Origin of the sequence: Streptomyces sp. NPDC002870 (assembly GCF_042888505.1) — a bacterium.
In the GTDB taxonomy this organism is placed as follows: Bacteria; Actinomycetota; Actinomycetes; order Streptomycetales; family Streptomycetaceae; genus Streptomyces.
In genome coordinates this window covers 1-57,040 of sequence record NZ_JBIAPW010000005.1, presented here as the reverse complement: position 1 = coordinate 57,040, position 57,040 = coordinate 1, and the positions used below count along the sequence as shown (strand labels likewise).

Sequence of the window (57,040 nt, the reverse complement as noted above, 5' to 3'; positions counted from 1 at the left end):
ACTGCCGTCCCCCTTTCACTTGTATCCCTTTCACCGTGACCGGAGTTCCGGCATGCGGCGGAATCCCGCGATCCTTTCGCGGGAGTTCTTGGACATCGTTGAGGAGGTCTTTCATTTGAGCGTGATCCTGTTCCGCCGGCCGGCACGCCGCCGGGGTCCGGAATTGCCGTCGGGAGAACTGGGCCTTCAGGAGCCACCAACGCTGCCCGAAGTCGTTCCCGACAGTTCCGCGGTATGGACATACCTGCCGATGGCGCTGATGTCCGTGTCGATGATGCTGATGTTCATGCGCCCCGGTATGGGAGGCGCCGGCGGCGGGTTCATGTACATCGCGCTCGGGCTGATGCTGCTCGGCTCGGCGGCGATGATGGTGGGGCAGGTGATGCGCCGCAACTCCGAGCGCAAGCAGCGCCTGAAGGGCGAGCGCCGTGACTACCTGCGCTACCTGGGACAGACCAGGCGCAAGGTACGCGCGTCCATCACCGATCAGCAACGGGCTCTCGCCTGGCGGCACCCGCATCCCGACGCACTGTCGTCGTTCGTGCGCAGCACCCGGCTGTGGGAGCGCCGGGCGTCCGACGACGACTTCGGGGAGGTCCGGATCGGCGTCGGCGACCAGCGCATCGCGATGAAGCTGACCCCGGCGGCGACGAAGCCGGTGGAGGACCTGGAGCCGCTGTCCGCGCACGCCCTGCGCAGCTTCACCCGCGCCTACACGACCGTGCCCGACCAGCCCATCGCGATCTATCTGCGAGCCTGGTCCAAGGTGCTCTTCCGCGGTGAGGAGGAGCGGATCCGCGGCATGGTGCGCGGGCTCCTCGCCCACCTGGCGGTCTTCCATTCCCCCGACGACGTATGGATAGCCCTGTGCGTCTCTGACGAGCACCGGGCCCAGTGGGAGTGGGCCAAGTGGCTCCCGCACAGCCTCCACCGGTACGAGCACGACGGTGCCGGACCGACCCGGATGATCGCGTCGGCCTTCAACGAGCTGGAGAACCTGCTCGGCGGCGAGTTCCAGGAGCGTCCCGCGGCGGACCCGGACGCGGTGCCGGGACGGGAGGAACCCTTCACGGTCGTGGTGGTCGACGGCTGCAGCGTGCCCGCGGGCCACCGCTTCGACGGGCTCGGCTTCCGCAACGCGGTGGTGCTCGACATCACGGGCACCCTCACCTGGAAGCCAGGACGCACCACCCTGCGCCTGGAGGTCGAGGGGGACAGCGTCGCGCTGGTGCGCACCGACCGGGACCGCAAGGAGCAGTCGACGCGGCTCGGTGAACCCGACCAGTTCGGGCCGGTGAGCGCGCTGGCCGTCGCCCGGCTGCTCGCGCCGTACCGGCTGGGCATGGGCGGCGACGTCTCCGAACCGTTCGACAGCAATCTCGAGCTGACCAAGCTGCTGAACATCCCCGACCTGTACCGGCACGATCCGCCGACACTGTGGCAGCGGTACACCGGCAGCGCGCGGCTGCGCGTGCCCATCGCGGTGAGCGGCAGCGGCACACCTGTCGAGCTGGACATCAAGGAGTCGGCCCAGGGAGGTACCGGGCCGCACGGCATGCTCATCGGCGCGACCGGCTCCGGCAAGAGCGAGTTGCTGCGTACCCTCGTGCTCGCACTGGCCCTCACCAATTCCTCCGAGACGCTCAACTTCGTCCTCGTGGACTTCAAGGGCGGTGCCACGTTCCTGGGTCTGGACGAGCTGCCGCACACCTCCGCGGTCATCACCAACCTCGCAGACGAGGTGTCGCTGGTCTCCCGGATGCAGGACGCCCTGCACGGCGAGCTGATGAGGCGTCAGGAGCTGCTGCGCTCCGCCGGGAACTACACCTCGGCCCTGGAGTACGAGAAAGCCCGCCAGTCCGGTGTGCCGCTGCAGCCCATGCCGAGCCTGTTCGTCGTGGTCGACGAGTTCAGCGAACTGCTGGCCGCGCACCGCGACTTCATGGAGCTGTTCGTCATGATCGGCCGCCTCGGCCGAAGCCTCGGTGTGCATCTGCTGCTCGCCTCGCAGCGGCTCGACGAGGGCCGGATGCACAGCTTGGAGAGTCACCTGTCCTACCGCATCGGCCTGCGCACGTTCTCGGCCATGGAGAGCCGCGGCGTGCTGGGCGTGCCGGACGCGTACGAGTTGCCGGCCCAGCCCGGCAGCGGCTTCCTCAAGAGCGGTGTCGACGCGCTGACCCGGTTCCGGGCCGCCTACGTCTCCGGGCCCTACCTGCAGCGCCGCAGCTCCGTCGTCCAGGCCCAGGTGGCGAGCCAGGTGGTCCCATGGACATCGGAATGGGTGGTGCCGCGCGCCCCCACGGACCCGGACAGCTCAGAGGGTGGCCAGGCCGAGCCGGACACCGGCGAAGACGAGGAGGAGAACGGCGACACCCTGCTGTCGGTGGCCCTGGACCGGCTGCGCGACTCGGGACCGCCCGCCCACCAGGTCTGGCTGCCGCCGCTGGACCTGCCGTCCACGCTCGACCAGATCCTGCCCCCGCTCGCGCCCGATCCGCAGTTCGGCCTCACCACGGCCGGATGGCCATTGCGGGGCAGGCTCACGGTGCCGGTGGGCATCATCGACCGGCCTTTCGACCAGCGTCGTGATCTGCTGACGGTGGATCTGTCGACGTCCGGCGGACACGTGGCCGTGGCGGGCGGCCCGCAGAGCGGCAAGAGCACGGTCGTGAGGACGCTGATCACCGCACTGGCTCTGACGCACACACCCCGTGAAGTGCAGTTCTACTGCCTCGACTTCGGCGGCGGCACCCTCGCCGGCCTGAGCGGGCTGCCCCATATGAGCGGTGTTGCGGCGCGCGTGGACACCGAGCGAGTGGGGCGTACGATCGCCGAGGTCAACACGCTTCTCAGCAAGCGGGAGCGGTTCTTCCTCGAGCATGGCATCGACTCCATGCCGACGTACCGCAGGCGCCGCGCCGCCGGGGAATTCCCGGACGAACCGCACGGCGATGTCTTCCTGGTCATCGACGGCTGGTCCACCGTGCGCCAGGACTTCGACCAGCACATCCCGACGTTCAACTCGCTGGCCGCGCGCGGGCTCAACTACGGCGTGCACCTGATCGTCACCACCGCGCGATGGGTGGAGCTGTCGGCTTCCGTCCGCGACCAGGCCGGTACCCGGCTGGAGCTGCGGATGGGAGACCCGATGGACTCCCAGATCGACTCCCGCAAGTCGGCGACGGTCCCGCGCAGCCCCGGCCGGGGCCTGACCCCGGAGAAGTTGCACTACCTGGCGGCGCTGCCGCGCATCGACGGGGTCGAGGCCGCCGACGACCTCGCCGACGGCGTCACCGGTCTCGTCTCCGCGATCAGCGAGACCTGGCCGGGACCACCCGCGCCCCCGGTGCGAATGCTGCCAACCCGTCTGATACTCGACGAGTTGCCCGCACCCGCGCGGGAGGGCCGGCTGCGGATCGCCGTCGGCCTGGAGGAGAACGAACTCTCCCCGGTCTGGCACGACTTCTCCGAGAATCCACACATGATCGTGGTGGGCGACAGCGAATGCGGCAAGACCAACCTGCTGCGCGTGATAGCCAAGGGCATCACCGACCGGTTCTCACCGACCGAGGCCCGCATCATGACCGTGGACTACCGGCGGGAGCTGGTGGAGGCTGTCCCCGAGGAGTACCGGCTCGGGCACGCCGTCTCCCTGGATGTGCTGAAAGATCTCGTGGACGGTGCGGCCAGAGCGGTCAGGCAGAGGGTGCCCGGGCCGGACATCGCCCCGGCGCGGATGAAGCTGTGCGACTGGTGGACGGGGCCGAGGCTGTTCATCCTGGTCGACGACTACGACATGGTCGGCGGCGGCCCCATGACACAGCCGTTCCTCCCCCTCCTCGACCATCTGGCGCTCGGGCACGAGGTGGGCCTGCACCTGGTGGTGGCCCGCTCGTCCGCCGGTGCCGGGCGGGGCCTCAACGAAGCACTGATGCGCAGGCTCCAGGAGGTCAACACCCCCGCCCTGCTGATGTCCTGCCCGCCCAGCGAGGGCTATCTCTTCGGCAACGTCAAGGGACGGGAACTCATCCCCGGCCGTGCGGTGCGCATCGCCCGGCGCAAGACCGTCCAGGTGCAGACGCCGCTCCTGGAGGACGAGGTCCGGTGACGTTCCATCAGCCGTGCACGGCGCCGGCCGTGGCCGCGAGCCCCCGGAGCCGGGCGCTCGCGGCGGACGCTGAGCGCCTACTGGCCGGGGGGTGCCGCACTCTGCCGCCGGCCGGGCGGCAGCCAGCCCCTCGCCCGGCCGCGCGGGATCACCGCGCCCGCGGCCGCGAGGACCAACACCAGCGCCAGACCGCCACCGGCGACCGCCAGAGAACGGACGCGGGGGGTGGAGTCGGCGGGCGCCGGGAAGTGTGCCGGAGGAGGAGTCGCCCGGCCGGCCTTCCCGCCCGGCAGGGACATGGACATGGCGGCATAGGGGTCGAGCCGGGGGGTGTCCGACGGATAGGCGGTCCGCAGCAGTTGTCCGGACACTTCCTCGGCGGTCAGTTCCGGGTGTTGGGCCCGGACGAGCGCCGCGCCCCCCGCGGCGCCGGCCGCCGCGAACGAAGCACCAGAGCCGATGTAGTGGCCGGAGCCGCGGGGCCCGATACTGACCATCGCGCTGCCCGGTGCCGACAGATCCGGGTCGTGGGCAGGTGGGGCGTTCTGCTGCCGTACTCCGCCCGGCCCGAAGTCGACGACGGACAGCACTCCGGGCGCCGCGGCCGGCCAGTACGGACCCGTAGGCATCTCCCCGTCGGGCCCCATCTCCTCGCGGGGAATGACGTCCGGGGCGGCGGGGGCCACGACCAGCGCGTCACGCCGCGCGGCATAGGCGGCGGCCTCGGTCAGTTCCGCCTTTCCGGTGCGCAGCGCGTGGCCGACGTAGATGACGTCCGCGCCCCGGTCCGCCGCCTCGCGGATGCCGTCGGCGACCCGCTGCGGCGTGGGCACACCACGGTCGTCGGTGCCCTGCAGAGCGATGATCCGGGCCTCGGGGGCCATGCCCACCACGTCGCTGCCGTTGGTCCGGGCACCGGCGATGAGTCCCGCCGCGAAGGTGCCGTGCCCGACGCAGTCGCCGCCCGCCTCCCCCACGGTCAGCACCCGGCCGGACAGGGCGGGGACGCCGGGGGCGACACCGGTGTCGACCACCGCGACGCTCACCCCCGCTCCCCGGGACAGCTGCTGAGTCCTCGTCAGCCCGAGCGCCGACTGCGCCCAGGCGTTTCCGGCGGCTGTCCGGTCCGACGCCTTGGTGCACGGCGCGTCCTCGCCGAGCCGGACCGGCAGCGGTGGCAGCAGTGTGACCCCCTGATCGTCCGGGGATGGCGAGGGCGTCGGCCCAGCGGCGAAGGCGGGCGTTGCGGTGACCGGCAGCATGAGCGCCGCCGCGGCAGTGAGCGGAACGAATACCTGCATCGTGCGATATCGCATGGCGCGCATGATAAGCACACTGGACGCCCGGCCGCGCGGCCTCAACTTCTGTGCCACGCCCATGTGTCCGGCTACAGCACGTTCCGTCCCGCCGCCGGGCACGGAAGCGTTCGTCCCGTTCGGACCACGCGGACGGCGACGTGGTGGTCCGCCCGTCACCGGCATGGTGGGCCGCGCGGCCCACTCGACAGCACACAGGTTCCCCTCCCGCTCCAGTGCGCGAGTCCGCGTACGGGAAGGGACCGCAGCACCCATTCCAGGAGGTTCGAGGCGCGTGTCACGGCAGTTGCTCATGGTCGGTACGGAACGGCCGGACGGTTTCAAGACGATCGTCGAGGCACTCGCCCAGGCCCGCACCGGAGCGGTGATCCGGGTGCGTCCGGGGCGCTACGCCGAAAACCTGGTCATCAAGACCCGGGTGACCATCGTCGCCGACAGCGGGCGGGGGGGCGTCGAGATCTGCCCGCGTCGCGGCAGCGCGATCAGCCTCATGGCCGACGCGGTCATGCTCAGTGACCTCACCCTGCGCGGGTTCGACAAGGAGACGGCGGTCGTAGACGTACCGGCCGGCCAGGCCGCCCTGGACGGGTGCACCATCACCGGCGCCGGCTGGACCGCGCTCCTGGTGCGCGGAACAGGCTCGTTGGCCGCCCGCAGGTGCCGGATCAGCAATCCCGGGGGCGCCGGCATCGTCGACATCTCGGAGGCCGGAAGCGTCATCGAGGACTGCAGGTTCGAGAACTTCGGCACCTCCGCGGTGGTCATCGGCGAGAGCGGCGACCCCACGGTCCGCAGGTGCAGCATTCGCGACGCCCGGGGCAACGGAGTACTCGCGAACGGCCAGGCCAGGGGCACGGTGGAGCACTGCGACATCTCCGGTACCGACAAGCCCGGCATCGCCCTGGAGGGCCACAGTTCCACCCGGATCGTGGGCACCACCGTCCACGACACCTCGGTCGGTCTGCTGGTCAGCAGCGTCGCCCGTCCGGAGATCGAGGAGACCACCTTCGAGTCGATAACGCAGAGCGCCATCGTCATCTCCGGCGGCTCCGATCCGCTGCTGCGCCGCTGTGTCACGCGGCGGACCAAGAACAGCGGTCTCGTCGTCCTCGACCGCTCGCGGGGCACCGTGGAGGAGTGCGAGTTCATCGCCTCGACGGAATCGGCGATCCGGATCGCGGAGGGAAGCGCCCCGTTGCTGACGGACACGGTCGTACGGGACTGCGCGCACGAATCCGGGGCAGTGCTGCTGGCGGACAGCTCCGCCGCCGAGTTCGACCGCCTCGACGTGGTCGACGCCGCGGGTGTGGGTGTCTCCGTGCGGTCGGCCGCCAATCCCCTGCTGCGCCGGGTCAAGGTCAGAGGCGCGGGCGGGCACGGCATCGAGGTCACCGACGACGGACGCGGCCGCCTGGAGCACTGCGAGATCGACTCGGCGGGAGGCTCGGCGCTGCACATCACCGACGACGCCAATCCGGAGGTCACCGACACCGTGATGATCTCGCCCGCCGGGACGGGCGTCTCGGTCGGCGAACGCGGCCGGGGCACCCTGCGCGACTGCGGCATCGACGGCAGCGGCGACTCGGGAGTGACCGTCCACAACGGGGGCGAGATCATCCTGGAACGGGTCCGGGTCGACGGGGCGAAGGCCCATGGGGTGCTCGTGTCACGGGGCGGCAGAGCCGATCTCACCACCTGTGAGATCGTCGGCAGCAAGGGAGACGGCGTACGCGTCGACAGCGCGGAGACGGTGTCCGTCGTCCGGTGCGTGGTGCGCGACAACCGCGGAGCGGGCCTGAAGCAGAGTTGCGGCAGCGACCGGCTCTCGGTGGAGTCCCTGGCCAGCGCGGACAACGGTGCGGCCGACATCTGGGGCGACGAGGTCGAGGTCGGGGGCGGGCCGGCGGGGGCGTCCGGGGGCGAGGACGAGCCGAAAGGCCCGCTGGCCGAACTGGAAGGGCTCGTCGGCCTGGAGAATGTCAAACACCAGGTCCGTACGCTGGTCAACCTCAATCAGCTCGCCGAACGCCGGCGCCGGCTCGGTATGCCCGTCGCCTCGATGAGCCGGCACCTGGTCTTCGCGGGTCCTCCGGGCACCGGCAAGACCACCGTCGCCCGACTGTACGGCGGCATCCTGGCGTCCCTGGGCGTCCTGCGCACCGGGCACCTGGTGGAGGTCGCCCGTGCCGATCTGGTGGCCCAGGTCATCGGCGGTACGGCCATCAAGACCACAGAGGCGTTCAACAGCGCCCTCGGCGGCGTGCTGTTCATCGACGAGGCATACACGCTGACACCCGATGGCGGCTCGTCCAACGACTTCGGACGCGAGGCCGTCGACACCCTCCTGAAGCTGATGGAGGACCACCGCGACGACGTCGTCGTGGTCGCGGCCGGCTACTCGGAGCAGATGGAGTCGTTCCTCACGGCGAACCCGGGTCTGGCCTCGCGGTTCACCCGCACCATCGAATTCGACAACTACTCGGTGGACGAGCTGGTGACCATCACCGAGACCATGTGCGCCAGCCACCAGTACGAGCTCGGGCCGATGACCGCCGAGGCGCTGACGCTGCACTTCGAGCAGATGACGCGCGACGCGACGTTCGGCAACGGCCGTGCCGCTCGCGGGGTCTTCGAGGAGATGGTGGACCGGCAGGCGTTCCGGCTCGCCGCCATGCCCGATCCGGGCGAGAACGATCTATCGCTCCTGCTGCCGCAGGATGTCGGGGAGGCCGAGGCGGCGGCTCTCGAGGGCACGCACGAGGACACCGACGAGGCGAGCCCGATGGCGAAGCTTGAGGCCATGGTCGGTCTCTCGGCGGTCAAGCTGGAGGTGACCGACCTGGTCAACCTGCTGTCCAACGCGCGGCAGCGCGCGGCCGCGGGGCTGCCTGCCCCCAAAATCAGCAACCACCTGGTGTTCACGGGCGCACCCGGAACCGGAAAGACCACTGTGGCCCGGCTGTACGCCGAGCTCCTGCATTCCTTGGGGGTGCTGCCTCGCTCGCACCTGGTGGAAGTCGCCCGCGCCGACCTCGTGGCCCAGTACATCGGGCATACCGCCCAGCTCACCAAGGAGGTCTTCACCAAGGCGCTGGGGGGCGTGCTGTTCATCGACGAAGCGTACACCCTGACACCGGAGGGCGGCTCGTCCAACGACTTCGGACGCGAGGCCGTCGACACCCTGCTGAAGCTGATGGAGGACCACCGCGACGAGGTGGTGGTCATCGTCGCCGGCTACACCGAGGAGATGGAGCGCTTCCTCACCTCCAACCCCGGGCTGTCCTCACGCTTCTCCAGGTTCGTGGAATTCGAGGACTACAGCACGGAGGAGCTCGTCGTCATCATCGAACGGCACGCCGCGGCAACGGGCTATGAGTGCGCCCCCGAGACCCTGGCCGCGCTGCGCGCCCACATCGACGCGATTCCCCGTGACCGCTCGTTCGGCAACGCACGGCTCGCCCGCCAGTTGCTGGAGACCATGATGACCCGTCAGGCTCGGCGGCTGGGCGGCCTGGACAAGCCCACGGTCGACGACCTCAAGTCGCTGCTCCCCCAGGACCTGGTGTACACGAACCGCGCTGCCCGGAGCCGGGCCGCGCTGTGACCGCGCGGTGCCTCCGCCGGCCGCGACGCCCGGCGGAGTCGCGGAGGGGTGGGTGAGCCTCTGGCTCGCGGGAAGGAATGCATTTCCGCCCACCTGAGAAAATGAAGCTCCTGAGGCAACTTGCAAGGGCGGCCGCGAAGACGGGCACCGGCCCCGCCGAGGTCGCACGGCGGCTGCGCGCCCTCGGCTACCGGCACCTTCCCCGGCGGCCCTGACCGACCGGCTCCGGAGACGGGGGGCGAGGTCGTTGTGCACGCCCGCCGGGAGACCGGCGGGCGTGCACGACGTGGCGGGCAGATGCCCTGCCGTGACCGGCGCGTTCTGGCCGGTCCTTCGACATGACCCGGCGTGAACGTGTCCATCGACAACCGGCTGGTGAATGCTGGTTATGACATGGCGGCGACCATGACGCCGGTGTCCGCGATGGTCTCGAAGGCGACCGGCACACCGTGCTCGAAGCGCCACACATGCGCGAAGCGCGCCTTCATCGCCTTGCCCGTCTCAAGGCCTCGCCCTTGGTAGTGCCCGAGCGCGATCACCACATCCTCAACGGCAAAGATCTCTGCCGGGACAACGGCGAAGTCCTCCCACTGAGTGTCGAACCGAGCGAACACGTTGGTCAGTACGGCTTCGGGGCCGCGGTAGGTTCCGCCGTACGGCAACCCGGCGGCGACAACCCATTCGATCTTGTCACTCAGCCTGGCGAGGACCGCCTCAACGTTGCCACGGCTCAGATCGGCGTACATCTGAGCCACCGCCTCCTGGTTCTTGAACGCCCGGGTGGCCTGCAGGCCCTTCGTCATACTGACGGTCATCTGTACTCCCATTCCTGTTCCCTTGTACGGTCGGCCGCCGAAGAACTGAGCGGCGGCAGCCCCCGGTGCAGCCGAGGATCGGCGCCTACGCCCCGAGTGCTCCTCGCGACCCTCCGGAACCTGGACAGCCGGAGGAGCTGCGGCACCAATGAACACCGGGGTTCGCCCCGGCGGCATCGGGCAATCGACCTATGAGCGGAAAATGGGGACTCGATACGGGCGTCCCGGCACCGGCCGGTCACACGGCCCTGCTGCGCCGACCGGTCTTGTCGTAGATGTGCGCCAGGTAGTGCCCCACGGTCCGGTCCGAGATCGACAGCCCTTCGCCGATCTGACGGTTGCTCAGCCCCCGGGCCGCCAGGCAGAGCACCTCTACTTCTCGCTCCGTCAGGCCCGCCGGCAGCACTCGGCGGGGCCTCGGGAGACCTGCGGCCGGGCGGGCGGAGCGGTGATCATCGGCGCGCCAGCCTGGTGCCCTTGAGCCAGGGGTCAGCATCCCCCTGGCTACATCTCCGCGAGGGCCCAAAGATTGCCCCCGTGGACTCGCCGGGACCTTGCAGCCGGACGCTTCGTCCGAGGGAAAGGCCTTCCCCACCCTCCAGGGTTCCGGTGTCTGATCTGCCGGTCGCCGCCGTCCCGACAACGACGGGCGTCGGCCGAGATGGTCGTCCTCCTGCGCCGGGCCGGCCCGGAGTGCATGGGAGCACCACGAACCGGCGCCGTACGCCCGGCGGCCGACAACGCAATTCGCCCAGGAGACAGTCATGCGTGTTATCACCCAGCACACCTTCGGCGGCCCGTCCGTGCTCGAGCTCGTCGAGGCCGCCCGCCCGGAGCCGGGCCACGGGCAGGTGTTGATCAAGACCGGTGCGATCGGCATGAACCCGGTCGACGCGACTGTGCGCTCGGGGGCCTGGCCCATGCTCGGCGAGCCACCGTTCACCATCGGCTGGGACATCGCCGGCACGGTCGAGACCGCTGGCCTCGGCGTGTCCGCCTTCGCCCCCGGTGACCAGGTCCTAGGCATGCTCGCCTTTCCGGGGGCGGGCAACACGTACGCCGAGTACGTACTCGCCTCCGTCAACGAGATCATCCACAAGCCCTCCGATCTCACGATCGAGCAGGCGGCCGGGCTTCCGCTGGCCGGTCTCACCGCCTGGCAGAGCCTCGTCGGCCTTGCACAGATCCAGCCGGGACAGCGCGTTCTGGTGCACCGAGCCGCGGGCGGCGTCGGTCACCTCGCCGTCCAGATCGCCAAGGCCCGGGGCGCCCACGTGACCGGCACGGCAAGCGCGGGCAAGCACGACCTGCTGCGCCGCTTGGGTGTTGACCAGCCAGTCGACTACCGCACCCAGGACTTCACCGAGGTCGGCCCGGTCGACGTCGTGCTCGACCTCGTCGGAGGCGATTACGGCGAACGCTCCGCCCGCATCGTCACCCCCGGCGGCATGCTGGTCAGCGCGCACCCCCAGGACACCGGCATCACGCCGGACCGGATCGCCGAACTCGGCATCCGTCATGCCGTCACCATCGTGAGCCCCTCCGCCCCCGACCTGACCCAACTGGCGGCCCTCGTCAAGGCCGGACACCTCACCGTCCACGTCGACCACGTGCTGCCGCTCGCCGAGGCAGCCAAGGCCCACGAAGTCCTGGCCACGGGCTCAGCCACCGGCAAGCTCGTCCTGGTCCCCTGACCGCCACTGCGCGTACACCCCGAGGCCTGGACGTCCGGTTGCCCGTGACCGTCCTGTTCTTCCGCACGCAGGGGGACGGACACTCCGTGCCGCCCCCACCCACACCCGCCGACGCCGCGACGGTCGCGGTGATCCCCCACCAGCATCGAGGGAGTTTGACGTCATGACCAAGCCCTACTTCGAGGTCGACGTCCCGATAAGGAACGCCACCCACCCCGGCCTGCACGGCCTGCACGTGTTCACCGGCCAGGCCGACAACCGCTGCGAGGCCGTACGGCTCGCGTGCGAGGCGTACGACGCTGCACTTGCGGCCCAGGCGGCCGGACTCGAGCCCCCTGGCAAGCGGGCGGACGGCTGGGGAGCACGCGGCGTGCGTTCCGGCTGGAAGCTCGACTGGTCGGCCGCGAAGGTGGGCCGCTGGCACGATCCGTACGACTGGAGCCACGTCGGCGACTTCAAGGTGTAGCCGCGCGGCCGCGGCTGTGATCGCCCACAGAATCCAGGGGTGTCAGGGAAGCAGTCCGTGCTCGATGGCAAACACCGTCACACCGGCCCGGGTGCGCTGACCGGTCTTGTCGTAGATGTGGGCCAGATGGTGCCCCACCGTCCGGCTCGAGATCGACAGCTTCATGCCGATCTCCCGATTGCGCAGTCCTTGGGCCGCCAGGCAGAGCACCTGCACCTCCCGCTCTGTCAATCCAGCGGGCAGGTCCGACGACGGCGCGACGGGACGGGCGACGTCAAGTTCGCGGTCGGTGAGCCGTTCGGGACCAGCCACCGGGCGACGGGACCCGCCCGTTGCTCTCAGCTCGCTTTCCGCTCGCGCCGCGAACGCTTCTGCACCCATCGCAGAGAGCAGCTCGTGTGCCGTGAGCAGCTGCGCGCGAGCATCGGCACGGCGTCTCTGACGACGCAGCCACTCTCCGTAGACGAGGTGCGCCCGGGCCAGTTGCACGCGTATCCGTGTCCGTCCCAGTCGCTCGATCGCCTCGCGATAGAGGTCCTCCGCCACGGTGTCGTCCGCGATCAGGGCTCGCGTCGCGGCCTCGACGCCGAGGGCCCAGTCGGTGCCGCACGGAAGGGTCCTCTCGGACAGCCGATCGGCCGCGTTGATCGCCACCTCCCTCTTTCCCAGGCGGCTGGCGGCCTCGACGACCTCGGGCATGGCCCATACCCCGAACGCCGAGATCTGGACCTGCTCCGCAGCCTTTTGCGCGGCGACGAGCGCGGCGTCATAGCGGCCGCCGCCGTTGTGCAGCACCGCGGTGGCCAGCTCGGTGATCGTGACCGCGGTCGCCTCTCCGCGCGTGGCCGCTTCACGTGCGCTGCCATCCAAGAGCCGCAAACCCTGGTCCGGGTCACCGCGCCACCCGGCCAGAAACGCTGCCCCGTACTTCGTCTTCGGCGCACCGGTTGCCTCTGCGACGGCATCCGCTTCCTGGATGAGCGCGTCGGCCGTGTCGAAGTGCCCCTCCTGCAGGCGCAGCCATGCCTCGAAATTCAGACCGACCGGCAGCACGGCGAGCGCTCCCGAGTCCCGAGCGGTCTCGTTCAGCCGCGTGCAGAGCGCCTCCAGGGCGTCATCGTCCCAGACGCCCCAGGCTGCACGGCAGGCGAGCGGGAGTGCCCGTATGTCACCTGATCGCCGGTAGGCGCTGAGCGCGGCCCGGATGTCCGGTACGGCTGCCGCCAGCCCCCTGGTGAAGAGCTTCGCCAGGCCATCCAGCAGAAGGTCGGCTCCTCCTGGAGGCTGGGGACGAGGTGTGCTGGTGAGAACGGCCTCGGCTGCCCGGACGACCGCCTCGGCATGGCCGAACCGACCTGCCCACGCCGCTGTCCACAGCACTTCCAGGAGCGTCTCGCGGGCGAGCCCCGCGTCGATGGGGGTGAGCAGTCGCGCTGCTTCGAGCAGCAGTGGCGGGGCCTCGTTTCCTCGCTGCACCGCGAACGAGATCTGGCCGCGCAGGCGTAGCGACCGGGCGTGCTGGAGGCCGTCCAGCAGACCGGGGTCCATCGCGGCGAGCAGGCTCAGCGCCTCGTCAGGAGCGCCGGCGTCGTGCTTGGCCCGCGCGGCGAGCAGCAGGCGTTCGTTCCGGCGGGCGGGGTCCGGCGTCAGTACGGCGGCTTTGTCCAGGAAGGCCGCCGCGGCGGCCAGACCGCCACGGGCCTGTGCTCGCTGCGCCGACTGCTCCAGTTCGGCCGCGACATCCTCGTCCACGCCTGATATCGCCTGAGCCCGGTGCCAGGCGCGTCGATCGGGGTCCGTCTGCCGGTCCGTCGCCCTGGCCAGTACCGAGTGAGCTGCGCGGCGCTCGGCCAACGGCGCGGCCCTGTAGACAGCGGAGCGTACGAGCGGATGGCTGAACCGTACACGTGCGCCGAGCTCCAGCAGCCCGGCCGCCTCCGCCGGGGCCGCCGCATCGATGCGCGTGCCGAGGTACGCGCAGGCGCGCTGGAGCAGCGCCGGATCTCCGACCGGCTCCGCCGCTGCGATCAGAAGCAGCCGCCGCGTGGTATCAGGCAGTGCCGCAACGCGATCGTGGAAGCTCCGCTCGATCTTCCCCGCGACCGTTTCCGGGAGGGCGAAACCGCCCGCAATGCCTGCCGGCCCTGCGCTGCGCGCCAGCTCCAGCAGCGCGAGAGGATTGCCACGCGCCTCAGCGATGATCCTTTCGCGGACCGCTCCGTCGAGTGGCGCCAGCACTTCCGCCGCCAGCAGCGCGCGGGCCTCGCCCTCAGGGAGGCCGAGCACGGTGAGCATGGGCAGCCCTCGCAGCACATCGGTGCCCGGCACGTCACGCAGCCCGAACGTGAAGGCGACGCCCATGGACTCAACCCGTCGAGCGACGAACGTGAGGACACGCGCCGACGCGCTGTCGAGCCACTGGGCATCGTCCACCACACAGAGGACCGGGCTCTCTCGGGAGGATTCGGTCAGCAGACCGAGGACGGCGAGTCCGACACGGAAGGGGTCGGCCGCCACGTCACTGCGCAATCCGAACGCCGCCTCCAGCGCATCTCGCTGAGCGCCGGGAATCCGATCGATCCTGTGCAGGAGCGGCTGGCAGAGCTGGTGCAGAGCCGCGAAGGGCAGGTCCATCTCGAACTCGACGCCGACCGCGCGCAGCGGCTGGAAGCCCACCGCCGCGTCCGAGGCGTAGGCGAGAAGCGTTGTCTTCCCGATACCGGCCTCGCCGAGCAGGACCAGTGCGCCGCCCTGCCCTGAGCGTGCCGCCCGGACGAGCCGTTCGACTGCCTCTCCCTCGCGTGCCCGAGCACGGAGCTGGAACTGGCGCGACACGAAGCGCTCTTGTCTCACCTGATGCATCCCCCAAGAATGTCTTCCAGTCGGAACGTCCGCGCCCAGGTGCAGATTTGGTACAAGACTCGGTGTGATCCAGCCACGCGTGAGACAACTTGGGTTCGGCGTAGGCCTCAATGGCCGGTTCGAGCCTATACCAGGCTGGTCGGCAGATTGAGCTGCATGACGCCCGGCTCCTGTGAAGGTCCCGGGCGCAGCGACTACGCCCCGTGCTCGTCCGAGTTGCCCGGACTCCGGGCTGCGAAGGGGCCCCGGACCGGACCCAGCCCCGTGTGTGGCCTCGACCACGCCAGTCCCAGGGCACACCCTGCGCATCACCCATCCCTCGTCGGAGGTGGTGCCGGTCCTGGTCTCCTGTGAGGTCAGTGGTCGTCTCTGATGGTGGTGGCGATGCCGTTGACGATGACGACCTCGGCAGACACGCCGGTGCCCTTGGTGGCCGCCTCCAGTTCTTCCTCGGTGCACTCGATGCCGGCCTGTCCGCCCTCACCGCCGTTCTCGTCGCCGCAGATGTCGCCGTAGCCCCAGATCTCGGTGTCCTCGGCGACGAAGAACTGCTGCTCGGTCCCCTTCATGTCCGAGACGGTGAACTTGCCCGGCGCCAGGTACTTCACGTTGCCGAACCAAGTGCCGTTGACGCCCTTGCCCTTGTTGATGCCGTCGATGGCCGACTCCGGGGCGCCGGCGCCGGAGCCGCTCCCGCTGTCGTCGACCGCGGGGCCCTCGTCCGGTGCCGGGCGCTCGGTGACCTTGCTGGCGATGCCGTCCTTCATGACCACGTCCGCGGCGATCGACCCGCCCTTGAGAACCTTCTCCAGATCGTCGACCGTGCAGGGGGTGTCGGCGGCAGGGTTGAGCTTGCCGCAGATGGTGCCCGCGCCGTAGACCTTGGTGTCCTCGGCGACGAAGAACTGCTGCTCCTTGCCGTTCGCATTGACGATGTGCTTGCCCGGCGCGAGATACTCCACCGTCCCGCCGGCGAAGGTCCCGCTGACCCCCTTGGACTTCGCCGCCGCCCCCACCGGCGCTGCGGAGGCGCCGCTCTTCGACGAAGAGGCCGCACCGGCGGTGTCGTCCTGACAGGCCGTCAGCAGCATGGTCCCCGTAAGGAACGCCGCAGCGACGACAAAGGACTTGGCGTTGAGAGTGGAAGCCATAGTGGTATCCCCGTTTCATGGAAGAGGGTCCGGCGGCACATGCCCCGCACCCCGTGTGATCGGATGCCTGATCACCATGCGCACCACGAACGCCCCCAGGAAAGACCGGCCCTCGACCCACAACCACGCCGTTACCGATCCCGGACAACCGCAACATCCCCCGTACCAAGCGACCTTGAAGCACACCCCCACACCCCCGACAGACGTCGCTCCCCGCTCGGCACCTGCCGAGCGAGGAGCGACGTCTGTCGGCTCGCACCCACGGACCGTGGGTGGTGCGGTCGTCAGCCTTCTGGCGTCTGCTGAAGCATGGCGAGGGTCAGGACGTTGCCGCCGATGCCCCAGCCGCCGTCGGCGACCTCCTCGACCAGGACCATGGTGTTGGCCCGGGCGCGCTCGCCGTAGATCTCGACGTACAGCTCGGTGGTGCGGGTGACGATCTCCTCCTTCTGCTTTTCGTCGAGGGTGCCTGCGGGGACCTTGAAGTTCGCGAATGGCATGGTCGTTCTCTTTCCTATGGGATTGAACTGCTTACAGGGAGCTGCCTGCGGTGAGCAGGTCGTCCAGCCCGACACGGCGGAAGAAGTCGGCACGGACGCGGTCGGCGACCGCGGAGACGACTTCGCTGCCGTCACGGCTGGGGTCTATGTGGGTACGCAGCGGCCGGGTGCCCGCGGGCATGGCGACCAGGCGTACGACGGCGTCGGCGACCTGGGCGGCGTCCGCGTCCGGGGGGATGAGCGCGGACAGCCGCTCGTCGAGGCCGGCGAGCAGGGTGCCGTAGCGCTCGTTGTACTCGGCGGCTCGATGGGTGTCGACGGGGGCGCCGGCGTGGAGGAAGTGGTTGGTGCCGGAGGTGAAGGCGCCGGGGACGACGATGGTGGTGTCGATGCCGAAGCGCAGCACTTCGGCGGCGTAGCTGACCGCCAGGGCGTCCATGGCCGCTTTCGCGGCGAAGTAGGGACCGACGAACGGCGGGCAGCCGCCGCGGGTGCTGGTGCTGCCGATCCACACCAGCAGCCCGTCGCCCTGGGCGCGCAGGTGGGGCAGTGCGGCGCGGTTGACGCGCTGGGTGCCCAGGACGTTGACGTCGTAGAGGTCGGCGAGCTGGTCCGCGGTGAAGGCCTCGGCCGGCCCGGTGGCCATGTGTCCGGCGTTGTGGACGACCACGTCCAGCCGGCCGTGGGCGTCCAGGATGTGGGCGATGGCGACGTCGGCGGATTCCTGGGAGGTGACGTCGAGCTCGACGGCGTGCAGGTCGACGGTGTGGTCGGCGGCGTACCGGGCCAGGTCCTCCACCGCGGGTGCGTTGCGGGTGGCGGTCTGCCGGATCCCGGCGTACACGGTGTGGCCTGCATGACCCAGGGCGCGTACGGTCAGCGCCCCGAAGCCGCTGGAGGCCCCGGTCACCAGGATGGTGCTGGGTGTGTCGGAGGGCATGGGGTGATCCTCGAGGAGAAGGGTGCCTGTGTGGGAGAGAGCCCTGCGGCCGGTCAGATGATGCCGCCGTTGGCGCGGATGACCTGTCCGTTGACCCAGTGGCCGGCCGGGGAGGCGAGGAAGGCGACGACCTCGGCGATGTCGGCGGGGGTGCCGAGCCGTTCCAGCGGGGGCTGGGCGGCCAGGCGGGCGATGGTCTCCTCGTCCTTGCCGTCGAGGAACAGGTCGGTGGCGGTGGGGCCGGGGGCGACGGCGTTGACGGTGATGTCCCGCCCGCGCATCTCGCGGGCGAAGATCAGCGTGAGGGCCTCCACCGCGCCTTTGCTCGCGCTGTAGGCGGCGTAACCGGGGAAGGCCAGGCCCACCACGGATGTGGAGAAGGTGATGACCGCCCCGCCGTTGCGTACCTTGCGGGCGGCCTGCTGGGCGACGACGAAGGTCCCGCGGATGTTGGTGCGGTGCACCGCGTCCAGAACGGCCAGGTCGAGGTCGGCGATGGGCGCCAGGTGCATCCGGCCGGCGGCGTGGACGACGACGTCGACGCCGCCGTACTCGGACTCGGCGGTGGCGAACAGCTCGGCCACGGCCTGCTCGTCGGCGACGTCGGCCTGTACGGCGAGGGCCCGGCCACCGGCCGCGGTGACGTCCTTGACGGCGGCCTCGGCCAGGTCCCGGTTGCCGGCGAACCCGACGACGACGGCGAACCCGTCGGCGGCCAGTCGGTTCACCGCTTCGCGGCCGATGCCGCGCGAGCCACCGGTGACGATGGCGACACGGGGGGTTTTGTCGTCGGACCTGGCGCGGCTCTCCGCGGGGTTCTGGAGGGACATGGGGACTCCTGCATGGGGTGGGATCGGGGATTGCACGATGTGTGGAGGGTGGAGCGCGGGGCCACGGCGTCACCGTCGTGGTGCCCCTCTGTCCTCCACCATCCGCCGGTCTTCCGTCCCCAGCCAGGGCTGTGTCTACCCAGGGGTTGTCATCCCTGGTCTTGGACCACGATACGAGTGACGATGGGGCCGTGAACCTTCGCGAACTTGCCGCATTCCTGAAGTCCCGGCGCGACCGGATCGGGCCGAGCGACGTCGGTCTGCCCACCGGTCCCCGGCGCCGTGTCCCCGGCCTGCGGCGCGAGGAGGTCGCGCAGCTGGCCGGCCTGTCGGCGGACTACTACACCGAGCTGGAACGCGGACACAACGTCCAGCCCTCGGCCCAGGTCGTAGCCGCCCTCGCCCGGGCGCTGCGCCTGAACGGCGACGAACGCGACCACCTGTTCCACCTCGCCGGCCGGGCCCTCGGCCCGACGGCCCAAGGCCCGACCGCGCACGTCCAGCCAGCCCTGCTCGGCCTACTGGACCGGCTCACCACCACCCCCGCCCAGGTCATCACCGACCTGCACGAGACCCTCGTCCAGAACGAGCTGGCCGTCGCGCTCGTCGGCCGGCACCCACCGGGACGCGGCCCGACGGGGGGCTTCGCCTATCGCTGGTTCACCGCCCCCGACTCCCGCAAGCTCTACCCTCCGGAGGACCACCCGCACCACTCCCGGGTCTTCGTGGCGGACCTCCGTGCGGTCGCCGCCCGGCGCGGCCGGGATCCCGAGGTGGCCGGCATGGTGGCCGAGCTGCGGCGGCGCAGCGAGGAGTTCGCCGACCTGTGGGACACCCACGAAGTCGCCCTACGCCGGAAGGATCACAAACGCATCGTCCACCCCGCTCTGGGTGTCATCGAGCTGGACTGCCACAGCCTGTTCAGTGAGGACGGACGCCAGCGCCTGCTGTGGTTCGCCGCCCCGCCCGGCACCGAAGGCGCGGCCCAGCTGGAACTGCTCTCCGGGATCGCCACGGGTGTGGGCGTCGGCGAGAACGCGGACCGCCAGGAAGGGGCATGAACTCCGGCTGAAGCGAACGAAACTCCTGGTCCGGCAGGTCCGCGCGCTGGGGCGCGTACGTGTACCCGGGCCCGGTGGCGCCGCCCTGCCGCCCGCAACAGCGGGGATTGGGCCGGGCGCAGACCGACGGGACCGGCACCATGAACCGCATCCCGTCAGCCGGGCGACCAGTCCTCCGTCACACGCCGCAGCCGGCACGATGGCCGGCTGCGGGTGGGAGCACGTTGGCGGCCCCGCAGGTCTCACGCCGCGGACGCCTCTGGTCGACGCGGCACAGCAGCGATCACACCGCGATCGGCCTGCAGGTCACCAGCGTCTCCCGTCCGGAGATCGAGGAGACCACCTTCGAGTCGATCGCGTAGAGCGCCATCGTCGTCGCCCGGCCGACACCGGTATTTCTCAGGCGGATTGCTCCTCCAGGAAGGAGCGAATCACGCGGTTCACCAGGGACGGGTTTTCCAGGAATGACAGGTGGCTCCCCCGCTCGTCGGCGGACAGCAACCGCAGGGTGCTCGACGGGATGTCAGCGGCGACGTGCTTCAGCCCCGCGGCGGGAAACATGCTGGCTTCGCCGCCGATGACCAGCGTGGGAAGGGTGATCCGAGGAAGTACGTCGCGCCAGTCCTGCACCCCGCTGTCGAACAGCAGGGCGCTGGACGCCTCTCGAGGCATGAGCATGCTCTGCTCAATGATCCACTGCCGGTCGCCCTCGGCCAGCTCGGCCGTCCACATCATCGCCAGCGTGCGTGCCGCGGCGGCTGCAGCGTCCGGCCCCTGCAGACTGGAGGTGAGTGCCGTGAAGTCATCCACCGTGAAAAGGACGCCCAGTTCGTCGGCGAGTCCATCCGGCCAGTGGGGGTGAGCAACCAGCACGGCAGGCTGGTCGATCAGGACCATGGCACTCAGCCGATGCCCCCCGAACAGATCCCAATACGACCAGGCGACACCACACCCCATGGAGTGACCGACCCACGTGACGTCCGAGAGGCCGAGCGTGTCGATCACCTGGTGAGCGTCGACGGCGAGACGGGAAATGCGGTAGCCGTGCGCCGGTTTGTCCGACTTGCCTTGCCCGCGGTGGTCCAGAGCGATGACATGGTGGCTCTGTGCGAATTCCTCGATCTGGTGGCGCCAGAGCTCTGCGGAGAGCGACCAGCCCGGGACGAGGAGTAGATCAGGCCCCGTGCCAGCCTCCATGTAGTGCAGACGGACGCCGTCGTCCGTCGTCACAAAGCCGCTGCGGGGACGGTACTCGTTCACAGATGCCCTCTCTTGAAAGTGTCTCAGACCAGCGAGAGTGAGGACTACGGGGTCTTCTTGCCCTGCCCCTGTCTCCCTCGCAGGCGAAGAAGCGATGTCGGTCGGCCGGACTTAGTCGTGCCCGGGACGTCAGGAACGCGGCGAGTTCGCCAAGGGTTGACGCCCCAAGCGTCACTCGCACAGCAACGCTGATCCAGGGGATACCAACCCTGGGTAGAGCAGCCCTGGTTGGAGGCGAAACGCTCGATGCCGGCGGATCTCCTCAGCAGCCATAAGACCGTGTCCTATGTGGTAAGTCGGCGGTAGCCGATGAGGACGGCTCCTATGCCTGCGAAGGCGAGTAATAAGTGTTCGGCCTTGCGCTCATAGCGGCGGCGTAGGCGTCGGCATACGAACAACCAGGAGACCGTCCTCTCGACGACCGAGCGGTGGCGGTCACCAGGTTTGCCGTGGTCATGCGCCGGAACGATGCGTGGCAAACCGCGCCAGGTGCTCCAACAGCAACGTACTCATCGTTGCCGGGACCTCGTCGGGTACCCAGTGCGAGACACCCTCCAGAACCTCGAACCGGTACGGCCCGGTCACCCGGTGCTGCGTGTCCAGCGCGGCGGTGGCGCCCACCGCCGTGTCCTCGGTACTCCAGACGTACAGCGTCGGCACCGTGACCGGTTCAAGCGACCGGCTGCTGTCCAGGGCGCGGTACCAATTGAGAGCGGCGGTCATCGCCCCCGGCGGTAGCGCTCCACCCGGTCGGCAGGCACCTTGCCGGCGTATACCTGCCGCAGTCGCGCCGCCCCGGAGTCGCACAGCGCCTGCTCCGCCTCACCCGGCCGGCGCAACAGCTCGATGTACTGCGAGCGCCGCTGCTGGTCGCGGTCCTCACTCATGGCATCGAAGAACGCGCCGAGATGCGGAACGGACACCGCGGCCAGCGTGCGCAGCCGATCCGGTTGTGCAGCAGCCAACGCCCAGGCCACAGCGGCGCCCCAGTCGTGGCCCACCAGGTCGAAATGCCGCCAGCCCAGCTGATCGGCCATGGCCAGTACGTCAGCGACCAGGTTCTCCAACCGGTAGTCCTCGACGGCGACCGGGCGCACCCGCGGTGAGTAGCCACGCTGATCGGGGGCTATCGCCCGGTAACCGGCCGCACCCAACGCGAGGAGTTGGTGCTCCCACATGTCGGCGGCTTCGGGAAATCCGTGGAGCAACAGCACCGCTCGGCCGTCTCGGGGACCCGCGGCAAGGGCGTCGAAGACGCCGTCCCCGGTCGGAATCGTCATCCGCTCGATCATGGAGATAGCCGCATCACCCGATGGCCGCCAACAGCTGCGACCGGCTGGGACCGGGACTCGGATACCGGGGGGCCTGCGCATCGGGTCCGGCCATCAGGTCACCAGGCGCCGGACCGCTGCGCTCCCCGGGGGGTGAGTCGACCAGCGAGGCGGCCGAGAGAAAGGCCCGCAGCGCGTCCGGATCACGCAGGGCCGCCGCACCGAGGGCCTTGCCGATGGCCCAACTACGGCTCGACGTGCGGTACGGCTGCCCGGCCACGTCGCCGTCGATCTCGGCCAGCCGATGCCGGTCGAACGACAGCGTGCGCCGATACAACGGGCCCAGTTTTTCCTCGGTCACCTCGTCGAAGCGCCGCACCAACTTGTCCGCCGCCTCGACGCCGACCTCACGCAGCACATCGCGCAGCGCGCACGCGTGCAGGGCGCCGATCGTGGCACCGCGCCCCAGCGACGGATTCGTCGTCGCCCACGCATCCCCGATCGCTGCGAACCCGGTCACCACTGGCGACCCATCGACCACCAGACGGCTGTAGCGGTCCTCCAGCCCTGCCATCACCTGTACCCCGGTGATGGCCTCTGCCTCGGCCCAATGCGCGAGCGTCGGGAACAGGGCAAGCACGCGGTTCCACACCTCCGGCTCGCGCAACGCGCGCAGCTGACGATCCGTGGCCGAGGTGATCAGCCCAACCAGCCAGGTCCCCCGCTCACACAGCGTGGCCAGCACCGAGATGCTCTCGAAGTGCTGTAGGTCCATGGCGAGCGCCGCCGGATAAGAGCCGTCCGAGGACCGAAAGTGCCGCGCGTAGTAGACGAAACCTGCGTCCTCCCGCTCCTGCGCGTACTCAATCCCAAAACGCTTCAGGAAACCCTTCACCGGTGACCGCCGGCCCCCGGCATCGATCACCAGATCCGCCGGCACGGTCTCACCCCCGGCGATCAGGCCCGTGATCCGCGGCACCCCACCCACCGCATCGGACACCGCATCGAGGCCCGTCACCGCGACACCCCGACGCACCTGCACCCCCGGCGTGCACGACGCAGCCCTGGCCAACGCCGCCTCCACGGCCGGCCGCCGGGCCGCGATCTTGTCAAAGCGTTCGTCACCAGCCCGTCGGCCGCCGGTCATCGCCACTGGCAACGTGTCGATCAGGTTGGTTCGCACCCCGCCGATCGACACCAGTTCACCGACCACCGCCGGCAACTCGCGCTCCATCAAAGCCAGCCACCCCGGCGGCAACGTATTCGGCAGCCGGAACTGACTCACCCCGGGCCGCTGCCAGTCACACCAGAGCACATCGGCGTCCCCCTCCGGTACCTCTGCGGGATCCCGCTCCCACACGGTCACCTCATGACCGTCACCGGCGAGCAACATCGCCACCGTCAAACCATTGAGACCAGCACCCACAACCGCGATCCTCGCCACTACCCCAACCCCCGCTCAGCTCGCCAGGGGGCCAGGGTCGACGAGATCGGTCGCGGCGACACCGCCGGCACCTGCCGACGCGACGATCCCACCCAAACTGATGCCGCCGCCGGCACCACGATGACCGTTCCTCGAAGTCTCACCTGCACACCGTCCTGCATGATTCTGGACAGCCATGCGATCGCTGTCGTTGGCTAAAGCCATGGGGATCCCCCAATTGACGAGCCGGAATTGGCGTCCGGGCAGGCTGACAGCCTGGAGACGTACCAGCGCCGCGGCACGACAAGGCTCTCTCAGTGACGCTGCGGCCGCATCGGTCAGTCGACCTATGCCCCAAGTCCGCGTCAGCCAGAGGACGGCACGGCGATCGTCAGGACTGCAGCTGATGCTCCAGGGCTTTGATTTATGCACGTCGCATACGGTCGCGGGTGCCGTCAGGCGGTTGGTCCGCGGGTCGGGTGACTGGCCTTGGTGGTTCGTGCGGCACAGCGGTGGCACACTGCTGGATCACCGCCTGGCGCTGGGCGCGGCTCACTGCGGCTGATGTCCCGCAAGGGCCACACACATTGAGACCGTCGGCATGGCCGTTGTAACCATCCCGATCGCCGCGGAGCGCCGACTTCAGTCACAACCGTGCACCAAGGGAGCCCACCGTGTACCTGAACCACCTCACGAGTTTCCATGGCCTGCCGGTGGTGAACTTTCCCGAATTCATCCGCGCCAGGGAGCTGCCCGACGCCGCGAGCGTGGCATGGCGTCTGCAGACCGGCGACCAGTACTCCGACGAAAACGAGGACATCGACGAATACTGGGAGCGCTTCACCCGGGCCGTGAATCTCCAGGATGTGCGGGCACTGATTTTCAGCAACCGCTGGTACAACGCGGTCCCATCCTGTTCGCCGCAGTACCCCGTGCAGTTGCTCGTCGACTTCCGCTCCCGGCTCTCCGGCCTCGAAGCAGTCTTCCTCGGCGATGTCCTGGAAGACATCGACAGGGGGATCAGCTGGCTGTACCAGACTGATCTCACCCCGCTTCTCCAGGCGTACCCCCGCCTGCAGGAGCTGGGCGTCCGCGGCGGCATCGGACTGGCCTTCCCCGTCATGCGGCTCGGCGCACTGCGCACCCTGCGCTTCGAATCGGACAGCTTGCCACCAGATGTCGTGAACAACGTCGCCGCGGCCGCCCTGCCCGCGCTGGAGCGCCTGGAGATGTGGATCGGCGACGCAGAGACGCCGTGGGAGGGTCTCGCGACCCTGCTCGCGGGTGACCGCTTCCCCGCGCTGCGTCATCTCGGTGTGCAGAACTGCAGGGAGCAGAACGAGATAGCCGCCGCGATGGCCGACGCCCCGGTCGTCGCCCAGCTGGCCTCGCTCAACCTGTCGCTGGGCAACCTCGGCGACCCCGGCGCGGAGGCTCTCCTGGCCAACCGGCCGCTCACCCATCTCCGAGAACTCGACCTGCGCCACCACTACATGAGCGACACGATGATGCTGCGGATGCGGACGGCCCTCGAACCGGCGGGAGTGCACGTCAACCTGACTGACCAGCAGGATCTTGGCGATGACGACCTCGAAGAGTGCCCGATCGGCCTATGAGCACGGCCCGCTGATCGCCCCGCTCCCCCTCGCCCGGAAGGCCACGTGTCGAACGCACCGGACAGTCCAGGCGCCCAAAAGCGCCCAGCACGCGTACGGAGTCCTGATCACCACCCGTGACCTCGACTGATCTTCCCGTCGGCTCAGCACCGAGAGCCACGTCCCTGTAAGGCTGGAACGCGAGAAGTCAGGGCAGCAGTCGATGTTCCATGGCGAACACCGCCACTCCGGCCCTGCTGCGCCGACCGGTCTTGTCGTAGATGTGCGCCAGGTGGTGCCCCACGGTCCGGCTCGAAATCGACAGCCGTTCGCCGATCTGACGGTTGCTCAGCCCCCGGGCCGCCAGGCAGAGTACCTCTACTTCTCGCTTCGTCAGGCCCGCCGGCAGCACTCGGCGAGGCCGCGGGAGACCCGCCGCCTCGATGACGGCCGCGCACGCCTCCCGATCGAGTCCTCCGGTGTCGGCCTCCTGCATCAGCAGATCGGCCGCGACACGCACGCTGTACGCCTCGCGGTGCGCACGGGGCTCGGTGAGTGCGGCGAAGACGTCCGCCGCAGCGAGGATGCGGGCGGCGAACGGAAGACCTTTGGACGGATCGCCACGGTGGTAGCCGCCGCCCTCCAGCCGCTCATGGTGTGCGGATGCGATCGGGGCCAGCCCCGCGAGGGCGGGCACCCGTTCCAGGATGCGCTGGGTCCAGTACGTGTGCATGCGGACCTTCTCGACCTCGGCTATGCCCAGTTGACCGGGTCGGTCCCAGACACTCGTGGGAACCCCGACCCGGCCGAGGTCGTGCACCAGAGCGGCGCAGCGCAGCTCGGTCAGCTCGTCCGGGCCCATGCCCGCAAGTTCGCCGGCGTCTGCGGCCAGGGTGGCCACGTCCTCACTGTGTCCGAGGAGCCACCGGCTCTTCAGATCCACCACCCTGGCGAGCACCGCACACAGCCGCGGAAGCGAACCGAAGGGAACGGTGACATGCGGCACCGGCTCGAGATCGAGGACTGCGGCGATAGCGTTCGATCGTCTCAGCGGCGCGAGTGCGACCGACGGGCCGGAGCAGAAGGCCCGAGCCAGGTCCGGGTCGAGATGGCCCCCGCCGCGCCGACGGACCTCGGACACCGCGGCCTGTTCGCCGCCCAGGTCATGGGCTAGGACTGCCTGCTCCGCGACGTGCACGATCCGTGCGGCCAGTGCAAGCTGTGTCCCGTTGCGGCCGTTGGGGATGCCGAGTCCGTCCCACCGCTCGTACACATCGTCGAGTGCGGCAACCGACTCCGGCATCAGACCCAGCCCGGTGCCAAGGGCGCGGCTGGTCTCACAACCGCTCCTCATCGCCTGCACGCCCATGGTAGGAAAGACCTCGGCGAAGGTCTGTGCCAAGCGCGGGCCGTCCTTGCCTGCCCAGTCGCCGAAGGTGCGCATCTGCGCTGCGAACACCACCTCGTCGCCTTGGTCCAGCCGCTTCAAAGCAGCCTGGAATGCGACATCGTCACCGAACACTTCCGCGAGTTCGGAGGCGAAAGAAGTGCATCCGACCGAACGGAGCAAGGCCGTCTCGAAGACCACCCGGCGGATCGATGAGTCGACACCGAGCACGGCGTCGGCGAATGTCGTGGCGACCGCACTCATGCGCAGGCCTTTCTCGAACGACATTCCCGCGGCGACATCGGTGGTGAGCGAGAGGGCGGTCAATACCTCGGCCACTCGGATCTTCTGCATTCGCGCATCGTAACGAGACATCAATCCCGCCCCATAGGACCGGGGGTTGCCGAGGCGCAGTGGGACCCGGTGGCTGCGGGTCCAGCAGCCGGTGCCCGCGAGCCAGGGGTTCGCATCCCCCTGGCTACACCTCCACGAGGCCCGAATAGTGAACCGGGGAACACCCGAATGTCGCGCTACACCCCTAGCGGCCGGCAAATACGTCATGTGACCCAGGAGACTCTCATGCGTGTCATCACCCAAAGCACCGTCGGCGACCCGTCCTTACTCGAGCTCATCGAGGCCCCCCGCCCCGAGCCGAGCTACGGGCAGTTACTGATCAAGACGGGCGCGATCGGACTCAACCCGGTCGACGCGACTGTGCGCTCGGGGGCCTAGCCCATGCTCGGCGAGCCACCGTTCACCATCGGCTGGGACATCGCCGGCACCGTCGAGACGGCCGGCCCCGGCGTGTCCGCCTTCGCCCCCGGTGACCAGGTCCTCGGCATGCTCGCCCTTCCGGGAGCGGGCAACACTATGGTCGCCCTGCTGCGCCGGGCCAGCCCGGAGTTCACCGAGCTGTGGGACACCGGAGACGTCGCCCTACGACGCGGCGACCGCAAGCGCATCAACCATCCCAAGCTGGGCGTCTTCGACGTCCATTGCCAGAGCCTCTTCAGCGAGGACGGCCGCCAGCGTCTGCAGTTCTTCACCGCCCCGGCGGGCAGCCCGGCGCACGAGCAGCTGCGCCTGCTCGCCGTCATCGGCATCCAGGAACTGGCCGACGGCCCCACCGACTCAGTCGTGAACCCCATGCCGTAACCCGCACCCCTACAGCGATACGGCGCACCGCGTCGGACGTGACCCGGATTCCATCACGGCCGCCACCGCCGCCACGGCCCCGGATCGTTGCGGCCCGGCGCCGAGGCGTACGTCCAAATGATCACAACAGAATCATGAAAGCAAGGAGTTCTCATGAAGCGGCGAACAGTCCTGCTCCTCGGTGCCGCCGTGGCGGCGGCCCCGGCCTCGCGGGCGTACGCGCATCCCGGCCACACCGATCACCCGACACCCGGTGGAACGCCCCCCGCGGCCGAACCGTCCTACGGCCAGGGGTGGCGCCCCCTGGCGCCGATCGCGGGCGGCCCTCGGCAGGAACACAGCGTCGCCGCCGTCGGCGGCAAGGTCTACGTCATCGGCGGCATCCTCGCCGACCCGGGTTTCCCCACCACCGGCCGAGTGGAGATCTACGACCCGCGACACGACGCCTGGTCGGCTGCCGCGCCACTGCCCGTCGCGATCAACCACCCCAACCTGGCGGCGGTCGGCGGCAGGCTCTACGTCCTCGGCGGGCTGTCCGGCGGGTCCTCGTGGCAGGCGCTGCGCGACAGCTACGTCTACGACCCGCGCACCGACCGGTGGAGGCGGTTGTCGCCGATGCCCGCGGGCTTCGAGCGGGGAAGCGCCGCGGTGGGCGTGTCCGGAACGAAGATCTACCTCGCGGGCGGCATGCGGACGCTGGTGCCGTCCCCCGGCGGCCTCCAGGACACCGTGGACACGGTGTCGGCGTACGACGTGGTGACCGGCCGGTGGGAGACGCTGCCGAGCCTGCCGCAGGCCCGCGACCACGTGGGCGGAGCCGTCGTCGGGTCGACATTCTACGTGCTGGGCGGCAGGGACCGTGGGCAGGTGAACGTGCGGGACACCGTCTACGCGTACGACCTGCGCTCCCGTCGCTGGTCCGAGCGGGCACCGATGCCGACGGCCCGGGGCGGCATCGCCACCGCGGTCGTGGGCCGCAAGATCTATACGTTCGGCGGGGAGGGCAAGCACGACCACACCACCCCGAATGGTGTCTTCGCCGAGAACGAGGCGTACGACACCGTCCACGACCGCTGGCGGCGACTCGCCCCGATGCCTGTGCCTCGTCACGGTACGGCGGCGGTCGCCGTAGGCGGCACGATCCACATACCCGGTGGTGGGACCGCGGGCGGTGGCAGGCCGGTGGACGTCAACGACGCCTATCGGCCCGCCTGGGGGTGAGCTCGCGAACCACGCGAGTAAGAGCGGCGGGCGGGGCTCCGCCCGCCGCTCGTGCCAACCCGCGGACTGGAACGCCTCTGCGACCCGTTGTGGCACCACGAATTGCGCGGCCGACCAGAGGCAGGCTGACCGATCCTGAACAGCGGTCCGAGCGGGCTGCCTTCAGCACGTCGGCGGCAGCTGCCGCCGACGCCTCTGGGCCGGGCTGCAGCGTCAGGCGTAGCCGAAGTTCTGCGTCCACACAGGTCCGTACTCGGAGAAGTACACACCCACGCCGATGACTCCGAAGTCCTCGTGCAGGATGTTGACTCGGTGCCCAGGGCTGTTCATCCACTCGGCCATCACCACCAGGGGGTGTGGCTGGCCGGCGGCGATGTTCTCCGCGGCGGGAAGCGGGTATCCGTATGCCACCATACGGTCCGCTGGCGACAGCCCTTCAGGAGTGAAGTGGTCGAAGAAGCCCCGCCGCGCCATGTCCTCGCTATGGCTCCGGGCGGAATCCCGTAGGCGCTCATCGGTGACCAAGGGGACGAGCCCGCGCCGGTCACGCTCCTGGTTGACGAGCACGGCGACGGCGTCCTCCAGCAGGCGCTCCAGGGATTGCGCGCTTCTGACAGAGGAGTCTTCCGTCCTCACCCGGGAAACATTTTCCTCCCGGGCGGCCGCCCTGCGAAAACGCAAGCTCGTTCCGGCGTCCGGATCCCATTGCGGGTCCCAGCCTTCTTCCTCGAGCCAGTCCTGGTCCAACTCTGCTCGCCTCTCGAAGCAGCCCGCATGACCCTGCCTGCGGACCATCGGCGACACGCCACGCTACTCGGAATTCCTGACAAACATCAACTGCTCAGAGGGGACGGCAGGCCCGGCAGGATCGGGACCCAAGATCCTGACCGGCTACACGCCGGGCGTGGCGGGAATGGTGGGCTCGGCAGGACCAAACACTCCGCTCTCTGGGGTGTTGGGCATCGGCACCAAGACGTACTTGCCTTTATCCGGGTTCAGGGTGTGGAAGACGTCCGTGGACCTGTCGTATTCACGGTCGACCGCTTCGTTCGAGGAGCCCTGGACACGCCGGTGCTCCCCAAGCGTGTCATTGAGTTCATGGACCATCTGGTCGAGATTTACGAGGATGGTGTCCACGTGGTTGTCCCACTGTTCCAGGAGCTCTTGGTATTTCTTCCCGTCGGAGCCACCATAACCTCCAGCGATCGCGTACCTGGTGGACTGGACATCCTGCTGGCACCTCATGACGCCGCTGTAGGCCTGCTCGAGAGCCTTGATGCCGTTGCGCGTTGCGGTCTCTTCGGACTGCTGCATAGCCATATGGCTGCTCCCCTCGAAAAAATTCGACTGTCCCTCAGGTGTGCTGCATCGCCTAGGCGCGCTGAGCCGCCCCATGCAGAAAGTAGCTCTACGGCAACCCTCATTGATAGGCCGACAGCCAGACAGACTAGGCAAGCCGCGGCGGGTTGGCAATCAACGCCAGGGAAATTTCGATCCGTTGCCTCCAGCGTTTATTGCCCATGTGAGCAGCAGAGCCGAAAATTTCAATCTCAATTGAGCACCGACTCAATCGGCTTCGGATATATGAGGCATCACGGCCGTCGGGCTGTCGCCTACTGCCTCACTCAGCCTTGATCACCGCGATGCGCGCAGGCACGGTCACATCCGCGACCGTCGGCCGGACGCCCGCGGTGCGACACAGCAACTCGAGGTCGCGCTCGAACGCCGTGTCGATCACGTCCTCGGAGCCCATCGCGGCCAGCGCCTGCCGCACCTCGGGGGTGCTCGGCTCCTCACTGCCGTTGTCCCAACTGTGGTCGGCCACTTCCTCGCCGTCGCGGAACACCACGAAAGCGGAGTCGGCGTTGACACTGCGGTAGCACGACACCGCGAACGTCCCCGACGACAGCTCTGGGCGGTCGATCCCCTCCCACCCGTTGTCCTCGATGAGAAGTGTGTGCGAGCCGAGCGCGAAGGCGGCCACCACGACATCCTCGGCTTCGGAATCCTCGCGCTCGGCCTGCTCCAGCAGGTCCTGCCACGTACCGGTCGTCACCTGCTCGGTCTCGACACCGAACCGTCGCAGCGCCTCGTCCGGCTCGATGCCGTGAACGACGGTCACGCAATAGGCGGTGTCGTCCATCAACGCGTCCATCCACGAGCTGAAGTCCTCGACGGGCGGTGCGCCCTTTTCGGTCTCGGCTATCCGCTCTCCGTTGCGCCAGACCACCGACCCGTCGTCTGTGCGCAGCTGGGCCTCCCCCGGCACCACGACCAACTCCTCACCTGGGCCGCCGAGCTCCAGGGCCACTGTGCCGTCCTCGGCCCGTATCCGCAGGACACCGTCGTCGTCGAGCACGAGACAGCTGCGCTCGGCGTCGTGGATGTACAGGTCCCAGAGCCAGCGGCCGTTCTCGCCGAACAGGACGAGCCGTCGATCGTCCCGGTGCGCGAGCACCGTGGATCCGTCGGCGGAAGTGAGGGACTGACGCTGCAGCCTCTGACCTCGGCACAGAGTCGATCCGCGCGCCGTGTTCGCTGCCGGCGCCGAGCTCGACGCCCCTGTCCGGATCTGCCACACCGCCGAGTTGCTGTCGTCGAGCAGCGCAAAGCCGCCCTCATCGTCCACCACGAGCCGCTGTGCGCCCGAACCTGCGGTGCCGGATCGCCACACCGGCGCACCGCAGAAGTTGCGGACGACCAGGTCGCCCTCCTCGGTCAGCTCGGCCCACCCGTCGTCGGCCCACCAGGTGTTCGTCGCCCACACCGCCCGCTGCGCGGGGTTGTCGTAGAGCACCAGGTTGCCGTCGTCCTGGTGCACCAGGGTGTACGCCCCGGAGGGCGCGGTGAGCGACTGGTGCCATAGCCGTGCCCCGCGCCCGAGCTCCGGGCCGCCGTACGCGTGCGGCCGGGCCGGAGGCAACACCGTCGGCACGTTCCGCATCCCGTCTCGCCAGATGAGCTCACCGTCGGCGTTCACCAGGCAGAGCGTCCACGCCTTCCGGTCGCCCCCGGGAAGCATTCGCCAGGTCAGAACCGCCCCGTCCTGCTCCAGCCATCGGGCCAGTGGCGCAGCCAGCGTGGAGCTCCACCCACCACCGTGCGAGGAACGGGTCGCGACCTGCAGCGAGCCGTCTTGGTTGCGGGTGACGAGCCGCCGCTGCTTGCCCTCCCGTACCAAATAGCGCTCGCCGCTGATGTCGGCGGCGGCCGCGGCGTCCCGCATGGCCGTCACCTCAACCGGGCCGGTGCGCGAGTTCAGCAGCCGTGTGTTCTCACCGCTGAGCAGCTCGAGATCGCCATCGTCCGTAATGACCAGCGAACGGGCGCCCGGCGCAGCGATGCCGGAAACCCAGACCGTCTCGTTCGCGGAGTTCTCCACCTGGAGCGCATCACCGTCCCCCAGGAGCAGCAGCCCGGCAACCGGACGCCCTGGGTCTCCCGCACGCCACCGGGTCTCACCGGTCCGCCGGTCGGTCAAAACCGCTACTCCGGCGGTGTCGTAGTGCAGAACGTACTGGCCGGACGGTGAGCTGAGTGGCTCTTCCTGGCGAAGGCGATTGCACTGGATCAGCTGATGCACCTGTGTCTCTCCCACGTAATTCCAAGAGTGGCTTGTCATGCCGCTTTCGCGTCTCAGACGCGGATCACTGTGCCACGGTCGTACGGAGTGACGTGTGGGCAGAGGCTTAGGTTCCGCCGTAGTCGCGCTGCTTGTCCCGATTGACCGAGTGGCATCGCGACTTCCCCCAGCCGGGATAGGTCGGTTGGCCGATGCCGCCTCGGTGGGCATTCGTGAAGCTTGGTGCCGCAACGTCATGCGGCGAAGACTGCGGCGAGGCGATGCTCAGCGGTCGCCACTGGTGCCCGCGTATCTGCAAGGCCTGCGTCCCTGCCCGTAGTGGCCGGGGGACAGGAAAGAACGGTCGAAGGAGACGGATGGTTAGCGCGTCGGAGGTGGCCGGTGTGGAGTACACCGAACCGGCCGAAGTCCACCTGGACGACCTCGATTTCATGGGCAATCTGCACAACTGCCGGTACCCGTTGCTGGTCGAACGTGCACTGGTACGGATCTGGGCCCGGGCGGGGTACTCGTTCGTCGATGGTGTGCCGACACATCCGGACGTGATGCACGCCGTGCTCGAGCAGACGTTCCGGTATCTCAGCCCGGTTCGCGGGGTCGGCCACGTGAACGTGTGCTTCCGGATGCAGCGCCTCGGCAGGAGCAGCATGGTCTACGCCTTCCGCGTGGTCTCCGGGGACGGGGAGACACTCCACGCCGAGGGCAGCCGCGCCGAGGTCAACGTGGACATGGCCTCACTCGGGTCCGCGCCCTGGGCCGACGAGACCCGCGAGTTGGCCATCAAGCTGTTCGGACCGCCCCCTGAGGAAACCGCGGAGTCCAGGACGCTCCCTGGTCAACGCAAGCCGTAGATGCGAGAAGCCGTCGTCGTACCGATCAATGGGCTTATCCGCGAACCGGGTTCCTGATCGGGTGACCTGGCGGCGGTCGACGCAAGAAGGCAGTGCCTCCTGGTGGCTCGGGGTTGCGAAGCCGGCCGAGCATCAGGAGGGCCCGTTGTCGTGTTATCCGCGCTCGCTTCCGCGGAGGCCGCATCAGCCGTACCACCTGCCGGAGTTGAAGAAGATTCAGCAGCCCACCCGGCATCTGAAGAAGGCGTAGGCGGCACAAGTTTTCGCTAGAGCTTCACGCTCCACGGATGAGAACAGCCTGGCGATCAGGAGGCCCTGCCCTCATGCCCGGCCGCCGGTAGATCACCCGAACAGGAGCCCTGTCGATCAGCCAAGCGCTCCCGTGTGAAGTCACCACACGGAGCCGGATGGCTCGCAGAACAACCCGCCAGGTCTGGTGAGTGCCAGGTCCTGCCGTACAAGGAGATTGCCCGATGTCCCTCATCCGCATGCGCAACGTCGCCAGTGTCGGCCTGATCGTCGCCTCGGCCTCGTTCCTCGCCGCCTGCAACCCCGAGAATGCCGACACCAAGGTGGACGGCACTCGGGCCACCACCTCCGCCTCGCGGGCGAACAATGCCGCAGACGGTACGTTCGCGGGCACTCTGACCTTCATAGCCCCGGGCAAGCTGATGATAGACGAGCGCGAGTTCTCGGTGGCGGAGGGCATCGACATCCAGGGCTCGGGCGGCCTCTGCGGCGCTGGAAAGGGCCAACCCCTGAAGTCCTGCAGCATCGAGGAGCTCGTAGCAGCCGCCAAGTCCAAGTCCGTCAAGGTGAAGGTCACCATCAAGGGCGGCGACGCCACCAAGATCGTCGACCAGACCCCCCGTGACGACAGCGGCGACGGTGACACCCGCCCCGATGCCGGTGCACACGTCGACTCATGCACCACCGAGGGGCTGACCTTCTCGACGTCCGACCAGCCCCGCCCGATCAATCACATCATGCTGCATGCGACCAACCTGTCCGACAGTGCCTGCCGGCTGGTCGGCTACCCCTACCTGGCGTTCAGCGCGGACCAGCAGGCCGTCACCCGGGTCCTGGAGGACAGCAAGCCGAAGGACGTCGTCGTCCTGAAGCCGGGCGCGACGGCGTACGCCAGCATCAACATCGCCGACGGCAGCGGCGAATCGGAAGGCCCGGTCGAGAAGATCACGGACTTCAAGGTGATGCTCCAGGACTTCGGGGGCGAGTCCACGGACCCGGTGACCGTTCCGACGCCGGGCGAGGACGAGTTCACCGGGGAGCCGCTCAGCGTCGACATCGGCGCCGCATTTGTCACGTACTGGCACTCCAACGCCGCCGACGCCGCGAACAACTCCTGAGGGCGCCCGGACAATTGACATGCTGGTTCCGGATCTCACTACATCCGCTGTGGCAGGCCGACTGCGAACTGCGGTCCGGAATCCGCGTGTTGTTGCCAGCCAGGTCCTAACCCCACGAATTCATGACGACTTTACAGTGCGCCGCGGGCGCTTCGCCGGAGTGGCCTGCGAAGGCAAGTAGGAGAGGGAAAGGTGAAACCGAATAGCGCCGTAAACGGTGGAGCGCTCGTTGTGGTCGTATTGGCCATCTCCATGACCGCTCCGCTGACGGCGTTCGCGGCGGCACCCGCGCTAGCGCTCGCGTTCTGGCGTAACGGGCTCGGCGTCTGCGTCCTGGGCCCGGTGGTAGCGGCCAAGCGCGGCGACGAACTACGCGGTCTGCTGCACAAGGACAGGCGGCGAGAGCTGCGATACAGCGTGTTCGCGGGTGTGGCACTGGCGACGCACTTCGCCACCTTCATGCCCAGCACTCAGCTCACCTCGGTCACGACCGCGGCAGCGCTGATCTCCACCCAGCCGATCTGGCAGGGCCTGATCGCGGTGGCACTGGGCCGGAAGCTGCCCAGGAGCACCTGGGGCGGAATGGGCATCGCCGTGCTCGGCGCGGTGGTGGCCACGGGCGGGGACTTCCGGGTCGGGGGCACGGCACTACTCGGTGACCTGCTCGCCCTCGTCGGAGCCATCGCAACCGCTGTCTACGCCGAGCTCAGCAGCCGGGTCCGCGCCACGGTGAGCACACCCTCGTACTCGGTCGCCTGTTTCAGCGTGTCCACCATAGTGCTGCTGGTGGTGTGCCTCGTGGGCGGGATACCGCTGGCCGGATTCGATACCGCCACCTGGCTGGCCGTGCTCGGCTTGCTGCTGTTCCCGCAGCTGCTGGGCCTGTCGATGCTCAACTTCGTTCTGGGCAGGGTGTCAGCCGTCACGGTCAGCCTGGTGCTGCTGCTGGAGGCGCCGGTCGCCGCGCTCATCGCCTGGATGTGGCTGGGGCAGGTGCCCTCCGGGACGGCAGCCACCGGTATGTTCCTGGTCGTTTCCGGAGTCGCAGTCGTGGTGATCTTTGACGCGCGCGCCGACCGGGACATGTCGCAGACCGTCACCAACCTGTATCCGGCGCTCATCACCCCGGTGCCGGTGCCTTCCATCAACGTCGCACCTCCCCCGATGCAGGAGGTGCACTCGATGATCTGGAACGCCGCGCACGGCGGGCGGCTCCAAGAGGCGGCGGGCATGGTCGCCGTCTTGGAGCAGGGCGCGCTGCGCACCTACGGGCCTGCCTCTCCGGAGGCGATCCACTGGATCGAAGTACGGGCCCAGTTGGCCCGGGTCGCGGACGATCCGGGCAGGGCGTGCGAGCTGTGGCTCGTCGCCGCCGCTTCCCGTCTGTCTGGGGGCGAGCCGCCGGACGGCGAGGAGGTCGTGGCGGCTGTGGACCGTGCCACGCACGAGTGGGCTCGCGTTCGTGACAGCGCCAGCGCTCGGTATCTGGCGCCCAAACTGATCGCCATGCGCAGGCGGATACCCGGAAGCGACGAAGGCGCGATCGGTCGGATCGAACGCCGGCTGAGTCAGGTGCACGCCTACCGCCGACCGCCGGACCCGCGCCTCGAATGGGCTGACAGCGTGAAGGCGTCCCCGACGACGCCGATTCAGGAGTCTCGCCCACGAGGGAGCCACGAGAGCACGGGCCCAGGTGGATGACGATGGCTCCGGGGAAAACCGCAGCGGCTGCCCCTGCCGCCTTCGGCCGCAGGGTGATCGTGAACAGTCATCGTCGTTACAGGTGGACGGCACAGCTGCGAAGCGCGGGGGCCCCAACCGTGGTCGCCAACGGCGGCCTACAGTTGACGACCGCGCCCCACCGCTGCGAACGGCGCTGAACATCGACCGGACCGGGCGACGGACGAATCGGGCACGGTTGACACCTTGGGAGCAAGGGAGAACGAGCGCTCCCAGAAGGCTCCCACGCGGGAGCAGACACGCGTACGACAAAGGCCGCTCCCGATGATCGGAAACGGCCTCTGACCTGCAAAAACACCGTCGGGACGACAGGATTTGAACCTGCGACCCCTTGACCCCCAGTCAAGTGCGCTACCAAGCTGCGCCACGTCCCGGTGCCCGTCTGACCTGGGGTTTCCCCTGGCCGAACGCGCATGAGAACAATACCGCACTTCGACCGGTGGTCACGAACCGCTTTGCGCCCGCCCGCCGGCCAGGCGCAACGCACCTTGGGTCTTCCACGCCAGTGTGACGCACGTCACCGCCGAGACCGTCGACACCCCCGCCTGTGATCGTTTCCTGCTCTCCAAGGGACACGGGCTGCCGCTGGCTGTCGGCACCGCGCTCGGGCTGCGAGGCCCCGCCGCGACACACGGCCGGCCCGGCGGGATCGCGTCCGGACCAGGGACCCGCGACTCGCGGTCGTACTGGCCGAGATCAGCAGAGACGGCTTCGTCCTGGCCGGACGGCGGCCCCCGGAGCGGGTGATCAATGAGGGGATCCGGGCGCAGCCGATACCCGGCGCGGGCCGCCTTGACCCGAGCGGCCTCCCCGAACGGATCACGGGATTCCTCAGCGCGGGCCGCGATCAGCCCAGGGCCTGGGTGCGGCGCCGCCGCGCAGGGCGCCCCGCCATGCACCGCCGCCCCGCCGCACGGTCACCCCGTCCGCTCGGCCAACTCCGGGTGCGCGTCCAGCAGTTTGCGTGGTGCCGCCTGGCGCCACGAGTCGAGCAGGATCGCGTACAGCTCCTCCTCGCCCTCCAGCGCCGCCAGCCGCACCCGCAGCCAGGCGTAGTTGTCGTCGTGCCCCGCGCGGATGAAGAACTTCTCCGGCTCTGAGGCGATCAGCTCCTCCCGGTCCTCCTTGGGGCACTTCACACCCATCACCTTGTCGTCGTCATCGAGCGAGGCGAAGATTTTGCCCCCGCCGTCCAGACGGAATGTGGGCATGCCCCAGGCGAGCTTCTCCATCGCACCGGGAAGCGAGAGCGCAAGTCTGCGTACGTCGTCGGCAGTGGCCATATGAAGACCGTACGACGCGCCACTGACACTCGCCCCGCCCTTGCCACACCGGGCCCCTCCGACCCATTGACCCCCTGTAAGCCGGGAACCTACGCTGTGCAACGAATTCAGAAAGCGCTTTCTAAATGCCGGAGCCGCGGTCCGCCCACCAGCACCGGGAGCGCAATGAGCAGTCCAAGAGCACGGCTCAGCCCAGGAGCACCGCTCAGCCGCAGGTCCCTCTCCCTCTTAACCGTCATCACCGCAACTCTGGCGCTCGTCGTCGCCCTCGGGATCGCCTCACCGCCCCGCGCCGACGCCGCGCCCTATCGCGTACTGGTCTTCTCCAAGGTCACGAACTTCTACCACGACTCCATCCCCGCCGGGATCGAGGCGATCAAGAAACTCGGCAGCGAGAACGGCTTCGAAGTCGAAGCCACCGACGACGCCGCCGCGTTCAGCGACACGAACCTCGCGCGCTTCCAGGCGATCGTCTTCAACAACACCAACTCCACCCCGGAGAAGGGCGATCTGCTGGGCGCCGAGCAGCGCGCCGCGCTCCAGAAGTACATCCGGGGCGGCGGCGGCTGGGTAGGACTGCACGCCGCCTCCGCGAGCGAGCGCGACTGGGGCTGGTACGAGGGCCTGGTCGGCGCGATCTTCGACAAGCACCCCGCCGTGCAGACCGGGCGGATCAAGGTGCTCGACCAGGCCCACCCCTCCACCAAGGGGCTTCCCGAGCTCTGGGAGCGTACGGAGGAGTGGTACAACTGGCGCACCAATCCGACCGGGAAGGTGCACACACTCGCCCAGATCAAGGTGCGGGACGGCATCACCGGCCTCGACGAGGGTGTCGATCACCCGTGGTCCTGGTGCCAGAACTACGACGGCGGACGCTCCTGGTTCACGGCGGGCGGCCATGCCAAATCCGCGTTCCAGGAAGCGGGCTTCCTCAGGCATCTGCTCGGCGGGATCCAGTGGGCCGCCGGCAACAAGCCCGGTGACTGCACCGCCGCCAAGACCGGCGCCTTCCAGCGCACACCGCTGGTCACCAGCGATCTCGCCGACCCCTTCGAGCTCGCCGTCGCGCCCGACCGCCGGGTCTTCTTCATTCAGCGCACCGGCAAGGTCAAGGTGATCGACCAGCAGACGCTGAAGGTCACCACCGCGCTGGACTTCGCGTACACGCCCGACATGACGAGCCAGTCCGACGGTCTCCTCGGACTTGCGCTCGACCCGGACTTCGGGAAGAACAACTGGCTCTATCTGCTGAACTCCGACAAGACCGAGAAACGGCTCAACCTCTCGCGCTTCACGGTGACCGGCAACACCATCGACCCCGCCTCCGAGAAACGGCTGCTCACCATTCCCACCTGGCGGGGCGAGGGGCGGGCCAACTCCCATATGGCCGGCTCGATCGCCTTCGACAAGAAGGGCGAGCTGTACATCGCGACCGGCGACAACACCGACCCGTTCGCCTCCGAGGGCTTCACTCCGATCGACGAGGGCGAAGGACGCCGCGCCTGGGACGCGCAGGGCACCGCGGGCAACACCAATGACCTGCGCGGCAAAATCCTGCGCATCACTCCGAGGGACGACGGTACGTACACCGTCCCCGAGGGCAATCTCTTCGCCCCCGGCGCCGAGAAGACGCGGGGCGAGATCTACGCGATGGGGATGCGCAACCCGTTCCGGATCACGACCGATCCGCTGAGCGGCGCGCTGCTGGTCGCGGACTACGGACCCGACGCGCGCGCCGCCAAGCCGGACCGCGGTCCTGAGGGCACGGTCGAGTTCACCCGTATCACCAAGGCGGGCAACTTCGGCTGGCCCTACTGCATCGGCGACAACACCCCGTTCAGCGACTACGACTTCACGACCAAGACTTCGGGCCCGAAGTTCGACTGCGCGAAGCTCGTCAACAACTCGCCCAACAGCACGGGCCTGGCCCAGCTTCCACCGGCTCAGCCCGCCACGGTCTGGTACGCCTACTCGGCGTCGGCGGAGTTCCCTGAGCTCGGCACGGGCGGCGGCGGTCCGATGAGCGGCCCGGTGTACGACTTCGACGCGGCGAACACGTACCGCACCAAGTTCCCCGAGTACTTCGAGGGAAAGTGGCTGAACTACGAGCTGACCCGCAAGTGGTTCAGGTCCTTCTCCGTCCAGCAGCAGGACCAGACCTTCACCGACCCGCGTTTCGCACCGGCGAAGGCGGGCGATCTTCAGTCGATCAACGCCGTCTTCGGCGACATGACGTGGAACCAGCCCTTCGACGCCGACTTCGGACCCGACGGAGCGCTGTACGTCATCGACTTCGGCCTCGGCAGCGGTACGGGCCGGGGCGGCAGCAACGAAGGGTCGGGCATCTACCGCATCGCCTACGTCGGCGACGGCCGACTGCCCGACGCCAAGGCCACCGCCACTCCCGACACCGGCTCGGTCCCACTCACCGTGAAGTTCTCCAGTGCGGGCTCCGGACTGCCGGGCGGCAAGCCGGTGACATACGCGTGGGACTTCGACGGGAACGGCACCACCGACTCGACCGAGGCCGACCCGGTCGGGGCGGCCTCGGGCGGCCTCGGCGGGGACGTGGAGTTCCGCGCCGGATCGCCGACGGGTCCGCTGCTGGGCAAGGTGACGGTCCCGAACACCGGGGACTGGGGCAATGTCGTCTCGCCCACGACCGCCCTCAGGGACCCGGGCGGCACTGTGCAGCTGTACGCCGTCTTCACCAATCCGCAGTGGTCCGCCGAGAAGCCCGACCTGCTCGCCCTCGACTGGCTGCACTTCAACGGGCGCGGCGTCGAGAAGCACCCGGCGACCAAGGTCTCGCTGACGGCGACGCCCGCGACCGGGGCCGCGCCGCTCACGGTGCAGCTCGCAAGCACGGTCGAGCTGCTGCCCGGCCGCACCATCGCCTCGTACCACTGGGACTTCGGCGACAACGCCAGGCCCACGGCACCGGAGGAGCGACGGCGACGCACAGCTACGCCCGCCCCGGTGCGTACACCGCACATCTGACCGTCACTGACGACAAGGGCGACACGACGGTCAACTTCGTCCGAATCAACGTGAGTTGAGAGGGAAGCAGACATGAACGGCACACGACGTGCGTTCCTGGGCACGGCTCTGGGCGCCGCCGCGGCGGCGGCCCATGAGCCGGCCGGCGTTCGCCGCAGAGGAGGGCCGCCGCCGACGGCGCATCCCGGCCTCCGGCATCGGCATGCACCTCTACACGATGCGGACGCCCCTGGCGAAGGACCTCAAAGGGACCCTCGCTCGGCTGGCCGAGATGGGATACGCGACGGTCGGGGTCAGCGGCCGGCACGGCAACAGCGCCGCCACGATCCGGGCCATGCTGGACGAGACCCGCCTCAAGGCGGTGCTCGAACACGTCGGCTACCCCGTCGTCACCGGCGACGGTCTGCCGCAGGCGCTCGACGACATCCACACCCTCGGCGCGCGATGGATCGTGGTGCCGAGCCTGCCCGGCTCGATGCACACTCCGGCCGGATTCCGGGAAGCGGCACGGCAGTTCAACAAGGCCGGGCTCGCCGCCCGCGAGTCCGGTCTCGGTCCGCTGCTCTTCCACAATCACGGCCTCGACCACGAGGTCGTCGACGGCGAGAATCTGTACGACATCCTCCTCACCGAGACCGACCCGGATCTGGTGGCCTTCGAGCTGGACGTCTACTGGGCGGCGAAGGGCGGGGCGGATCCGCGTTCGCTGTTCGTGCGCCACCGGCGGCGCTTCCCCGCGCTGCACGTCAAGGACATGGCCCCGGATGGCGGCTTCGCCGATGTCGGCTCCGGAACCCTGGACTTCCGGTCGATGTTCGACACGGCGCGCAGTGGTGGTGTGAAGCAGTGGCTGGTCGAGCACGACTCGCCGGCCGACCCGTTCGCGACCGCGCAGAACAGCTACGCGTACCTGGCGAATCTCAGGTACTGACGACGTCCCGAACTGGGGCTCCGCCCCAGGCTCCGCGCCTCAATCTCCCCCAGACTTCGTCCGGGGGGACCCCCAAGGGGCTGAGTCTTCTCGTCGGCGATCATGCTCGCCAGCACTTTCCGGGAACCGGTCCGGGAGATCGCGTACGTCTCCACCCTGCGCGCCCAGCGGGTCCGAGCCATCCTGCTGATCGGCTCGGGGTTCCAGGACCGGGCCTGGGAACGGGCGCTTGCGGACGAGCTGGAACCGTATGTCCGCGCGGGCGGGCGGGTCGCGGTCGTCAGCCGGCACCGCAGCCTTCGGGTGGATGCCGTACTGCCGGAGAACCGGGCCGGAGCCGCCGCCCTCGCCCAGGCCCTACTGGCCCTGGGACACCGGGAGTTCGCGGTGCTCAGCGGGCCGCCCGAGCTCACCACCGTCACCGACCGGCTCGCCGGGTTCCGGGAAGGCCTGGCACAGGCCGGGATCACGCTCGGGCCCGACAGGGTGGTGCGCGGCGCCTTCACCCGCGAGGGCGGTCATACGGCCGCCCGTGAACTCCTCGCCCACTCCGCCCTGCCCACCTGCGTGTTCGCTGTCACCGATGTGATGGCGGTGGGCGCGCTCGCCGCCTTCAGGGAAGCGGGCGTCCGGGTGCCGCAGGACGTCTCGCTCGCGGGCTTCGACGACATTCCTCTCGTACGGGAGCTCACTCCCCCGCTCACCACGGTGTCGCTGCCGCTGACCGCCATGGGGCAGGAGGTGATCGCCCTCGCACTGCGCGAGCCGCGCGGCGCGCGTTCGCGGGTGCTGCGGGTCGGCGGCGAGGTCGTTCTGCGCGCCAGCACCGCCCCACCGTCCACCCCGCTTACCGGAAGGACCAGTTGATGAACATCGAGCGTGTCGAGACCTTCGCGGTCGCCCTGCCGACCCGCCGCTCCTTCGGCGTTTCCGGCGGCGCGGTCGCCGTCGCCGGACAGCCGTCTCTGCGGGTGCTGGTGAAGGTGAGCGCGGACGGGGTGCACGGCTGGGGCGAGGCGACGCCCATCCCCGCCTGGACGTACGAGACGGCCGAGTCCATCGTCACCACGATCGACCGCTATCTCGCCCCGGCCATTGTCGGCAGGCCCGCCTGGAACCTGGACGCCGTCGACAGCGCCTTCGACCGGGCCGTCAACCGCGGCTTCACCATCGGCGCGCCGCTGGCCAAGAGCGCGGTGGATGTGGCGTTGCACGATCTGCTGGGACGGGCCGCCGGGGTGCCGCTCGGCGTGCTCTGGGGTCAGCGCAGGTCGGAGTCGATCGAGCTGGGGTGGGTCGTGTCCGGCCAGTCCCCCGCCGAGGTCGGCGACAGTGTTGCGGAGGGCTCGGACGCCGGGTACCGGGCGTTCAAGGTCAAGATCGGGCTGCACGACGAGGACACCGACGCGGCCGTGGTGGCGGCGGTGCGCGAACACGCGCCGGGCGCGCCGGTCTGGGTGGACGCCAACCAGGCGTACACCATGGACGCCGCGCTGCGCATGGCGCGGCGGCTGGACGCGATCGGGATCACCGCCTTCGAGCAGCCGCTGCCCGCCAATGACATCGCGGGGCTGCGGCGGTTGCGCGAGCACTCCCCCGTGCCGGTGGCGCTCGACGAGAGTCTGCGGCACCCCACCGATCTCGCGACCTTCGTCCGTCTTGAGGCGGTGGACGTGGCGATAGCCAAGGTGCAGCGCAGCGGCGGGCTCACGCTGTCCCGGCGGCTGTGCGCGCTCGCCGAGGACTGCGGGATGCGGTTGATGGGGTCCGGGCTGACCGACTCCGATCTGGGGCTTGCCGCATCACTGCACCTCTTCGCGGCGTACGGGATCGACACCCCGGTCGATCTGAATGGCCGTCAGTTCATCGAGTCTCCGTACGCGAGGCGGACGGTGCGGGTGGAGAAGGGGGTGGCCCAGGTGCCCGATTCCCCCGGGCTCGGGGTCGACGTGGACGAGGCGGTGGTGCGTGAGCTGGCCGTCGACGTACTGGAGCGTCGCGTGTGACATCGCCCGGCGCGTGAGTGCACCCAGCCGCGCGCCCCTGGCACCCCTTGTGCGCTTCGCGCGCCTGGCAGCACTCCCGTACGCCGGTACGTTCGGCCTCCATGTCCGTCGGCCCTGTCCGCAAGCGTTCTTTTTCGGTCTGGGACTGTGCCGGATCGGTTCTTCCGATGTTCTGGGATGCCACAGTTGTGTACCTCTGAGGCTTCCACTTGTCCCTCAGTGCCATATGCCCACGAAACCTTTGCCGATGGCATGTGGCATAAACAAGCCCAGGGGGAATGCCGTACGGCAGGACCGGACGGGCGTGTACCACACGGGACACACCCTCAATCAAACGTCAACGGTCCGCTTTTTGGACAAAGTTGGCGTCGATCCAGTACCAATTGAAAACGATCAACACCATAATGTGGTCGGCCTGTTCGGGACGGGACCACTGCCGATGCACCACCTGCTCGAACAACCGCCCGAGCAGGCGTTTCGCGGAGGAGGGCTCGCGATGGACGGATACTTCGCCAGTCGACTGCATCATCAATTACGTGACCATGTCCGCGATTTCGCGGAGAGGGAGGTACGTCCGAGAATTCCCGCGATGGAGGCCGACCGGTCGGTCCACCACGACCTGTCCCGGCTGATAGCCCGGCAGGGCTGGCTCGGCGCCACCATCAGCAAGGAGCACGGCGGGATGGGTGTGGGCCACCTCGCCAAGACCATCATCATCGAGGAACTGTCCCGGGTCAGCGGGGCGATGGGCGCAATGGTGCAGGCCTCGCAGCTGGGCGTCGCAAAGATTGTCCATTTCGGCAGCGACCAGCAGAAGAAGACCTGGCTCCCGTCCATCGCCGCCGGCGAATGTCTGCCGACGATCGCGGTCACGGAACCCGAGTCGGGCGGCCATGTGCTGGGCATGAGAGCCACCGCGGTGCGGGACGGCGACGACTACATCCTCAATGGCCGAAAGGTGTTCGTCGGCAACAGCCATGTCGGCGATCTGCACGGCGTGGTGGTCAGGACCGCTCCGGGGTCGAAAGGGCTGACGGCCTTCATGGTCGAATCGGACCGCCCGGGGTTCGGAGTCGGTGAACAGCGGCCGACGATGGGACTGCACGGCTTCAGCTTCGGCGAGCTGCACTTCCACAACTGCCGTGTCCCCGCCCCGAACCGGCTGGGCGAGGAGGGCGACGGTCTGTCCGTGGCGTACTCCTCCAGCATGCTGTACGGCCGCGCCAACCTCACCGCCGTATCGCTCGGCATCCACCAGGCGATCCTGGAGGAGACGACCCGCTTCTGCGCCGAACGGCACCGGTATGGCAAGCCGCTCCATGAACTTCCGTCCATCAAGCTGAAGTTGGGGAAGCTGCAGTCGCGGCTGATGACCGCCCGGCTTGCCGCGTACCACGCCGTGCACCTGCTCGACCAGGGTCTGCCGTGCGACGCGGAGCTGATGAACGCCAAACTGGTCAATGTCGAGTCGGCGATCGACTCCGCGCGCAACGCCATGGAGATCCATGCCGCGGCCGGGCTCTTCACCGACCGCCCCATCGAGCGGTATCTGCGGGACGCGCTCCACATGTTCGCCCCCGCCGGGACCTCCGACATTCAGCTGCTGCGCCTGGCGGAGGTCGCGCTGGGCACGGCGAAGGGCCAGTGGTCGCAGCGGCTTGCCGACGAGGTCAGGCTGGAGCCGGCGTTTTGACCGTTGCTCCGCCCCGGACGAAGTCTGCGGGAGGTTGAGGACACTCCCCCTGCGCCCCGCGCGCGCAGGGGGAGTGCGAGGCTCAGATACGGCCGTCCTCGCGCCGGTGGATCTGCTCGATCAGCTCCGCGGCAAGCGACTTGATGGTCTCCAGACCCGCACGCCCCCACGGCCGCGGCTCGGTGTCGACGACGCAGATCGTGCCCAGCGCGATACCCGTACGGTCGATCAAGGGCGCCCCGAGATAGGAACGGATGCCGATCTCGTCGACGACCGGGTTCCCCGCGAACCTCGGATAGTCGCAGACGTCCTCCAGCACGAGCGCCTTGCGCCGTACGACCACATGCGGGCAGTAGCCGTGGTCGCGCGCCATGAAACGGCTGACGTCACCGCCGCCCGCCGCGGCCACCGCGCCCAGATCGTTGCCGGTGCGCGTACCGGCCGGAGTGTGCAGCCCGGCGAAGAACTGCCGGTTCTCGTCGATGAAGTTGACCATCGAGTACGGCGCGCCGGTCACCTCCGCGAGCCGGTCCGCGAATTCGTCGAAGGCGGGATCGGGCCGGTCCCCGAAGCCCAGCTGGCGCAGCCGCCGCACGCGGACGGGCGCCTCGCGGTCGACGGGGGTCAGCAGCAGATGACCGGTCGGGTCATACGTCATGTCGGTGCTCCGTAGCTCGGTGCCGGAGCCGGCACCGCGGTGGTGGTGAGCAGATGCTGGACGAGGGTGACCAGCGTCCTTGTCGCCGAGCTGGCGATCCGCGCGTCGCACAGCACGACCGGCACCTCCGGCTTGAGGTCGATCGCGGCCCGCACTTCCTCCGGTTCGTAGCGGTACGCGCCGTCGAACTCATTGACGGCGACGACGAATCCGATGCCACGCCGCTCGAAGAAGTCGACAGCGGAGAAGGAGTCCTCCAGCCGGCGGGTGTCGGCGAGGACGACCGCGCCGAGCGCGCCTTCGGAGAGTTCGTCCCACATGAACCAGAAGCGCTCCTGGCCGGGGGTGCCGAAGAGATAGAGCACATGGCGCTGGTCCAGCGTGATCCGGCCGAAGTCCATGGCGACCGTCGTGGTGGTCTTGGACTCGATGCCGTCCAGGCTGTCGGTGGCCACGCTGACCTGCGTCAGAAGCTCCTCCGTGCTCAGCGGCGCGATCTCGCTGACCGCTCCCACGAAGGTCGTCTTGCCCACCCCGAATCCCCCCGCTATCAGGATCTTCAGCGCGGTGGGGAAGAGGCCGTCGATTTCAGAGCCGTCGTCGTAGGCCATCGAGCACCGCCTCCAGCAAAGAACGGTCTGTGGGTGTGTTGCCGCAGCGGGGCGCCCGCGCGGTGACCGCGCCGCAGTCCACGAGATCGGAAAGCAGCACCTTGGTGACGACCGCCGGGAGCCTGAGGTGCGCCGAGATCTCGGCGACCGAGGTGGGCCCGTCGCACAGGCCGAGCGCCAGGGCGTGCTCGGGGCCCAAGTGCGCCTGTGGCACGGTCCCGGTGGCCATCACCAGCGAGAGCAGGTCCAGCGCCGCCGTCGGACGGGTACGGCCGCCGCTCACGGTGTACGGGCGGATGAGCCGGCCGGCCGCGTCGTCGAGCAACGGCCCGTCCTTGGGGGACGGCACTCTCATTGACCCGTGGCGCCCGGCGCCACCGCCGAATGTCTGGCCGGCGTGGTCAGGTAGGGCCGTACGCTCTTGACCAGCATCGCCATCTCGTAGCCGAGGACCGCGGCATCCGCCTCGCGCCCGGCGAGTACGGCGAGGCAGGTGCCGGAACCGGCGGTCGAGACGAACAGCAGCGTGGAGTCGAGCTCCACGACCACCTGGCGTACCTCTCCGCCGTCGCCGAAGCGCGCTCCCGCGCTGCGGCCCAGGGAGTAGAGGCCGGAGGCGAGCGCCGCCATGTGGTCGGCGCTGTCGGGGTCCAGGCCGTGCACGGATTTCACCAGCCCGTCGGAGGAGAGCAGTACCGCGTTACGGGTGTACGGCACACGCTGGACCAGGCCGCTGAGCAGCCAGTCGAGGTCCGAGACATGACCGTTCGGCGCATCGCTCGCCATGGTGCATCTACTCCTTGGAGGTGTTGTCGTGGCGCTGCGGTCCGGGTTGGGCGGCGGGGTCCACGGGGGAATGGGCCTCGGCCAGTCCGATGCCCCGCTGGAAGGCCGCCATCAAGCCCGGATCGTGGAGGGCGTGGTCGTCGTCCTTGCGGGGCGACGGAGCGTCCCTGAGCTGGGGGACGAGGTGTTCCTGACTGCGGCGCCGGGGCAGTTGGGGGCGGCCCATGGTGCCGCGGACGACTCCGCCCGCGGGCGGCTCAGCGGTGGTGTGAGCGGACTCGGCGGGCGAACTCTCCAGCGATGCCGAACGGTCGGCGCCCGGGAGGGCGGCAGCCGGGTTGGGCCTGTCCGCGTGCTCTCCGCGTACGGGAAGGGGTGCCGCGCCAAGTGTGGCCTGCACGGTCTCGCGCTGCGGCTGCGGTTGTCGATGCGGCTGCGATTGCTGCCGGTGCTGGGGCTGGGGCTGGGGCTGGTGCAGGTGCAGGTACGGCGGGGAGTGCGGCTGCTGCGGGATCGAGGGGGACATTGCCGCGGTCGCCCGCGGCGCGGTCGTTCGGGCGCTCGGTTCTCGCCCGTCTTCGGACACCACGGCCGCCGCGTCGGCCGCCTGAGCGAGTCGTTCCGGCTCGGAGCCGAGCAGCCCTTGCGGCACTACGAGGATGGCCTGGACGCCGCCGTAGATATTGGACTGGAGCCGGACCGCGATGCCGTGTCTGCGAGCCAGCGCCGAGACGACGAAGAGGCCGATCCGCCCGTCCTGCAGCAGATGGGCGACGTTCACCTGGTCGGGGTCGGAGAGCAGGGCGTTCATCTTGTTCTGCTCGCCGACCGGCATGCCGAGGCCGCGGTCCTCGACCTCGACGGCGAGTCCGGCCGTGACGTGCGAGGCGCGCAGCAGCACCTGGGTGTGCGGGGCGGAGAACAGCGTGGCGTTCTCGACCAGTTCGGCCAGCAGGTGGATCACGTCGGCGACGGCGTGGCCGCGCAGTGTGCCGTCGATCGGCGGCACCAGCTTGACCCGGGGGTACTGCTCCACCTCGGCGATCGCGGAGCGGAGCACCTCCGTCATGGTGACCGGGTTGGACCACTGCCGCCGGGAGATCGCCCCGCCGAGCACGGCGAGGTTCTCGGCATGCCTGCGGATGCGGGTGGCGAGGTGATCGACATGGAAGAGTCCCTTGAGCAGCTCGGGGTCCTCGACCTCGTTCTCCAGCTCGTCGAGGAGCTGGATCTCCCGGTGGACCAGCGACTGGAGCCGCCGGGCCAGATTGACGAAGACTTCGACCTTCTGCTCATTGCCGACGCTGCTGGAGAGCCGGGACGCCTGGACCACCGCCGCCACCGCGGCCTCGTGCGAGCGGCTCAACTCCTGGGTCAGCAGGTCGAATTCGTCCCCGTCGGGCGGGGCGGGCGAGGGCGTAGCGCGGTCAGGTGGTCCCTCCCCCCGTCTGAGCTGCTCGACCACGGTGCGCAGGTCCGCCTGCCCCCGCGCGGTGGAGCGGCGCAGGTCGGCGCACCGGTCGGAGACGGACTTGGCCATACGGTCCGCGCCCATGGCCGCCGCTGCCACCGCGGCCATGGCGACCACGGCGGAGGCGGTGAGCACGGCCCACAGACTGGCGGACGGCTGAGGCGTGGCGATGCGGATCGTGAATATCACCGCGGTTGCGCCGCTGAGCGCGGCGACGACCGCCGGCAGGGCCGCGGTCCGCAGGAGTTGAGGGCGTATACGGGCTTCCGGCGACGACGGCACGGTGTGCGACCTTCCCGCTGACGACAGGGAGCGGGCGCCTGGCCGGCCGTGGCGCCCGCCCTCGCGGCGGTCGGGCCGCGCGGCGGGTGCGCGTAGTTGAGACATCAGCGTCCTTGGTACGTGGGGCCCCAGGAATCGGCGTACTGCACGTGGTCAGCTTCGGCTCAGCGGAGGGCTCCGCATACGCGATATCGAACGCGATATCGGTACGCACGATGAGCCGCCCGTTGATCACCGGCAACACACGGTAGTCGCGAAGCGAGCACGTGCGACGGGCAGTTGACAAACTTGCCCGACATTCGTCCCGCTCTGGTATGAGGCCTCGCACTGTTACCCGAAAACGCTGTGACGGCCCCCGTCGCCGTGTCGGCTGCGACAGGGGCCGGACGCTCGGGAATCAGGCGGTCGGCGCCACCTCGGGGCTGCCCGTACCGCCGGAGGTGGCCCAGCCTTCGACGGGCACGGTCGCCACCGCGCGCCACCACAGCTCGGACGGAACGCCCTTGGCAGTTGGCTCGAACGGCTCGCCCGGTCGCGGCAGCGCTACGGTCGCACCCGCGGCGCCCGCGGCCGCGACCGTACCCTCGCCGGGCTCGGCCCACGGGTGCGGCGCGAGGTTGAACGTCCCCCAGTGGATCGGCAGCATCACGCCGGACGGCTGCCCGCCCTGGAGGTCGAGGTGGGCGCGCATGCCCTCGGCGGGCGTCATATGAATGTCCGGCCAGTACTCGCTGTACGCGCCGATCTGGATCATGGTCGCGTCGAACGGGCCGTGCTCGGCGCCGATGTCCTTGAAACCGGGGAAGTATCCGGTGTCGCCGCTGTGGTAGATCCGGTGCTCCGGGCCCGTGACGGCCCAGGACGCCCAGAGTGTGTGCTGCTGATTGCGGATCCCGCGGCCGCAGAAGTGCCGGGCCGGGGTGGCGGTCAGCCTGATGCCGGCGACTTCCGTCGACTCGTTCCAGTCCAGCTCCCGCAGCCGGTCGGCGGGCACGCCCCAGCGCTCGAGGTGCGCACCCACGCCCAGCGGTGCCGCGAAGACTGTGTCCGTGGAGGCCAGGGCTCGGATGCTGGGCAGGTCGAGATGGTCGTAGTGGTCGTGGGAGATGACGACGACATCGACCGGGCCGAGGGCAGCGATGGAAACGGGAACAGGGTGCAGCCGCTTGGGGCCGGCGAAGGGGAAGGGTGAGCAGCGCTCGCCCCAGACCGGGTCGAAGAGGACCCGCCGGCCGTCGATCTCGGCGAGAACGCTGGAGTGTCCTATCCAGGTGAGCCGCAGCCCGGAGGCCGGCGGTTCCGTCAGGTCGGCGACAGTCGTGGGGTGCACAGGGATCACCCCGACGGGGGACCGGCGCGCCCGCGCCTCCTTGCGGAAGTAGATCTTGGCGAACTCGATCATGGAGCCACCGGACGGTCTGGTCCTGGCTCCCACGGGGTTCTGGAAGGACCCGTCGGAGAAGTTCGGCGAGCGGCGGATCCGCGCCCACCGCTCTCCTGCCGGGTCAGCGCCGAACGCGGCGGGTCGCAGCGAGCGCAGCCGGGAGGTGAGAGGGGGGTGGGGGGAGTCAGCGCCGGTCACGGCACCTCCAGATGTCGGGGTTATCTCATTATGTGCGGGGGGTACGACAGTGCGGTATCGCCCGGGGGCCGGACATCCTACCCGCGCGAGTGGGCGTCACCCTGGGTGTTCCGGCGATGACGGACACCGGTGGCGGGGCTCAGCGGCGCGGCTGGCCATAGGCCCGTTCGACGCGCAGCCGCAGCACGAGGCGCTTGTCGCGGACCATCGCGCGCCGGTAGTCGTCCCAGTCCGGGTGCTCGCCCTGGACGTCGCGGTAGAGGGTGATCAGCTCTTCGACGGTGGCGTCGTGCGGGTCGGCAGCGACCGGGGAGAGGTCGGCCGTGCCCTCGACGACGGTGTAGGCCCAGCGGTCGGGGCTGGTGACGTGGTAGCCGGCGCGCGGGTCGCGGCGCAAGTTCCTGGTCTTGGCCCGGTCGTCTGTGATGGACACCCTGATGGTCCGCTCGTGCGGGTAGTAGGCGTGGTTCACATTGGACAGCTGCGGCCTGCCGTCCCGCTTGATGGTGACCAGCACGCCTCCGTCGTACTCGGCGACCAGCTCGAGGAGGGCGTCTTCCGCGTCCCGCCGGGCGTCCTGCTGTGCGTCGATGTCCGTCATGAACACAGGAACGCCTGTCCCCGTGCGGGTGTTCCTGAAATTCCTTCCCGGCGATGTCACATCCGGGTCGGGCCGTCCGTCGTAGGTGTGAAACGGCGTCGTAAGAGTGCGTCGCCCACATCTCAGGAGGCTCGTCATGGCTCGTATCTCGCTCACTCCGCGCCGCTCGCTCCTGTTCCGCGCCACGGAGTGGTACTCCAGGCGCATGTACGGAAAGGTCCTCGACCCCGCCCGGGCACTGGCCCACAATCCGCGGGTGCTGTGGACGGATCTCCGTTTCGAGCAGTCGCTGGCCAAGTGGAAGAGCCTCGACCCCGGCCTCAAGACTCTGGCCGTGATGGCGTCCGCGGCTTCGATCGGGTGCAGCTGGTGCATGGACTTCGGTTACTGGGAGAGCCGGCAGCGCGGCATGGACGTGCGCAAACTCCAGGATGTGCCGACGTGGCGCGACAGCGACGCCTACGCTCCGCTGGAGCGCGATGTCATGGAGTACGCGGAGGCGATGACGGCCAATCCGCCGCAGGTCGAGGACGAGCTTGCGAAAAGGCTGCTCACGACCCTCGGCGAGGCCGCGTTCGTCGAGCTGACCGCGATGGTGGCGGTGGAGAACCTGCGCTCGCGGATGAACACCGCACTGGGGCTGACCAGCCAGGGCTTCAAGGACCACTGCGAGATTCCGGCTCGTGGGAGGTCCACGGCCGACTGATCGGCGCTGACCGTTCGGTCCGCCCGGCGGGTTTGTTGACGATCACGTTGACAGGGGAGCTCACTCCTCCAGATACTGACCGACGGTTCAGTTACTGTGTCCCGTCGTCGCGCGTCGTCGCGCGCCGTCGTGCCTGGAGGCGCCATGTCCGAGCTCACCACGGGCGGCGAAGCCGTCGTACGGGCGCTGGCGGCGCACGGCGTCACCCAGGCCTTCGGGATCCCGGGCACGCACAAACTGGAGATCTACCGGCATCTCGCCGCCTACGGACTCGCACATGTCACGCCCCGCCATGAGCAGGGCGCGGGATACGCGGCCGATGCGTACGGGGTCAGCGGGCGCCCCGGGGTCGCGATCACCCCCACCGTGATCACCGTTCCCGAGGAGACCGCCCGATGACCGCTCCCCCGACCACTCCCCTGCTGTCGCTCACCTGGACCGACCATGTCACCGGCCGCCAGGGCCACTTGGTCGTCGACCGGCTCGTGCGCGGGGTCTCCAGCGGCGGTCTGCGGATGCGCGAGGGCTGCACGCTGGATGAGGTGGCCGGGCTGGCCCGCGGGATGACGATGAAGGAGGCCCTGCACTACAACCCCGACGGCCGGTACATCCCGCTCGGAGGTGCGAAGGGCGGTCTCGACTGCGACCCGCAGGACCCGCGGGCGTACGGCATCCTGGTCCGCTACCTGCGCGCCGTGCGCCCGTACATCGAGTCGATGTGGACCACCGGCGAAGACCTCGGCCTCACCCAGCACATGGTCGACCGCGCCGCCGCCGAGGCGGGGCTCGTCTCCTCCATCCAGGCCGTCTACCCGCTGCTCGACGACGAGGCGACCGCGCGCCGACGGCTCGCGGACGCCTTCGCCGTGGAGGTCGACGGGATCGGGCTCGACGAGCTCGTGGGCGGCTGCGGTGTCGCCGAGTCCGTGCTGGTCGCGCTCGACCGGGCGGGTGTCGCGTACGAAGGAACGCGGGTCAGCGTCCAGGGACTTGGCACGATGGGCGGGGCCAGTGCCCGCTTCCTCGCCCGCGCCGGGCTGAAGATCGTCGCCGTCGCCGACGTGAAGGGCACCGTCGCCAACCCGGCCGGCCTGGACGTCGACGCGCTGCTGGCGGCCCGCGACTCGTACGGCACCATCGACCGGACGGCCCTGCGGCCTCAGGACCTCGAGCTGCCGGGCGACGCGTGGCTGTCGGTCGACGCCGAGGTGCTGGTGCCGGCTGCCGTCTCGTACGCAGTCGACACCGCCAACCAGGCGCAGATCAAGGCCCGTTGGATCGTCGAGGCGGCGAACATGCCGGTGCTGCCGGACGCGGAGGAGTTGCTGGCGCGGCGCGGCATCACCGTACTGCCGGACGTCGTCGTCAACTCCGGTACGAACGCCTGGTGGTGGTGGACGCTGTTCGGTGACATCGACGCCGACGCGCACGAGGCGTTCGCGTACACGCGTCGCTCGATGCGCGCCCTGATCGACCAGATGCTGACGCGCGCGGAGGCGGACGGAACGACTCCACGGACCGCCGCGCACGCGATCGTCGCCGACCGGCTGCCGGTGATCGCCGAGCGCTTCGGCTGGTACAGATGACAGCGTGCGACGCACGGGAGTTCGGGCCCCGGCGGACGGCCGCACCCACCGCACCACGCCGCCCAAGATCGACTGTGTAGGGTGATGGCGTGTCAAGAGTCCGGTTGAGCGTGGCGGAGCGGCGTGAGGAGTTGCTCGGCGCTGCCGTCGAGCAGATCGAGGAACACGGTGTGGCGGCCGTGCGCATCGCCGATGTCGCCTCCGCCCTCGGCGTGAGCAATGCCCTGGTCCTCTACCACTTCTCGACCAAGGAGAAGCTCGTCGCGGCCGCCTTCACCTACGCCGCCGACGGTGACCTCGCCCATCTGCGCAAACTGCTGGGCCGCCGCACATCCGCGCTGCGCCGGCTGCGGGCCGCGGTCCGCTGGTACGCGCCGACGGGGACGGCCAAGGGCTGGCGGCTGTGGATCGAGGGCTGGGCGGCCTCGCTGCGCGAGCCGACGCTGCGGGAGGTCGCCCGCGATCTCGACCAGCAGTGGAAGGCCGCCCTGACCGAAGTCATCGCGGAGGGCGCGGCGGCGGGCGAGTTCCCGTGCGAGGACCCGGCGGCAACGGCCTGGCGGCTGACGGCGTTTCTCGACGGGCTCGCCGTGCAGATGACCTCGTACGCGGGATCGCTCTCGCGCGCGGCGATGCTGGAGTGGACCGACGAGGCGCTCGCCCGTGAGCTCGGCGTGGACCGGGCCGCGCTCACCGCCGCCGCTCGCTGAACGGGCGTGCGCACACAGCCTCTTCCCGCATACTTGGCAACTGTGTCTCAGCAGCCGCAATCTCAGTCGCAGTCTCAGCAGACAGATTCCCTCCCTCACGATGTGCTGGTAGTCGGCGGCAGCGGCGTGGACACGGTCGTCCGTGTCGACTCTCTGCCGGTCCCGCTCTCGGACTCCGTGCCGGTCGGACCGATCCGCGAATCGCCCGGCCACACCGGCGGCAATGTGGCCCTGGGCTGCCGGGCTCTCGGGCTGAATGTCACCCTCCTCGACTACATCGGCGACGACTGGCCGGGCCACCAGGTCCGCGCGCGGCTCGCCGAAGGCGGGGTGGCCTTCGAGCCGCTCCTCTCCTCGACCGGAACTCGCCGCGCGGTCAACCTCGTCGACCCCGCGGGCCGCCGTATGTCCTTCTACGACGCCCGCGATCCGGGGGAGTTGCGGATGCCGCGCGACTTCTACCTCCCACATCTGCGGCGGGCCCGCCATGTCCATCTCTCGATCGTGAACTTCGCGCGGTTCCTCTACGACGACATCGAGGCGCTCGGCGTACCCGTCTCCACCGACCTGCACGACTGGGACGGACTGGCCGACCACCACCGGGAGTTCGCGCTCCGTTCGGATCTGGTCTTCCTGAGCACCGTCGGTGCGGGCGAGCGGATCGCCTCGGTCATGCGGGAGATTCTGCGCGACGGGCGGGCCCAGGCTGTGGTCGCGACGGCGGGTGCCGGCGGCTCGTACCTCCTCACCCGCGAGGGCGGCAGCACCCCACGCCCGATCCCCGCGGCGGTCCCGCCCGCACGGGTGGTGGACTCCAACGGCGCGGGTGACGCGTATGTCTGCGGCTTCCTGTACGGGCGGCTGTCCGGCCGCGACCTGGAGGAGAGTGCGAGGCTGGGCGCACTGGCGGGCGCACACGCCTGCACGAGCGAGGGCAGCACGTCGCCGATCGGACCGGCCGGACTCGTGCCGCCTCAGGTCTGACGCACCGGTTCGTACGCTTCCTCCTGCAGCCCGAAGGTCCAGGCGACGCCCTCCTTCGCCGTCCGGGTCGTGGGCGGCACCCGCAGCCAGTAGGTGCGGTGGGTGCCGTCCGGCTCGGGGGTGGAGTTGACCACTTCGACCATCGCCACGTCCTCGTCGTCGTCCAGCGCGATCCGCCACAGAATGCCTGTCTCGTCCCGGTGCACAGGCTGGGCGTCCGACTCAGCGAGATAGCGGTCGTAGCCGTAGTACTCGAGCATCACGCGGCGCAGCTCGGCGTTCTCCTCGCTGCGTATGCGCTCTGGGGTGAGCGAGGTCAGTTCGCCGAGGAAGTCCGCGGGCACCGGCATGCCGCGCCATGCGTACAGGGCGAAGCCGTCGGGGAATGCCAGCGCCGGACCGTCGCCCCTGTCGAGCCGGCCGGCTTCGTCCCGGTGGAGCTCCACCGGCCGCTCGCAGATCACCACCGCCTTTTCGTACGGCCACCACCAGCCTGCTTGCGCCGCGACCGTGGCGAGCCCTTGGAGCCGGTCGCTGCGGCCGTCGAAGCCGGCGAGCCAGGCCGCGTCGTGCTGGCCGAGCACCGCGTCGAGCAGGGTCAGCCGGATCTCGGTCTCCCTCGCCATCGCGTCCCCGGTGTCTGCCGTGTCCTGAACGGCGAGCGAGTCCACCACCCCGGTCCGTATCCGCTCGGCCAGGGCCCGCGTGGTGTCCCAGAGCCGGGCGCCGGTGAGGCTCCACAGTTCGGCCCAGCCGATCGGCCCCAACTCGTCATGGATACGGCGGCGTTCTTCTGCCCACGGGCGGGTGCGCACCTCGTCGCGCACCGAGCGCCCGGCCTCGTCGAGCGAGCGGACGGCGGCAACGCCCGCCAGCGGAGAGTCCGCCCACACGATCCGCTCCGGTTCGGCGAGCCCTGCCGTGCGATAGGCGAGGCGCACGCCTTCCTCGGCCACGGCCCGGTCCGCCGGTCCGGTCGCCGCCGCAACGGCCCGCCACTTGTCCACGTCCTGCATGTGATGCCCCGTTCCCTGCTTGTCCGAATCAGCCTGTTGCTCTGTTGCTCTGCCGCTCGTCGTCTTTCAGTCGGCGACGATGCGGACCGCGCCCGGCAGGTACTCACGCTGCCGCACCACGCGGTACCAGCCCCTCGGCAGCGGTATCGCCGCATGCTCCTCGTGCACCACCCGGCCGCCTTCGGGCAGATGCAGAAGCATCGGGCCGAACGGGCCCGGCTCACGCACCAGTCGGCCCGGGCCGGTCACGGCATGCGCGTGACCTGTGACCTCACCGAGCGCGAGTACCAACCGCCCCCGGGCGTCCCTTGCCTCGCTCGGCGCGGCCACAGCGTGTGACGGCACGGCATCGTCCGTGACGGGCACGATGAGCACGTCTCCCTGCCGGTACATGGCTCTCCCCTCCACACTCGGCGCCGAGCGCGCCGAACCTGCGAAAGACGCTAACGGGAGGGTCTGACAACGGGCCTGGCCGAGGCCCGCGCCGGCCTCCCGGCCCCCGACCGGCCCCGTGACGGCTGTTGGGTTCCTAACGGACGTCAAGTAGCTCGTGGTGTTCTTGAGGGCTGGTTCGTAGGGTGGTTGTCGACGGGCCGGTTGCCGGAGCACTTCGTGACTCCTTCTCGCGCCGGCTCGTCGTTGGGTTCTTCAGCTGCTGGGATCGGCGGCGGACGTGGACCTTCGCTCGGGCGGCCTTGTCGACCTTGTAGCGGGTCGCGCAGATCTGTCGTCCCTCGGCCTCGGTGATCTCGTGGCCGTCGGTGTCGCGGAGTTCGTAGAGGGTGCCGTTGCGCCAGCAGGCGGCCAGGCGGGTGATGAGTACGGCGGCCAGAGTGCACAGGGCGGAGTTGTGGTGTTTGCCCTTGTTGGCGACGAGGTCGTGGTAGCGGGCGGCCAGGGTGGGATCGACGTGCCGGGCGATCTCTGCGGC

50 protein-coding genes, 1 tRNA gene and 3 pseudogenes are annotated in these 57,040 nt (G+C 69.4%); 24 read left to right on the top strand and 30 right to left on the bottom strand.

Annotation, left to right across the window (positions count from 1 at the left end):
• Positions 1-121 precede the first annotated feature (121 nt).
• Positions 122-4,111 (top strand): type VII secretion protein EccCa, encoded by a 3,990-nt coding sequence (gene eccCa / locus ACFYWY_RS08505; RefSeq protein WP_389182268.1) that lies wholly within the window; start codon positions 122-124, stop codon positions 4,109-4,111.
• A gap of 77 nt (positions 4,112-4,188) precedes the next feature.
• Here eccCa and ACFYWY_RS08500 read toward each other — a convergent pair whose 3' ends face one another.
• A complete protein-coding gene (locus ACFYWY_RS08500; protein ID WP_389181694.1) occupies positions 4,189-5,427 on the bottom strand; it encodes a S8 family serine peptidase in 1,239 nt (412 codons plus the stop codon).
• 274 nt (positions 5,428-5,701) lie between these two features.
• On the opposite strand from ACFYWY_RS08500, the gene ACFYWY_RS08495 reads away from it, so the two are divergent.
• A complete protein-coding gene (locus ACFYWY_RS08495) occupies positions 5,702-9,031 on the top strand; it encodes a right-handed parallel beta-helix repeat-containing protein (RefSeq protein ID WP_389181691.1) in 3,330 nt (1,109 codons plus the stop codon).
• A 386-nt stretch (positions 9,032-9,417) separates the two neighbouring features.
• On the opposite strand, the gene ACFYWY_RS08490 is transcribed toward ACFYWY_RS08495, so the two are convergent.
• The gene (locus ACFYWY_RS08490; RefSeq protein WP_389181688.1) at positions 9,418-9,846 is read right to left on the bottom strand and encodes a nuclear transport factor 2 family protein; all 429 of its coding nucleotides are present in this window, start codon (positions 9,844-9,846) and stop codon (positions 9,418-9,420) included.
• A 238-nt stretch (positions 9,847-10,084) separates the two neighbouring features.
• The gene (locus tag ACFYWY_RS08485; RefSeq protein ID WP_389181685.1) at positions 10,085-10,252 is read right to left on the bottom strand and encodes a helix-turn-helix transcriptional regulator; all 168 of its coding nucleotides are present in this window, start codon (positions 10,250-10,252) and stop codon (positions 10,085-10,087) included.
• Positions 10,253-10,610: 358 nt separating this feature from the next.
• On the opposite strand from ACFYWY_RS08485, the gene ACFYWY_RS08480 reads away from it, so the two are divergent.
• Both ACFYWY_RS08480 and ACFYWY_RS08475 read left to right on the top strand, forming a co-directional pair.
• Positions 10,611-11,540, top strand: coding sequence for an NADP-dependent oxidoreductase (locus tag ACFYWY_RS08480; protein WP_389181682.1), 930 nt, complete (start codon positions 10,611-10,613; stop codon positions 11,538-11,540).
• Between the two features lie 163 nt (positions 11,541-11,703).
• The gene (locus ACFYWY_RS08475) at positions 11,704-12,006 is read left to right on the top strand and encodes a hypothetical protein (protein WP_389181679.1); all 303 of its coding nucleotides are present in this window, start codon (positions 11,704-11,706) and stop codon (positions 12,004-12,006) included.
• Positions 12,007-12,048: 42 nt separating this feature from the next.
• On the opposite strand, the gene ACFYWY_RS08470 is transcribed toward ACFYWY_RS08475, so the two are convergent.
• From ACFYWY_RS08470 to ACFYWY_RS08450, 5 genes are all read right to left on the bottom strand, one after another.
• Complete coding sequence (locus ACFYWY_RS08470; RefSeq protein ID WP_389181676.1) at positions 12,049-14,859, bottom strand: helix-turn-helix transcriptional regulator; 2,811 nt, start codon at positions 14,857-14,859, stop codon at positions 12,049-12,051.
• 365 nt (positions 14,860-15,224) lie between these two features.
• Entirely contained in the window at positions 15,225-16,019 is a 795-nt protein-coding gene (locus tag ACFYWY_RS08465) for a hypothetical protein (RefSeq protein WP_389181674.1), read from the bottom strand.
• Between the two features lie 284 nt (positions 16,020-16,303).
• A complete protein-coding gene (locus ACFYWY_RS08460; protein WP_389181672.1) occupies positions 16,304-16,519 on the bottom strand; it encodes a tautomerase family protein in 216 nt (71 codons plus the stop codon).
• 31 nt (positions 16,520-16,550) lie between these two features.
• Positions 16,551-17,459 carry an SDR family NAD(P)-dependent oxidoreductase gene (locus ACFYWY_RS08455; RefSeq protein ID WP_389181670.1) on the bottom strand — a complete coding sequence of 303 codons (909 nt, stop codon included), beginning with the start codon at positions 17,457-17,459 and terminating at the stop codon, positions 16,551-16,553.
• A gap of 53 nt (positions 17,460-17,512) precedes the next feature.
• Positions 17,513-18,289 (bottom strand): SDR family oxidoreductase, encoded by a 777-nt coding sequence (locus tag ACFYWY_RS08450; protein WP_389181667.1) that lies wholly within the window; start codon positions 18,287-18,289, stop codon positions 17,513-17,515.
• A gap of 191 nt (positions 18,290-18,480) precedes the next feature.
• Here ACFYWY_RS08450 and ACFYWY_RS08445 point away from each other — a divergent pair, with 191 nt between their 5' ends.
• Positions 18,481-19,350, top strand: a complete 870-nt coding sequence (locus ACFYWY_RS08445) for a helix-turn-helix transcriptional regulator (protein ID WP_389181664.1) — start codon at positions 18,481-18,483, stop codon at positions 19,348-19,350.
• A gap of 224 nt (positions 19,351-19,574) precedes the next feature.
• Complete coding sequence (locus ACFYWY_RS08440; protein ID WP_389181661.1) at positions 19,575-19,712, top strand: hypothetical protein; 138 nt, start codon at positions 19,575-19,577, stop codon at positions 19,710-19,712.
• Between the two features lie 37 nt (positions 19,713-19,749).
• On the opposite strand, the gene ACFYWY_RS08435 is transcribed toward ACFYWY_RS08440, so the two are convergent.
• The 5 genes and pseudogenes from ACFYWY_RS08435 to ACFYWY_RS08415 all read right to left on the bottom strand — a co-directional run bounded on the left by ACFYWY_RS08435 (position 19,750) and on the right by ACFYWY_RS08415 (position 23,274).
• Entirely contained in the window at positions 19,750-20,580 is an 831-nt protein-coding gene (locus ACFYWY_RS08435) for an alpha/beta fold hydrolase (protein WP_389181657.1), read from the bottom strand.
• Positions 20,581-20,894: 314 nt separating this feature from the next.
• Positions 20,895-21,044 (bottom strand): annotated as a pseudogene (locus ACFYWY_RS08430) (IS5/IS1182 family transposase); the annotation flags it as partial.
• Between the two features lie 19 nt (positions 21,045-21,063).
• On the bottom strand, positions 21,064-21,333 hold the full coding sequence (locus ACFYWY_RS08425) for an alpha/beta fold hydrolase (RefSeq protein WP_389181654.1): 270 nt from the start codon (positions 21,331-21,333) through the stop codon (positions 21,064-21,066).
• Entirely contained in the window at positions 21,330-21,890 is a 561-nt protein-coding gene (locus ACFYWY_RS08420) for an alpha/beta fold hydrolase (RefSeq protein ID WP_389181651.1), read from the bottom strand. Before ACFYWY_RS08420 ends, ACFYWY_RS08425 begins: the two co-directional genes overlap by 4 nt.
• Positions 21,891-21,915: 25 nt before the next feature.
• Complete coding sequence (locus ACFYWY_RS08415; RefSeq protein ID WP_389182266.1) at positions 21,916-23,274, bottom strand: hypothetical protein; 1,359 nt, start codon at positions 23,272-23,274, stop codon at positions 21,916-21,918.
• Here ACFYWY_RS08415 and ACFYWY_RS08410 point away from each other — a divergent pair.
• Positions 23,251-23,523: a hypothetical protein gene (locus ACFYWY_RS08410; protein ID WP_389181648.1), complete on the top strand. Its 273-nt coding sequence runs from the start codon at positions 23,251-23,253 to the stop codon at positions 23,521-23,523. The genes ACFYWY_RS08415 and ACFYWY_RS08410 overlap by 24 nt on opposite strands.
• A 455-nt stretch (positions 23,524-23,978) precedes the next feature.
• Positions 23,979-24,920, top strand: coding sequence for an STM4015 family protein (locus ACFYWY_RS08405; protein WP_389181645.1), 942 nt, complete (start codon positions 23,979-23,981; stop codon positions 24,918-24,920).
• A gap of 187 nt (positions 24,921-25,107) precedes the next feature.
• On the opposite strand, the gene ACFYWY_RS08400 is transcribed toward ACFYWY_RS08405, so the two are convergent.
• Complete coding sequence (locus ACFYWY_RS08400) at positions 25,108-26,640, bottom strand: HD domain-containing phosphohydrolase (RefSeq protein ID WP_389181642.1); 1,533 nt, start codon at positions 26,638-26,640, stop codon at positions 25,108-25,110.
• 225 nt (positions 26,641-26,865) lie between these two features.
• Here ACFYWY_RS08400 and ACFYWY_RS08395 point away from each other — a divergent pair, with 225 nt between their 5' ends.
• The 3 genes from ACFYWY_RS08395 (at position 26,866) to ACFYWY_RS08385 (ending at position 28,662) form a co-directional block, all read left to right on the top strand.
• A complete protein-coding gene (locus ACFYWY_RS08395; RefSeq protein WP_389181639.1) occupies positions 26,866-27,018 on the top strand; it encodes a hypothetical protein in 153 nt (50 codons plus the stop codon).
• A 3-nt stretch (positions 27,019-27,021) separates the two neighbouring features.
• A complete protein-coding gene (locus tag ACFYWY_RS08390) occupies positions 27,022-27,441 on the top strand; it encodes an alcohol dehydrogenase catalytic domain-containing protein (RefSeq protein WP_389181636.1) in 420 nt (139 codons plus the stop codon).
• Positions 27,442-27,594: 153 nt separating this feature from the next.
• Positions 27,595-28,662, top strand: a complete 1,068-nt coding sequence (locus ACFYWY_RS08385) for a Kelch repeat-containing protein (RefSeq protein ID WP_389181633.1) — start codon at positions 27,595-27,597, stop codon at positions 28,660-28,662.
• 213 nt (positions 28,663-28,875) lie between these two features.
• On the opposite strand, the gene ACFYWY_RS08380 is transcribed toward ACFYWY_RS08385, so the two are convergent.
• The 3 genes from ACFYWY_RS08380 to ACFYWY_RS08370 form a co-directional block, all read right to left on the bottom strand.
• Positions 28,876-29,298 carry a CAP domain-containing protein gene (locus ACFYWY_RS08380; protein ID WP_389181630.1) on the bottom strand — a complete coding sequence of 141 codons (423 nt, stop codon included), beginning with the start codon at positions 29,296-29,298 and terminating at the stop codon, positions 28,876-28,878.
• A 255-nt stretch (positions 29,299-29,553) separates the two neighbouring features.
• A complete protein-coding gene (locus tag ACFYWY_RS08375; protein ID WP_389181627.1) occupies positions 29,554-29,982 on the bottom strand; it encodes a hypothetical protein in 429 nt (142 codons plus the stop codon).
• A 301-nt stretch (positions 29,983-30,283) separates the two neighbouring features.
• Positions 30,284-32,245 (bottom strand): DUF6461 domain-containing protein, encoded by a 1,962-nt coding sequence (locus tag ACFYWY_RS08370; protein ID WP_389181624.1) that lies wholly within the window; start codon positions 32,243-32,245, stop codon positions 30,284-30,286.
• Positions 32,246-32,601: 356 nt separating this feature from the next.
• Between ACFYWY_RS08370 and ACFYWY_RS08365 the strand changes: the two genes are divergently transcribed.
• The 3 genes from ACFYWY_RS08365 (at position 32,602) to ACFYWY_RS08355 (ending at position 36,164) form a co-directional block, all read left to right on the top strand.
• Positions 32,602-33,096 (top strand): acyl-CoA thioesterase, encoded by a 495-nt coding sequence (locus ACFYWY_RS08365; RefSeq protein ID WP_389181621.1) that lies wholly within the window; start codon positions 32,602-32,604, stop codon positions 33,094-33,096.
• 473 nt (positions 33,097-33,569) lie between these two features.
• Entirely contained in the window at positions 33,570-34,463 is an 894-nt protein-coding gene (locus ACFYWY_RS08360) for a DUF4232 domain-containing protein (protein ID WP_389181618.1), read from the top strand.
• 192 nt (positions 34,464-34,655) lie between these two features.
• Positions 34,656-36,164: a DMT family transporter gene (locus ACFYWY_RS08355; RefSeq protein ID WP_389181616.1), complete on the top strand. Its 1,509-nt coding sequence runs from the start codon at positions 34,656-34,658 to the stop codon at positions 36,162-36,164.
• 339 nt (positions 36,165-36,503) lie between these two features.
• Here ACFYWY_RS08355 and ACFYWY_RS08350 read toward each other — a convergent pair.
• A tRNA-Pro gene (locus tag ACFYWY_RS08350) sits at positions 36,504-36,577 on the bottom strand.
• Between the two features lie 543 nt (positions 36,578-37,120).
• On the bottom strand, positions 37,121-37,486 hold the full coding sequence (locus tag ACFYWY_RS08345; protein WP_389181613.1) for an MmcQ/YjbR family DNA-binding protein: 366 nt from the start codon (positions 37,484-37,486) through the stop codon (positions 37,121-37,123).
• A 165-nt stretch (positions 37,487-37,651) separates the two neighbouring features.
• On the opposite strand from ACFYWY_RS08345, the pseudogene ACFYWY_RS08340 reads away from it, so the two are divergent.
• From ACFYWY_RS08340 to ACFYWY_RS08325, 4 genes and pseudogenes are all read left to right on the top strand, one after another.
• A pseudogene (locus ACFYWY_RS08340) lies at positions 37,652-40,545 on the top strand (ThuA domain-containing protein).
• 13 nt (positions 40,546-40,558) lie between these two features.
• Positions 40,559-41,417: pseudogene (locus tag ACFYWY_RS08335) on the top strand (sugar phosphate isomerase/epimerase family protein).
• 102 nt (positions 41,418-41,519) lie between these two features.
• The gene (locus ACFYWY_RS08330; RefSeq protein ID WP_389181610.1) at positions 41,520-42,284 is read left to right on the top strand and encodes a LacI family DNA-binding transcriptional regulator; all 765 of its coding nucleotides are present in this window, start codon (positions 41,520-41,522) and stop codon (positions 42,282-42,284) included.
• On the top strand, positions 42,284-43,423 hold the full coding sequence (locus ACFYWY_RS08325; RefSeq protein WP_389181607.1) for a mandelate racemase/muconate lactonizing enzyme family protein: 1,140 nt from the start codon (positions 42,284-42,286) through the stop codon (positions 43,421-43,423). The genes ACFYWY_RS08330 and ACFYWY_RS08325 overlap by 1 nt, the downstream gene beginning before the upstream one ends.
• Before the next feature lie 337 nt (positions 43,424-43,760).
• Here the strand turns inward: ACFYWY_RS08325 and ACFYWY_RS08320 are convergent, their stop codons facing one another.
• Positions 43,761-43,955, bottom strand: coding sequence for a hypothetical protein (locus ACFYWY_RS08320; protein WP_389182291.1), 195 nt, complete (start codon positions 43,953-43,955; stop codon positions 43,761-43,763).
• Here ACFYWY_RS08320 and ACFYWY_RS08315 point away from each other — a divergent pair.
• Positions 43,920-45,116, top strand: a complete 1,197-nt coding sequence (locus tag ACFYWY_RS08315; RefSeq protein WP_389181604.1) for an acyl-CoA dehydrogenase family protein — start codon at positions 43,920-43,922, stop codon at positions 45,114-45,116. The two genes, ACFYWY_RS08320 and ACFYWY_RS08315, sit on opposite strands and share 36 nt — an antisense overlap.
• 82 nt (positions 45,117-45,198) lie before the next feature.
• Here the strand turns inward: ACFYWY_RS08315 and ACFYWY_RS08310 are convergent, their stop codons facing one another.
• From ACFYWY_RS08310 to ACFYWY_RS08280, 7 genes are all read right to left on the bottom strand, one after another.
• Positions 45,199-45,774: a GAF domain-containing protein gene (locus ACFYWY_RS08310; RefSeq protein ID WP_389181601.1), complete on the bottom strand. Its 576-nt coding sequence runs from the start codon at positions 45,772-45,774 to the stop codon at positions 45,199-45,201.
• On the bottom strand, positions 45,771-46,385 hold the full coding sequence (locus ACFYWY_RS08305) for an ATP/GTP-binding protein (protein WP_389181598.1): 615 nt from the start codon (positions 46,383-46,385) through the stop codon (positions 45,771-45,773). Before ACFYWY_RS08305 ends, ACFYWY_RS08310 begins: the two co-directional genes overlap by 4 nt.
• Positions 46,363-46,734: a DUF742 domain-containing protein gene (locus tag ACFYWY_RS08300; protein ID WP_389182264.1), complete on the bottom strand. Its 372-nt coding sequence runs from the start codon at positions 46,732-46,734 to the stop codon at positions 46,363-46,365. The genes ACFYWY_RS08305 and ACFYWY_RS08300 overlap by 23 nt, the downstream gene beginning before the upstream one ends.
• Before the next feature lie 2 nt (positions 46,735-46,736).
• Entirely contained in the window at positions 46,737-47,171 is a 435-nt protein-coding gene (locus ACFYWY_RS08295; protein ID WP_389181594.1) for a roadblock/LC7 domain-containing protein, read from the bottom strand.
• Between the two features lie 7 nt (positions 47,172-47,178).
• Complete coding sequence (locus tag ACFYWY_RS08290) at positions 47,179-49,029, bottom strand: sensor histidine kinase (protein WP_389181591.1); 1,851 nt, start codon at positions 49,027-49,029, stop codon at positions 47,179-47,181.
• A gap of 292 nt (positions 49,030-49,321) precedes the next feature.
• A complete protein-coding gene (locus ACFYWY_RS08285) occupies positions 49,322-50,506 on the bottom strand; it encodes an MBL fold metallo-hydrolase (RefSeq protein ID WP_389181588.1) in 1,185 nt (394 codons plus the stop codon).
• Between the two features lie 139 nt (positions 50,507-50,645).
• Positions 50,646-51,107 carry a PPOX class F420-dependent oxidoreductase gene (locus ACFYWY_RS08280; protein ID WP_389181585.1) on the bottom strand — a complete coding sequence of 154 codons (462 nt, stop codon included), beginning with the start codon at positions 51,105-51,107 and terminating at the stop codon, positions 50,646-50,648.
• A 136-nt stretch (positions 51,108-51,243) separates the two neighbouring features.
• On the opposite strand from ACFYWY_RS08280, the gene ACFYWY_RS08275 reads away from it, so the two are divergent.
• The 5 genes from ACFYWY_RS08275 to ACFYWY_RS08255 all read left to right on the top strand — a co-directional run bounded on the left by ACFYWY_RS08275 (position 51,244) and on the right by ACFYWY_RS08255 (position 55,093).
• Positions 51,244-51,813 (top strand): carboxymuconolactone decarboxylase family protein, encoded by a 570-nt coding sequence (locus tag ACFYWY_RS08275; protein WP_389181583.1) that lies wholly within the window; start codon positions 51,244-51,246, stop codon positions 51,811-51,813.
• A 144-nt stretch (positions 51,814-51,957) separates the two neighbouring features.
• Positions 51,958-52,212 (top strand): thiamine pyrophosphate-binding protein, encoded by a 255-nt coding sequence (locus ACFYWY_RS08270; protein WP_389181580.1) that lies wholly within the window; start codon positions 51,958-51,960, stop codon positions 52,210-52,212.
• Positions 52,209-53,399 carry a Glu/Leu/Phe/Val dehydrogenase dimerization domain-containing protein gene (locus tag ACFYWY_RS08265; protein WP_389181577.1) on the top strand — a complete coding sequence of 397 codons (1,191 nt, stop codon included), beginning with the start codon at positions 52,209-52,211 and terminating at the stop codon, positions 53,397-53,399. Before ACFYWY_RS08270 ends, ACFYWY_RS08265 begins: the two co-directional genes overlap by 4 nt.
• 89 nt (positions 53,400-53,488) lie before the next feature.
• Positions 53,489-54,109, top strand: coding sequence for a TetR/AcrR family transcriptional regulator (locus tag ACFYWY_RS08260; protein WP_389181574.1), 621 nt, complete (start codon positions 53,489-53,491; stop codon positions 54,107-54,109).
• 105 nt (positions 54,110-54,214) lie between these two features.
• On the top strand, positions 54,215-55,093 hold the full coding sequence (locus tag ACFYWY_RS08255; RefSeq protein ID WP_389182261.1) for a carbohydrate kinase family protein: 879 nt from the start codon (positions 54,215-54,217) through the stop codon (positions 55,091-55,093).
• Here the strand turns inward: ACFYWY_RS08255 and ACFYWY_RS08250 are convergent.
• From ACFYWY_RS08250 to ACFYWY_RS08240, 3 genes are all read right to left on the bottom strand, one after another.
• Positions 55,084-56,109, bottom strand: a complete 1,026-nt coding sequence (locus tag ACFYWY_RS08250; protein ID WP_389181571.1) for a DUF6745 domain-containing protein — start codon at positions 56,107-56,109, stop codon at positions 55,084-55,086. The two genes, ACFYWY_RS08255 and ACFYWY_RS08250, sit on opposite strands and share 10 nt — an antisense overlap.
• 66 nt (positions 56,110-56,175) lie before the next feature.
• Positions 56,176-56,502 carry a hypothetical protein gene (locus ACFYWY_RS08245; RefSeq protein WP_389181569.1) on the bottom strand — a complete coding sequence of 109 codons (327 nt, stop codon included), beginning with the start codon at positions 56,500-56,502 and terminating at the stop codon, positions 56,176-56,178.
• 136 nt (positions 56,503-56,638) lie between these two features.
• The coding region (locus tag ACFYWY_RS08240; protein ID WP_389181566.1) for a hypothetical protein at positions 56,639-57,040 on the bottom strand (402 nt) is incomplete at its 5' end.

Bases quoted from the DNA above. Each gene is read 5' to 3' on its own strand.
- ACFYWY_RS08500 (WP_389181694.1), bottom strand. From the start codon at position 5,427: ATGCGATATCGCACGATGCAGGTATTCGTTCCGCTCACTGCCGCGGCG.
- ACFYWY_RS08490 (WP_389181688.1), bottom strand. From the start codon at position 9,846: ATGACCGTCAGTATGACGAAGGGCCTGCAGGCCACCCGGGCGTTCAAG.
- ACFYWY_RS08480 (WP_389181682.1), top strand. From the start codon at position 10,611: ATGCGTGTTATCACCCAGCACACCTTCGGCGGCCCGTCCGTGCTCGAG.
- ACFYWY_RS08475 (WP_389181679.1), top strand. From the start codon at position 11,704: ATGACCAAGCCCTACTTCGAGGTCGACGTCCCGATAAGGAACGCCACC.
- ACFYWY_RS08465 (WP_389181674.1), bottom strand. From the start codon at position 16,019: ATGGCTTCCACTCTCAACGCCAAGTCCTTTGTCGTCGCTGCGGCGTTC.
- ACFYWY_RS08460 (WP_389181672.1), bottom strand. From the start codon at position 16,519: ATGCCATTCGCGAACTTCAAGGTCCCCGCAGGCACCCTCGACGAAAAG.
- ACFYWY_RS08455 (WP_389181670.1), bottom strand. From the start codon at position 17,459: ATGCCCTCCGACACACCCAGCACCATCCTGGTGACCGGGGCCTCCAGC.
- ACFYWY_RS08450 (WP_389181667.1), bottom strand. From the start codon at position 18,289: ATGTCCCTCCAGAACCCCGCGGAGAGCCGCGCCAGGTCCGACGACAAA.
- ACFYWY_RS08425 (WP_389181654.1), bottom strand. From the start codon at position 21,333: ATGACCGCCGCTCTCAATTGGTACCGCGCCCTGGACAGCAGCCGGTCG.
- ACFYWY_RS08420 (WP_389181651.1), bottom strand. From the start codon at position 21,890: ATGACGATTCCGACCGGGGACGGCGTCTTCGACGCCCTTGCCGCGGGT.
- ACFYWY_RS08410 (WP_389181648.1), top strand. From the start codon at position 23,251: ATGACCGTCACCGGCGAGCAACATCGCCACCGTCAAACCATTGAGACC.
- ACFYWY_RS08415 (WP_389182266.1), bottom strand. From the start codon at position 23,274: ATGTTGCTCGCCGGTGACGGTCATGAGGTGACCGTGTGGGAGCGGGAT.
- ACFYWY_RS08400 (WP_389181642.1), bottom strand. From the start codon at position 26,640: ATGCAGAAGATCCGAGTGGCCGAGGTATTGACCGCCCTCTCGCTCACC.
- ACFYWY_RS08395 (WP_389181639.1), top strand. From the start codon at position 26,866: ATGCGTGTCATCACCCAAAGCACCGTCGGCGACCCGTCCTTACTCGAG.
- ACFYWY_RS08390 (WP_389181636.1), top strand. From the start codon at position 27,022: ATGCTCGGCGAGCCACCGTTCACCATCGGCTGGGACATCGCCGGCACC.
- ACFYWY_RS08385 (WP_389181633.1), top strand. From the start codon at position 27,595: ATGAAGCGGCGAACAGTCCTGCTCCTCGGTGCCGCCGTGGCGGCGGCC.
- ACFYWY_RS08375 (WP_389181627.1), bottom strand. From the start codon at position 29,982: ATGGCTATGCAGCAGTCCGAAGAGACCGCAACGCGCAACGGCATCAAG.
- ACFYWY_RS08365 (WP_389181621.1), top strand. From the start codon at position 32,602: ATGGTTAGCGCGTCGGAGGTGGCCGGTGTGGAGTACACCGAACCGGCC.
- ACFYWY_RS08360 (WP_389181618.1), top strand. From the start codon at position 33,570: ATGTCCCTCATCCGCATGCGCAACGTCGCCAGTGTCGGCCTGATCGTC.
- ACFYWY_RS08345 (WP_389181613.1), bottom strand. From the start codon at position 37,486: ATGGCCACTGCCGACGACGTACGCAGACTTGCGCTCTCGCTTCCCGGT.
- ACFYWY_RS08330 (WP_389181610.1), top strand. From the start codon at position 41,520: ATGCTCGCCAGCACTTTCCGGGAACCGGTCCGGGAGATCGCGTACGTC.
- ACFYWY_RS08325 (WP_389181607.1), top strand. From the start codon at position 42,284: ATGAACATCGAGCGTGTCGAGACCTTCGCGGTCGCCCTGCCGACCCGC.
- ACFYWY_RS08315 (WP_389181604.1), top strand. From the start codon at position 43,920: ATGGACGGATACTTCGCCAGTCGACTGCATCATCAATTACGTGACCAT.
- ACFYWY_RS08310 (WP_389181601.1), bottom strand. From the start codon at position 45,774: ATGACGTATGACCCGACCGGTCATCTGCTGCTGACCCCCGTCGACCGC.
- ACFYWY_RS08305 (WP_389181598.1), bottom strand. From the start codon at position 46,385: ATGGCCTACGACGACGGCTCTGAAATCGACGGCCTCTTCCCCACCGCG.
- ACFYWY_RS08295 (WP_389181594.1), bottom strand. From the start codon at position 47,171: ATGGCGAGCGATGCGCCGAACGGTCATGTCTCGGACCTCGACTGGCTG.
- ACFYWY_RS08290 (WP_389181591.1), bottom strand. From the start codon at position 49,029: ATGTCTCAACTACGCGCACCCGCCGCGCGGCCCGACCGCCGCGAGGGC.
- ACFYWY_RS08280 (WP_389181585.1), bottom strand. From the start codon at position 51,107: ATGACGGACATCGACGCACAGCAGGACGCCCGGCGGGACGCGGAAGAC.
- ACFYWY_RS08275 (WP_389181583.1), top strand. From the start codon at position 51,244: ATGGCTCGTATCTCGCTCACTCCGCGCCGCTCGCTCCTGTTCCGCGCC.
- ACFYWY_RS08270 (WP_389181580.1), top strand. From the start codon at position 51,958: ATGTCCGAGCTCACCACGGGCGGCGAAGCCGTCGTACGGGCGCTGGCG.
- ACFYWY_RS08265 (WP_389181577.1), top strand. From the start codon at position 52,209: ATGACCGCTCCCCCGACCACTCCCCTGCTGTCGCTCACCTGGACCGAC.
- ACFYWY_RS08250 (WP_389181571.1), bottom strand. From the start codon at position 56,109: ATGCAGGACGTGGACAAGTGGCGGGCCGTTGCGGCGGCGACCGGACCG.
- ACFYWY_RS08245 (WP_389181569.1), bottom strand. From the start codon at position 56,502: ATGTACCGGCAGGGAGACGTGCTCATCGTGCCCGTCACGGACGATGCC.